Annotated in this window: 55 protein-coding genes (2 of these 55 only partly in view); 20 read left to right on the plus strand and 35 right to left on the minus strand. The window is 49.7% G+C overall.

The features are described 5' to 3' along the window. The 6 genes from ACS5WU_RS09825 to ACS5WU_RS09850 form a co-directional block, all read right to left on the minus strand. Positions 1–1,718 carry the 5' portion of a DUF2207 domain-containing protein gene (locus ACS5WU_RS09825; RefSeq protein WP_046442764.1) on the minus strand. The gene continues 169 nt to the left of window position 1, outside the view, so 1,718 of the gene's 1,887 nt are visible here — the first part of the coding sequence; the start codon lies at positions 1,716–1,718; its stop codon lies off the left edge, out of view. 102 nt (positions 1,719–1,820) lie between these two features. Then, positions 1,821–2,393 (minus strand): LemA family protein, encoded by a 573-nt coding sequence (locus ACS5WU_RS09830; protein WP_046442765.1) that lies wholly within the window; start codon positions 2,391–2,393, stop codon positions 1,821–1,823. Between the two features lie 62 nt (positions 2,394–2,455). Then, positions 2,456–2,797 carry a cupin domain-containing protein gene (locus ACS5WU_RS09835; protein ID WP_052740293.1) on the minus strand — a complete coding sequence of 114 codons (342 nt, stop codon included), beginning with the start codon at positions 2,795–2,797 and terminating at the stop codon, positions 2,456–2,458. A gap of 41 nt (positions 2,798–2,838) precedes the next feature. After that, positions 2,839–4,113 carry a homoserine dehydrogenase gene (locus ACS5WU_RS09840; RefSeq protein ID WP_046442766.1) on the minus strand — a complete coding sequence of 425 codons (1,275 nt, stop codon included), beginning with the start codon at positions 4,111–4,113 and terminating at the stop codon, positions 2,839–2,841. A gap of 22 nt (positions 4,114–4,135) precedes the next feature. Further along, positions 4,136–4,897 carry a type III pantothenate kinase gene (locus ACS5WU_RS09845; RefSeq protein ID WP_046442767.1) on the minus strand — a complete coding sequence of 254 codons (762 nt, stop codon included), beginning with the start codon at positions 4,895–4,897 and terminating at the stop codon, positions 4,136–4,138. A 3-nt stretch (positions 4,898–4,900) separates the two neighbouring features. Next, positions 4,901–5,527 carry an ECF transporter S component gene (locus ACS5WU_RS09850; protein ID WP_046442768.1) on the minus strand — a complete coding sequence of 209 codons (627 nt, stop codon included), beginning with the start codon at positions 5,525–5,527 and terminating at the stop codon, positions 4,901–4,903. A gap of 246 nt (positions 5,528–5,773) precedes the next feature. On the opposite strand from ACS5WU_RS09850, the gene ACS5WU_RS09855 reads away from it, so the two are divergent. Continuing rightward, positions 5,774–6,274 carry a TspO/MBR family protein gene (locus tag ACS5WU_RS09855; protein ID WP_197408883.1) on the plus strand — a complete coding sequence of 167 codons (501 nt, stop codon included), beginning with the start codon at positions 5,774–5,776 and terminating at the stop codon, positions 6,272–6,274. 71 nt (positions 6,275–6,345) lie between these two features. Here the strand turns inward: ACS5WU_RS09855 and ACS5WU_RS09860 are convergent, their stop codons facing one another. The 3 genes from ACS5WU_RS09860 to ACS5WU_RS09870 form a co-directional block, all read right to left on the minus strand. After that, positions 6,346–6,963, minus strand: a complete 618-nt coding sequence (locus tag ACS5WU_RS09860; RefSeq protein ID WP_046442769.1) for a recombinase family protein — start codon at positions 6,961–6,963, stop codon at positions 6,346–6,348. Positions 6,964–7,163: 200 nt separating this feature from the next. Next, positions 7,164–7,529, minus strand: coding sequence for a fluoride efflux transporter CrcB (gene crcB / locus ACS5WU_RS09865; protein ID WP_046442770.1), 366 nt, complete (start codon positions 7,527–7,529; stop codon positions 7,164–7,166). Continuing rightward, complete coding sequence (locus ACS5WU_RS09870) at positions 7,526–7,816, minus strand: hypothetical protein (protein ID WP_059108696.1); 291 nt, start codon at positions 7,814–7,816, stop codon at positions 7,526–7,528. The genes crcB and ACS5WU_RS09870 overlap by 4 nt, the downstream gene beginning before the upstream one ends. A 327-nt stretch (positions 7,817–8,143) precedes the next feature. On the opposite strand from ACS5WU_RS09870, the gene ACS5WU_RS09875 reads away from it, so the two are divergent. From ACS5WU_RS09875 to ACS5WU_RS09890, 4 genes are all read left to right on the plus strand, one after another. After that, positions 8,144–9,526 carry a glycine--tRNA ligase gene (locus tag ACS5WU_RS09875; protein WP_046442772.1) on the plus strand — a complete coding sequence of 461 codons (1,383 nt, stop codon included), beginning with the start codon at positions 8,144–8,146 and terminating at the stop codon, positions 9,524–9,526. A 191-nt stretch (positions 9,527–9,717) separates the two neighbouring features. Beyond that, positions 9,718–10,782, plus strand: coding sequence for a nicotinate-nucleotide--dimethylbenzimidazole phosphoribosyltransferase (cobT, locus tag ACS5WU_RS09880; protein ID WP_302760490.1), 1,065 nt, complete (start codon positions 9,718–9,720; stop codon positions 10,780–10,782). 3 nt (positions 10,783–10,785) lie between these two features. Beyond that, complete coding sequence (locus ACS5WU_RS09885; RefSeq protein WP_131924870.1) at positions 10,786–11,274, plus strand: hypothetical protein; 489 nt, start codon at positions 10,786–10,788, stop codon at positions 11,272–11,274. 12 nt (positions 11,275–11,286) lie between these two features. Continuing rightward, complete coding sequence (locus ACS5WU_RS09890) at positions 11,287–13,095, plus strand: M3 family metallopeptidase (protein ID WP_302760491.1); 1,809 nt, start codon at positions 11,287–11,289, stop codon at positions 13,093–13,095. Positions 13,096–13,204: 109 nt separating this feature from the next. Here ACS5WU_RS09890 and ACS5WU_RS09895 read toward each other — a convergent pair whose 3' ends face one another. From ACS5WU_RS09895 to ACS5WU_RS09905, 3 genes are all read right to left on the minus strand, one after another. Beyond that, complete coding sequence (locus ACS5WU_RS09895) at positions 13,205–15,223, minus strand: heavy metal translocating P-type ATPase (RefSeq protein ID WP_302760492.1); 2,019 nt, start codon at positions 15,221–15,223, stop codon at positions 13,205–13,207. 282 nt (positions 15,224–15,505) lie between these two features. Then, on the minus strand, positions 15,506–15,802 hold the full coding sequence (locus ACS5WU_RS09900; RefSeq protein WP_197408882.1) for an ArsR/SmtB family transcription factor: 297 nt from the start codon (positions 15,800–15,802) through the stop codon (positions 15,506–15,508). Continuing rightward, a complete protein-coding gene (locus ACS5WU_RS09905) occupies positions 15,799–16,377 on the minus strand; it encodes an NUDIX domain-containing protein (protein WP_046442774.1) in 579 nt (192 codons plus the stop codon). Before ACS5WU_RS09905 ends, ACS5WU_RS09900 begins: the two co-directional genes overlap by 4 nt. 184 nt (positions 16,378–16,561) lie before the next feature. Between ACS5WU_RS09905 and ACS5WU_RS09910 the strand changes: the two genes are divergently transcribed. Genes ACS5WU_RS09910 through ACS5WU_RS09920 form a run of 3 tightly spaced genes read left to right on the plus strand, consistent with a single transcriptional unit; the run spans position 16,562 to position 19,556 of the window. Beyond that, complete coding sequence (locus ACS5WU_RS09910) at positions 16,562–18,766, plus strand: bifunctional metallophosphatase/5'-nucleotidase (RefSeq protein WP_465089143.1); 2,205 nt, start codon at positions 16,562–16,564, stop codon at positions 18,764–18,766. Further along, entirely contained in the window at positions 18,756–18,992 is a 237-nt protein-coding gene (locus tag ACS5WU_RS09915) for a hypothetical protein (protein ID WP_046442776.1), read from the plus strand. The genes ACS5WU_RS09910 and ACS5WU_RS09915 overlap by 11 nt, the downstream gene beginning before the upstream one ends. Positions 18,993–19,040: 48 nt before the next feature. After that, entirely contained in the window at positions 19,041–19,556 is a 516-nt protein-coding gene (locus tag ACS5WU_RS09920; RefSeq protein WP_059108690.1) for a ferritin, read from the plus strand. A gap of 137 nt (positions 19,557–19,693) precedes the next feature. On the opposite strand, the gene ACS5WU_RS09925 is transcribed toward ACS5WU_RS09920, so the two are convergent. Continuing rightward, on the minus strand, positions 19,694–19,945 hold the full coding sequence (locus ACS5WU_RS09925; protein ID WP_059108689.1) for a hypothetical protein: 252 nt from the start codon (positions 19,943–19,945) through the stop codon (positions 19,694–19,696). Positions 19,946–20,051: 106 nt separating this feature from the next. Here ACS5WU_RS09925 and ACS5WU_RS09930 point away from each other — a divergent pair, with 106 nt between their 5' ends. Together ACS5WU_RS09930 and ACS5WU_RS09935 are read left to right on the plus strand one after the other, a co-directional pair. After that, entirely contained in the window at positions 20,052–20,945 is an 894-nt protein-coding gene (locus ACS5WU_RS09930; protein WP_302760245.1) for an AraC family transcriptional regulator, read from the plus strand. Between the two features lie 169 nt (positions 20,946–21,114). Further along, on the plus strand, positions 21,115–22,644 hold the full coding sequence (locus ACS5WU_RS09935; RefSeq protein WP_059108687.1) for a M1 family metallopeptidase: 1,530 nt from the start codon (positions 21,115–21,117) through the stop codon (positions 22,642–22,644). A 175-nt stretch (positions 22,645–22,819) separates the two neighbouring features. Here the strand turns inward: ACS5WU_RS09935 and ACS5WU_RS09940 are convergent, their stop codons facing one another. Both ACS5WU_RS09940 and ACS5WU_RS09945 read right to left on the minus strand, forming a co-directional pair. Continuing rightward, positions 22,820–23,428 carry a TetR/AcrR family transcriptional regulator gene (locus tag ACS5WU_RS09940; RefSeq protein ID WP_046442781.1) on the minus strand — a complete coding sequence of 203 codons (609 nt, stop codon included), beginning with the start codon at positions 23,426–23,428 and terminating at the stop codon, positions 22,820–22,822. An 18-nt stretch (positions 23,429–23,446) separates the two neighbouring features. Further along, positions 23,447–24,844: an MATE family efflux transporter gene (locus ACS5WU_RS09945; protein ID WP_046442782.1), complete on the minus strand. Its 1,398-nt coding sequence runs from the start codon at positions 24,842–24,844 to the stop codon at positions 23,447–23,449. 205 nt (positions 24,845–25,049) lie between these two features. On the opposite strand from ACS5WU_RS09945, the gene ACS5WU_RS09950 reads away from it, so the two are divergent. The 3 genes from ACS5WU_RS09950 to ACS5WU_RS09960 all read left to right on the plus strand — a co-directional run bounded on the left by ACS5WU_RS09950 (position 25,050) and on the right by ACS5WU_RS09960 (position 29,623). Further along, the gene (locus ACS5WU_RS09950) at positions 25,050–25,892 is read left to right on the plus strand and encodes a sulfide/dihydroorotate dehydrogenase-like FAD/NAD-binding protein (protein ID WP_046442783.1); all 843 of its coding nucleotides are present in this window, start codon (positions 25,050–25,052) and stop codon (positions 25,890–25,892) included. 2 nt (positions 25,893–25,894) lie between these two features. Then, entirely contained in the window at positions 25,895–27,289 is a 1,395-nt protein-coding gene (gltA, locus tag ACS5WU_RS09955; protein ID WP_059108686.1) for an NADPH-dependent glutamate synthase, read from the plus strand. A 609-nt stretch (positions 27,290–27,898) separates the two neighbouring features. Beyond that, on the plus strand, positions 27,899–29,623 hold the full coding sequence (locus tag ACS5WU_RS09960) for an outer membrane protein assembly factor BamB family protein (protein ID WP_465089144.1): 1,725 nt from the start codon (positions 27,899–27,901) through the stop codon (positions 29,621–29,623). A 73-nt stretch (positions 29,624–29,696) separates the two neighbouring features. On the opposite strand, the gene ACS5WU_RS09965 is transcribed toward ACS5WU_RS09960, so the two are convergent. The 9 genes from ACS5WU_RS09965 to ACS5WU_RS10005 form a co-directional block, all read right to left on the minus strand. Beyond that, entirely contained in the window at positions 29,697–30,449 is a 753-nt protein-coding gene (locus ACS5WU_RS09965; protein WP_046442785.1) for a TrkA C-terminal domain-containing protein, read from the minus strand. Between the two features lie 133 nt (positions 30,450–30,582). Next, the gene (locus tag ACS5WU_RS09970) at positions 30,583–31,074 is read right to left on the minus strand and encodes a DNA-deoxyinosine glycosylase (protein ID WP_046442786.1); all 492 of its coding nucleotides are present in this window, start codon (positions 31,072–31,074) and stop codon (positions 30,583–30,585) included. A 36-nt stretch (positions 31,075–31,110) separates the two neighbouring features. Next, positions 31,111–31,653: a GNAT family N-acetyltransferase gene (locus tag ACS5WU_RS09975; RefSeq protein WP_330379181.1), complete on the minus strand. Its 543-nt coding sequence runs from the start codon at positions 31,651–31,653 to the stop codon at positions 31,111–31,113. Between the two features lie 198 nt (positions 31,654–31,851). After that, complete coding sequence (locus tag ACS5WU_RS09980) at positions 31,852–32,106, minus strand: CPF_0552 family protein (RefSeq protein ID WP_046442856.1); 255 nt, start codon at positions 32,104–32,106, stop codon at positions 31,852–31,854. Between the two features lie 67 nt (positions 32,107–32,173). Further along, complete coding sequence (gene xylB / locus ACS5WU_RS09985) at positions 32,174–33,673, minus strand: xylulokinase (RefSeq protein WP_302760249.1); 1,500 nt, start codon at positions 33,671–33,673, stop codon at positions 32,174–32,176. A gap of 89 nt (positions 33,674–33,762) precedes the next feature. Beyond that, entirely contained in the window at positions 33,763–34,599 is an 837-nt protein-coding gene (locus ACS5WU_RS09990; RefSeq protein WP_046442789.1) for an HAD-IIA family hydrolase, read from the minus strand. A gap of 1 nt (position 34,600) precedes the next feature. Then, complete coding sequence (locus tag ACS5WU_RS09995) at positions 34,601–35,644, minus strand: iron-containing alcohol dehydrogenase family protein (RefSeq protein ID WP_160295590.1); 1,044 nt, start codon at positions 35,642–35,644, stop codon at positions 34,601–34,603. An 82-nt stretch (positions 35,645–35,726) separates the two neighbouring features. Continuing rightward, entirely contained in the window at positions 35,727–36,695 is a 969-nt protein-coding gene (gene pfkA / locus ACS5WU_RS10000) for a 6-phosphofructokinase (RefSeq protein WP_046442790.1), read from the minus strand. Positions 36,696–36,841: 146 nt separating this feature from the next. Further along, complete coding sequence (locus ACS5WU_RS10005) at positions 36,842–40,291, minus strand: DNA polymerase III subunit alpha (protein ID WP_059108717.1); 3,450 nt, start codon at positions 40,289–40,291, stop codon at positions 36,842–36,844. A gap of 286 nt (positions 40,292–40,577) precedes the next feature. Between ACS5WU_RS10005 and ACS5WU_RS10010 the strand changes: the two genes are divergently transcribed. The 7 genes from ACS5WU_RS10010 to ACS5WU_RS10040 all read left to right on the plus strand — a co-directional run bounded on the left by ACS5WU_RS10010 (position 40,578) and on the right by ACS5WU_RS10040 (position 46,181). After that, the gene (locus ACS5WU_RS10010) at positions 40,578–41,381 is read left to right on the plus strand and encodes a Cof-type HAD-IIB family hydrolase (protein WP_320607290.1); all 804 of its coding nucleotides are present in this window, start codon (positions 40,578–40,580) and stop codon (positions 41,379–41,381) included. Then, entirely contained in the window at positions 41,378–42,298 is a 921-nt protein-coding gene (hprK, locus tag ACS5WU_RS10015; RefSeq protein ID WP_046442792.1) for an HPr(Ser) kinase/phosphatase, read from the plus strand. Before ACS5WU_RS10010 ends, hprK begins: the two co-directional genes overlap by 4 nt. Continuing rightward, entirely contained in the window at positions 42,295–43,209 is a 915-nt protein-coding gene (gene murB / locus ACS5WU_RS10020; protein ID WP_046442793.1) for a UDP-N-acetylmuramate dehydrogenase, read from the plus strand. The genes hprK and murB overlap by 4 nt, the downstream gene beginning before the upstream one ends. A gap of 2 nt (positions 43,210–43,211) precedes the next feature. After that, a complete protein-coding gene (locus tag ACS5WU_RS10025) occupies positions 43,212–43,922 on the plus strand; it encodes a PHP domain-containing protein (RefSeq protein ID WP_302760253.1) in 711 nt (236 codons plus the stop codon). Between the two features lie 58 nt (positions 43,923–43,980). Beyond that, positions 43,981–44,844, plus strand: coding sequence for an RNase adapter RapZ (rapZ, locus tag ACS5WU_RS10030; RefSeq protein ID WP_046442794.1), 864 nt, complete (start codon positions 43,981–43,983; stop codon positions 44,842–44,844). Between the two features lie 15 nt (positions 44,845–44,859). Continuing rightward, a complete protein-coding gene (gene whiA, locus ACS5WU_RS10035; protein ID WP_046442795.1) occupies positions 44,860–45,783 on the plus strand; it encodes a DNA-binding protein WhiA in 924 nt (307 codons plus the stop codon). Positions 45,784–45,917: 134 nt separating this feature from the next. Then, positions 45,918–46,181 carry an HPr family phosphocarrier protein gene (locus tag ACS5WU_RS10040; RefSeq protein ID WP_046442796.1) on the plus strand — a complete coding sequence of 88 codons (264 nt, stop codon included), beginning with the start codon at positions 45,918–45,920 and terminating at the stop codon, positions 46,179–46,181. Positions 46,182–46,229: 48 nt separating this feature from the next. On the opposite strand, the gene uvrC is transcribed toward ACS5WU_RS10040, so the two are convergent. The 11 genes from uvrC to gpmI form a co-directional block, all read right to left on the minus strand. Then, a complete protein-coding gene (uvrC, locus tag ACS5WU_RS10045; protein WP_302761714.1) occupies positions 46,230–48,062 on the minus strand; it encodes an excinuclease ABC subunit UvrC in 1,833 nt (610 codons plus the stop codon). A gap of 119 nt (positions 48,063–48,181) precedes the next feature. Continuing rightward, a complete protein-coding gene (locus tag ACS5WU_RS10050; RefSeq protein ID WP_046442798.1) occupies positions 48,182–49,576 on the minus strand; it encodes a peptidoglycan D,D-transpeptidase FtsI family protein in 1,395 nt (464 codons plus the stop codon). Then, positions 49,573–50,823: an FtsW/RodA/SpoVE family cell cycle protein gene (locus ACS5WU_RS10055; RefSeq protein WP_052740312.1), complete on the minus strand. Its 1,251-nt coding sequence runs from the start codon at positions 50,821–50,823 to the stop codon at positions 49,573–49,575. The genes ACS5WU_RS10050 and ACS5WU_RS10055 overlap by 4 nt, the downstream gene beginning before the upstream one ends. Continuing rightward, positions 50,813–51,271 carry an FHA domain-containing protein gene (locus ACS5WU_RS10060; protein ID WP_046442799.1) on the minus strand — a complete coding sequence of 153 codons (459 nt, stop codon included), beginning with the start codon at positions 51,269–51,271 and terminating at the stop codon, positions 50,813–50,815. Before ACS5WU_RS10060 ends, ACS5WU_RS10055 begins: the two co-directional genes overlap by 11 nt. A 61-nt stretch (positions 51,272–51,332) precedes the next feature. Beyond that, on the minus strand, positions 51,333–51,887 hold the full coding sequence (locus ACS5WU_RS10065) for a hypothetical protein (protein ID WP_046442800.1): 555 nt from the start codon (positions 51,885–51,887) through the stop codon (positions 51,333–51,335). Between the two features lie 13 nt (positions 51,888–51,900). After that, a complete protein-coding gene (locus ACS5WU_RS10070; protein ID WP_052740314.1) occupies positions 51,901–52,482 on the minus strand; it encodes a J domain-containing protein in 582 nt (193 codons plus the stop codon). Between the two features lie 27 nt (positions 52,483–52,509). Beyond that, positions 52,510–53,349, minus strand: coding sequence for a DUF5685 family protein (locus tag ACS5WU_RS10075; protein ID WP_046442801.1), 840 nt, complete (start codon positions 53,347–53,349; stop codon positions 52,510–52,512). A gap of 102 nt (positions 53,350–53,451) precedes the next feature. Beyond that, positions 53,452–54,450 (minus strand): tryptophan--tRNA ligase, encoded by a 999-nt coding sequence (gene trpS, locus ACS5WU_RS10080; RefSeq protein WP_046442802.1) that lies wholly within the window; start codon positions 54,448–54,450, stop codon positions 53,452–53,454. Positions 54,451–54,453: 3 nt separating this feature from the next. Then, positions 54,454–55,944 (minus strand): threonine synthase, encoded by a 1,491-nt coding sequence (gene thrC / locus ACS5WU_RS10085; RefSeq protein ID WP_046442803.1) that lies wholly within the window; start codon positions 55,942–55,944, stop codon positions 54,454–54,456. Positions 55,945–56,184: 240 nt separating this feature from the next. Next, a complete protein-coding gene (locus tag ACS5WU_RS10090) occupies positions 56,185–56,595 on the minus strand; it encodes a hypothetical protein (RefSeq protein ID WP_046442804.1) in 411 nt (136 codons plus the stop codon). A gap of 125 nt (positions 56,596–56,720) precedes the next feature. Beyond that, positions 56,721–57,403, minus strand: partial view of a 2,3-bisphosphoglycerate-independent phosphoglycerate mutase gene (gene gpmI, locus ACS5WU_RS10095; protein WP_046442805.1) — the 3' portion only. 853 nt of this gene lie beyond the right edge of the window; the window shows 683 of its 1,536 coding nt (coding positions 854–1,536); the start codon falls outside the window, past its right edge; the stop codon is at positions 56,721–56,723.

A 57,403-nucleotide genomic window follows, 5' to 3' on the forward strand; every position in this document is an offset into this window, starting at 1 on the left:
AATACCGAACCGTTATAGCCGTAATACCAGCTTGGCGGTTCCACTGCGATGCTTTCAAACTGCTTCGCCCATTTGTCCGAAACGCCCAGCACATATGCGTAAGGCAGGACATTGTAAAAATACTTCGGATCGTCATTCACCAGCATTTTCAGCTTGTCCGCCTCCACCGTCTCGATAAAGTGTTTCAGCCCCAGAATACGGCCCGCCCACTGCGCGCCGCGTTCGGTACGCCTTCTCATTTGCGTCGCGAGGATCATCATAACAATCGTCATAGCCATCGGCACAATTACCATCATACCAAACAAATCAACGCTCATCAGGGAGACAATCGCAAGGTATGCCACTGCCAGCACCGTGAACAAAACCATAGAGCCTGTTCTCGTAGAAAGCTTTTCGGATTTCCACTTGTTGACATTTGAAATCAGGCCTGAGGTCAGCACCCATCCAAACACCCAGGCAATCGCACACGGTATGATTGCGGCAAACAATTCGTAGGAATCGAGGTAAATGCTGAACGCAAGCATCAATGCCATGGGGAATGCGGCAAAAGCGCCCGCAAAGCTTTGCCGCCGCAATGATTTTTTGGTAAATACGCGGTTTTGCTCCATTTCATATTTATCCTTGATACGCGATTTTACAGCGGCAATCGTATCTGAAAACGTATATTGCATATCCTTTACGCTGATGCTCTCCCTGCCGCTGAACATCTTATCGAACAAAATCCGTTCGTAGTCGTTCGCCGTATCCGGCAGGTCTTTGACCTTTTTAAAAGAAACGTTTTTCTTGTCCTCCTGATGGATTTCAAGGTTTCCCTGGTCCGCCCAATAGATAAGAAGGGATACGGCATCCTTGTTCTCCACGATACCGTCAATAATATATCCCACATCCGCAGGGTTCATACCCTCCGGCGGATAAAATTCAACGGTCTGTACCTCGCGGTTCTTTTTCCCCGCAGTGACAAACAGAAGTACGACGATCACAAATACAACGAGGCCAATCAGGATGCAGGGCATCAAAAGGCTTTGTGCGCTGCGCGCGCCGACAAAATAGCCGTCAGGAAGCTCAATACGAATTGTAACAGCCTCATAAGGCGCAATCGTCTGGTTGATCGATCCCCTTATGGTATTGCCGTCAACCGTATATTTCAATGCGTTTTCGTTGTATCCGGAGTTGCCCGCCGCGCCGGTCGTAAAACCGACCTTTGACGCATCGAACTCCTTTGGCATGGTGATTTCAAAGGTCATTCCCTCAATCGGTATCGGGTTATCGCTGCCGATCAGATTGAAATAAAATTCATCCATCGAGGAAAGCCCGTCGTCGCCCATGTCGTAACGGTAGCTGTAATTGTAATTCTGCGTGCCGCTCACCGTCAGGTCAGCGTCCCCAAAATAAATTGTAAGGCCCGCGTTGCCGCTTTCCGTATGGTATGGGCCGTCTGATTCGATATTGGAAATAATCGCGCGGTATCTGCTTTTCACCACATTCCCGTCAATCCTGCGCGACAGCTCAACGTCTGTTGGGATTGTCCTTGTAATACCATGCTTTGCCGAGAATTCCGGGAATTCCGCCGTCACGTTTTCCGTGATGTCATAGGTATTGTTTTCATTTACGTTGATTTTGATATCTTCCTGCGAGATCGTATAATCCGACGCGGCAAACGCGAAGGACGGGATGAGCAGCACAAGAAGTACAGTCAAAACCAAAAACAGTTTTTTCATTTTACTCTCCAGACTTTTAATTGTTACCCTCAAAAACAGTTTCGCAACCACAAGATGCGGTTGCGAAAGCCTGCGGGGACGCGTCCCCGCCAATATCCTGTTTTAGAACTGTACCTTTACGTTCTCACGCTCCGCCGCATTCGGCACTTCGTACATCGGCTGTTTTGTAAAGTTGAACTTCTTTGCGATCAGCCTTGTAGGGAAGGTCTCCAGCTTGGTGTTAAACATCCGCACATTCGCGTTATAATATTTACGCGCGTTTGCAAGGTCTGTCTCCACCATGTTGAGCTGGTTTTGCAGGTCGAGGAAGTTTGTATTCGCCTTAAGGTCCGGATACGCCTCCGCAACGGCAAACAGGCTCCTGAGCGTTCCCGAAAGAATGTTTTCGTTTTGCAGCCGTTCTTCCGTTGTCGAAGAGTTTGCGACGCTGTTCCTTGCGGCGGTCACCTCGTCAAGCGTTCCACGCTCGTGGGCGGCGTAACCCTTTACCGTCTCCACGAGGTTCGGAATCAGGTCAAACCGTTTTTTGAGATAAACATCGATGGTGGCAAACGCCTCTTCGATGCTGTTTTTCATTTTGATAAAATTGTTGTATGCGACGATATACCAGATCACGATGATCACAATGATCGCTGCTACAACGCCGATTAAAATCCACAGCCATGTTAAATCCATGAGTAACCCTCCTGTTGATTATATGGGCAAAACGCCCAGAGAGAATGCCTTCCCCGCCTTTGTTATCCTTTTACGATCACAGCATGGAACAAAAGCTCGCCATCGCCCGTATTTTTGAGTCCGTGCGTCTGTCCGTCATAGCAGACTGTCACATCGCCTGCCTTTACGGGAACGGTCTTTCCATTATCGTTATATTCCCCTGCTCCCTGTGTGATATAATAGATTTCCGCTTCGCCGGTATGCGTATGGTCGCTTACCGTTGTGCCCGGCTCCAGCGTTATTGTTGCCAGCAAACCAAGATTCGGGCAGTTTTCTCCTCCGAGCCAGTGGTACATCTGCGCGCTTCCGATTCCTTCGCCACCCAGTTTTTCTTCCTTGATTGCCTCATGCTTCCCAATAATCATTGTTTCCACTCCCTTTACCGAAACAGATTGTATAAACCCCTTTATTTCTCTACGCGGATACAGCTTGGAACATTCACCACCGCGTCAAGCTCCTTAATTTCCTCGATGGCCTTCTGCAGGTCCTTCTCATGCGCTTTGTGCGTTACCAGAATGAGCGGCGCCGACTGCTCGCCCTTCTTTGCGCCTTTTTGGATGACGCTTTCGATGCTCACATCATGTTTTCCAAGGATTCCCGCAATTTTTGCGAGCACGCCCGGCTTATCGAGCACATTCGTGCGGACGAAATACTCTGTGAGCCAGTTGTCGTTGAATTTCACCTGATTGGCATCGTATGAATTTTCAAACGTCACATACCTGGGGTTTGGCGCACCGACCGAATAGATCATGTCCGACACAAGTGCGCTTGCCGTCGGGAAATCTCCCGCGCCCTTGCCATACCACATCATCTCGCCAACCGCGCTGCCGTTAATAAAGATCGCGTTGAACGATCCTTTGATGCTTGCAAGCGCATGGTCTTTGGGGATCATCGTGGGATGCACACGCACCTCGATTTCACCGTTTTCGTCTTTTTTGCCGATTGCCAGCAGCTTCACCACATAACCAAGCTCGCGGCCGATCTCGATATCAAGCTTCGTGATCTTCGTAATTCCCTCGCAGTAAATTTTATCCACCGGCACGCGTGCATGGAACGCCATGGAAGCAAGGATGGACAGCTTATAGCGCGCGTCGTATCCCTCCACATCGCTCGTGGGATTCGCCTCCGCGTATCCAAGCTCCTGCGCTTCTTTCAATACATCGTCAAAATCCCTGCCTTCGTCGTCCATTTTCGTAAGGATATAGTTGGTCGTACCGTTCACGATTCCGTATATCCTGTCGATGCTGTTGGCCTGCATGGAATCATTGAGGGCGCGCAGGATGGGTATTCCGCCGCCGACCGCCGCTTCAAAGTAGAAACCTGCGTTTCCGCGCTTTGCCGCCGCCTCAAGATCCGGCCAGTTTTGCGAGATCATGTCCTTATTTGCGGACACGACCGTTTTCCCCGCTTCGAGCGCCTTGATGATAAATTCCTTGGACGGCTTCAGCCCGCCCATCACCTCCGCAACGATTGTGATTTCCGGATCGTTAATAATTTCATCGATGTCCTTTGCTTTCTTGCTGTCCGGCACATCCACCGCATAATTGAGGGCCAGCGTTTTTTTGACCTCCAAATGTATGTTTTCCTTATGCTCGATGTTTTTCTGTTCCTTTTCGATCAGCTGGTAAATTCCTCCGCCAACCGTTCCCATACCGAGTATCGCTACTTTGATATCTTTCATTGCCTTGCTCCTTCTCTTCTGTTTAAGAGTTCTTCCTGTAAATCTTATTCAGTCCGATCAATGTAAGCGTCGGGCTGATTTCATCAATACAATTCGTTTCCTGCGCGATGAGCTCTGCAAAGCCTCCGGTCGCAACGACCTTCGCTTCGCCCATCTCTTCCTTCATCCGCTCGATAATATATTGCACCTGTCCGACATAGCCGTGGATGATACCTGACTGCATCGAGGTGACGGTAGTTCGCCCAATCACCTTGCGCGGACGTTTGAGCTCTATCCTTGGAAGATTCGCCGTGTAATTCGTAAGCGCCTCCGAGGTTATTTTAAGGCCCGGACAGATCGCCCCGCCTAAAAAATCACCTTTTTCCGAAATCGCTCCAAAGCTTGTCGCAGTGCCAAAATCAATGGTGATTACAGGCCCGCCGTAAAGCTCGAAAGCCCCCACCGCTGTAAGGATCCGGTCCGTGCCGAGCTCTTTGGGGTTATCGTATTTTATATTGATACCCGTTTTGATCCCCGGGCCGACAAACATTGGCTTTTTTTTGAAATACTCACGCACCATATGGTCAAGCGTATAGTTGATCGACGGAATAACCGACGAAATCAGTATTCCCTCGATGTCCTCCGGAACCTGGTCAAGGTAGTTGAAAAAGTCGATCATCTGGATGCCGAACTGGTCCGACGTAGCATCGATATCAGTCGTGATGCGGAAAGAATGCACGAGATCGTCGCCCTGAAACATCCCGCACTTGATATTCGTATTACCAACGTCCATTACAAAAATCATCTGCTATGCAATCTCCTTTTGTCTTGCGGTCATGATCGGCGGTACTGATTTTTTCAGCGCCCGCGCGATTGCCGGGCAGATCAGCGTCGCAAATACCGCCTCCGGAAGCCCGTTTGTAAGCACGATCCCCCATATCACCGCCACGGCCCCTGCCGCATCCACCGAGTAAAACGTGCAGATAAGGGGCGTAAGCGTAAGGCTTACGAGGATCAGATATACCGCTGTATTCGTAAGAGAGCCCGTAAGGGAGGCGACTGCCAGATTCACGTACTCTTTTTTTGTTTTCATTGCCTTGCCCATTCCCCATGTAGTGACAGGAATCAGTACCCGCGGAATCAGCAGGCAAAGCATATATAATACGCCATATTTGCCAAAATCATCAACCACGATCGCAGAAAAGGCGTCCGGCATTACAAAAATCTTTGATATGCTGATGACTGCAAACAGCAGCCCCATCATAAGCCCGGTTTTCAGCCCAAGCACCAGCGTTGCGATGATCACCGGAATGCACATCAGCGTGATTGAAATCGGCCCGATCATAATAAATCCGAGGTTGGGCACGTATCCCATCAGGAGCATCACCGCAATCAGGATAGCCATCAGTGTAAGAGATCTCGTTTTTGTTTTCATAGTTTCCTCCGCTCAGGTTTCGCCGCATGGCAAATACCCTACATTAGATAAAATATTTCGTGACATCAGCGTTTATCCGTGCGGCTTATGGTGTATCATAATGTCGCCGAAAGCTGTTTTCACAATTACGTTATATTATAGCAATAATGAAGGCGGTTTTGCAAGGAATTATCGCAGATTCCACAGGGCATGCAGCACAAATCAATCGTTGCATGGATGAATATAGTGTTTAAAGGAAATAAAACAATGTTTGTAATGACGTATCAAATGGAAGAACGAAAACACGAAAAAAAGATGAGGAGCGTCAGGGCCGTTATAGCCGTCATCATAACAGCAGCGGGCGCGGTGATCGCTTCGCTTGCAACCGATACGTCAACCGCCTGGTACCAGGGGCTTACGCTGTCTCCCCTCCAGCCGCCGCCGTGGGCGTTCGGCCTGATCTGGACGATCCTCTATGTTTTGCTCGCTATTTCCTTTGCGTACGCAATCACAAGGCTCCACGCGCCAAAGGGCGCAGCCGCAGGGTATATCCTGAACATCATTATCAACGCGCTCTGGTCGCCGGTTTTTTTCATGCTTTACAATCCGGTATCGGCGCTCGTTATCATGATTGCGCTTGTCGTAAACCTGATCATTCTGATGCGGAACGTAAGGCAGGTAACGCCCAGCTTCTATTTGCTGATTCCTTATTTGATATGGCTCGCGATCGCGACGATACTGAACGTATCGGTGATCGTCCTGAACTGAATAGTCCCTCGTAAAAATTATTTCGAGACTTTAAAATGGCGGGTTCATCCCGTCTTTTTTTGATGTTTTCTTCATTTTGCAACAGCTGTATTTTTCTGTTTTTCCCTTGTCCACCGCAAAAAAGTATCCTGCGCGACACCGATGGCTGCAGCCGCCTGCCGCGATGAAATCTCCCTGCGGAACCATTGCTCCTTCAGCTCAAAAAACTCGTCCGGTACAGGCTTTGGCGGCCTGCCGAACTTTACCCCGCGCTGTTTTGCAGCCGCAATCCCTTCCGCCTGCCGCTGGCGGATATTTTCACGCTCTGTCTGCGCGACATAGGACAAAAGCTGCAGTACGATATCCGCAATCAGCGTGCCGGTAAGGTCCCTGCCCTTCCTCGTGTCGAGCAGCGGCATATCGAGCACCACGACCTCCACTTTTTTTTCTTTCGTGATAATACGCCACTGCTCGAGAATTTCGTCATAGTTACGCCCCAGCCGGTCGATGCTTTTGATAACCAGCAAATCTGCTTCCTTCATTTTTCGCAGCAGGCGGCGGTATGCAGGACGATTAAAATCTTTTCCACTCAGTTTGTCCAGATAAATGTTTTTTTCCGGCACGTCAAATTCACTCATTGCAATCATCTGACGGTCTTCGTTCTGATCCCTCGTGGATACACGGACATATCCCCAAATGTTCTGACTCATGCTGTAAACTCCTTTTTGTATCGATACTGAAATAAAATCCGGTCTCCTGACAATACAGAAATACCGGATACCGTGTATGAAAGTGGCGGCTTTTGTTTTTTCAGCCGTCATTCAGGCATCTGGATAAAAAGATCGTTTGTATATCAAATATACCCGGCTTCCGATTGGAAGTCAGTTTCGTGAACATGAATTTATCTTGCTTATATACCCCTTACAAGCGTTTTTCCCAGCCATGCGGCAAATATGCACGCTGCAACGCTTATGACGGCGTTGATCACTGCAAACAGTATCCTGCCGTCCTCAAGCAATCCCAGCGTTTCGAGGGAAAAACTCGAAAATGTAGTGAAGCCCCCCATGACGCCCACCATGAGCGTTTTGGTTATGCGTTCATCGATGCGCGACTGCAACGACAGCTGAAAAATAATGCCGATCAAAAACGATCCGGCGATGTTGACAAGCATTGTCCCCCAAGGGAACGATCCCGAAATGTTTTTGGTGAGAAGGTTCATTCCATAGCGGCTGACTGCTCCCGCGAAGCCGCCGAGGCCAATGAGCAAAGCCATCATTTTTCCTGTTCCCCCCGCTTTGTATCTTCCTGCTGTTTATGATATTCTTCATCCGGAATATTTTCCATATAGGAGCTCATCCCGCAATGCGGGCAGGTCAGCAGCCTGTCCGTTCCCTGCCGTGAAACGAAAAAACTACGCAAACCGGATACCTTGAACCTCGTTTTGCAATGCGGACATAAAAAATGCCTTTTTTGCTGTATGATGCAGTATAGAATCATGCAGACAATGAAAATCCCGGCTGTCACGCACACGGTAATCAATCCAAAAAGCTGCAAACCGCTCATAGTAATTCCCCATTTCCCGAATAATGACTTTTTTTGAATATTTTAATAGTATACCACAATAAAAATAAATGTTGAATTCCTCTTTAAAAATTGTTATGATATTTGATAGAAAAAGTGAATCAAGGAGCGTTTTGCGGGAGTGGCGTCCCGCTCGACAAAAGCGCATGGTTTGAAAGCGGATTCCCGTTTTGGGAGTCAACTAGGGTGGAACCGCGGAAGTAATCTTTCGTCCCTTGCATGGGATGAAGGATTTTTTTATTTTCCCGTACCGTGTATAAAATACCAGCACGCATGCTCGCGCTCTGTTATAAAATGGAGGTTTTTCAGATGGAAAAAACAATGGAAAAAATTGTGGCGCTTGCCAAAGGCCGCGGCTTTGTATTCCCGGGCTCGGAAATTTACGGCGGCCTTGCAAACTCGTGGGATTACGGCCCGCTGGGCGTTGAATTTAAAAACAACGTCAAGCGCGCATGGTGGCAAAAATTCGTGCAGGAATGCCCGTACAACGTGGGCCTTGACAGCGCGATTCTCATGAACCCGGAAACATGGGTGGCTTCCGGACATGTGGGCGGCTTTAATGATCCGCTCATGGACTGCAAAAGCTGCAAGGAACGTTTCCGCGCGGATAAGCTGATCGAGGACTATGCTGCGGAAAACGACCTTGACATCGGCAGTGTCGAAGCGATGAGCAAGGAAGAAATGGAGGCGTTTATTGCCGAAAACATCGTTTGTCCGTCCTGCGGCAAAAAAGATTTTACGCCCATACGCCAGTTTAACCTGATGTTCAAGACCTTCCAGGGCGTTAACGAAGATACCGCGGCGCAGATTTACCTCCGTCCGGAAACGGCGCAGGGCATCTTTGTAAACTTTAAAAACGTACTGCGTACCACACGCCGTAAAATGCCGATGGGGATCGGACAGGTTGGTAAATCCTTCCGGAACGAAATCACGCCCGGAAACTTTATTTTCCGCATTCGTGAATTTGAGCAGATGGAGCTTGAATTTTTCTGCGATCCGAAAGAAGAATTTGAATGGTTCAAATATTGGAAGGACTATTGCCACAACTGGCTGCTTTCCCTTGGAATAGACGATGAAAACCTCAAGCTGCGCGACCATGCGCCAGAGGAGCTTTCCCATTATTCCAATGCGACTACGGATATCGAATACCGCTTCCCATTTGGCTGGGGAGAGCTTTGGGGGATTGCAGACAGAACCGATTTTGACCTGAAAGCACATATGGCGCACTCAGGAGAGAGCCTTGAATACCTCGATCCGGTTACCAACGAAAAATACGTTCCCTACTGCATCGAACCCTCGCTGGGCGCAGACCGCGTTGCCCTTGCCTTCCTGTGCGAGGCATATGATGAGGAAACGCTCGAAAACGGCGATACGCGTATCGTGATGCACCTGCATCCAGCGCTTGCGCCGTTTAAGGCCGCGGTTCTTCCGCTGCAAAAGAAGCTTTCGGAAACGTCCGATAAGCTGTTTGCCGATCTTTCCAGGCATTTTAATGTGGATTACGACCTTGCAGGCTCGATTGGCAAACGCTACCGCCGTGAGGATGAGATCGGAACGCCCTACTGCATCACCGTCGATTTCGAAACGCTTGACGACAAGTGCGTCACAGTGCGCGACCGCGACACCATGCAGCAGGAGCGTATCGCAATGGATCAGGTGCAAAAGTTCCTGGAGGACAAGCTGGTCTTCTGACCATGCGCTCCCAATCAACAATGTCCTGAAAGGGCAGTTTTGCGTTTAAAGACGGCTTACCGGTTTTCCGGTATGCCGTCTTTTTTATCTTAACCTGATTCGCTTATGAAATAGAAAAGATACATCTTGAAATCTGCTTTCCGTTTGTGCCATACTAGACGTAACAAAAAAGAAAAACGGAGGAAAATCATTTGCCAGCCGATACGATTGATTACAAAAAGATAACGCCTCCCCTCCAAAGTGTAATGGACGAGGCCCGCCGCCGTGTGGATTCCCTTTCCAAGCCGCTTGGCAGTTTGGGAAAGTTGGAGGATTACGCCGTACGCCTTGCAGGGATCCGCGGGTTTATGGGCGGAACGCTCGCCAAACGCGCCGTGCTTGTTTTCGCGGCGGATAACGGTATTTACGATGAGGGAATTACGCCCGTGCCACAGGAAGTCACTCCCATGCAAACGCTCAATATTGCAAACGGCATCGCAGGGGTGAGCGTGCTTGCCGCTCAGGCAAACGCCCAGGTGTTTGTCTATAACGTCGGTATTGCAAAACGCCTGAAGCACAAAAACGTGATCGACAGCGTAGTGATGTACGGCACCAACAACATGGTAAAAGAGCCCGCTATGACGCGCGAGCAGTGCGAAAAAGCAATGGAGATTGGCTACAGGGCCGTTGCCGGGCGTACGGATTACGATATCATTGGCCTGGGGGAAATGGGCATCTGCAACACTTCTTCTACGTCTGCCGTTGCATCCGTGCTCCTCAAAAAGCCGGTGGAAAAAATGACCGGCAGGGGTGCGGGAATTTCTGAGGAGCAATACCGAAAGAAGATATCTGCAATCGAAACGGCGATCCAAAAAAACGATCCTGATCCCAAGGATTCCGTAGACGTGATCGCAAAGGTTGGCGGGCTTGACATCGCCGCTATGACAGGGGCTTATCTCGCGTGTGCGCATTTCAAAATACCTGTTGTAATCGACGGCTTTATTTCGGCATGCGCCGCGCTGTGCGCAAAGCGCATCGCGCCCCAAAGCGTATTATATATGTTTGCTTCGCATAAAAGCTACGAGCAGGGTTATACGGCCATTGCTCGTGCGCTCGGCCTCTCTCCCGCGCTTTCGCTCGATATGCGGCTGGGGGAAGGCAGCGGATGTCCCCTCATGTTTTATGTGCTGGATGCTTCCCTGCGTATCCTGGAGGATATGGGCACCTTTGAAGATGGCAGTATCGACGCTTCCGGCTTTATCGATTTGCGTGGTTAAAGTATGAAAGAAAGCAGCCTGCGCGCACTCCGGAACTGGCGTTTCTTTTTGGAGTGGGCCACTTTTATCAGCATTGTCTGCATGATCGTCACCTTCGCGATGACGGCAAGCATCCTTCCCATGCCCCCTCCCCCTTCGGATTCGGAAGGCCTGGTGGCAAAATACGGAATGCGTGTTGTGCTGTTTATTTTGTTTGGCCTTGGCGGAGGGCTGTGCGGGCTCCTGTTTTTGTTATCGCGCTTTCCGCGGCTGTACCGTTACCCGGTCAAAATATCCGGCACCAATGTGGAAATCCAATATCATATCGCTAAAATTGCCCTCTGTATCGGACAGTTGATAACGGTCGTGGTAACGTGCATCCTGATGGTGCGCGTTTACCACCAGAATATCACAACCCAATCCGGTGATTTCTGGCAAATGCTTCTGCGGTCTCTGATTGCCGGCTGTATTGTATATCTCGTTTACTTCTTTACCGCAAGGCATTACCGTTAAGGAGGCCCTACTATGAAAAAGAAACTGACCGCTGTTTTTTTGGCGGCGCTCATGTTGTGCGCCACATCTCTTTCCGGCTGTGCAGACATTTACAGGCGGCTCGTCACTGCTATGGAAAGTACGGCAGTCGAATACGGCGCATCCGTCACTGCAGAGCCGTCCGCCATGGAAACCCTTCCGCCAAACCCGGAAAAGGAATACCATATTGTTCCGTTTTCCGAAATGGAATATACTCGTCCGGACGCCGACGGCACGGTCTCGCGGCTCGATGAAATCGCGGAGCTGATCGAAAACGGCGTGGACGTGCAGGAGCTTAAAGAGCTTACGAACGAGGCCGACGCATTGTTCGATCACTTTGAAACGATGGATACCCTTTCGAGCATCCACAGCGATATGGACCTGTCGGACGAATTCTGGCGGGAGGAACAGGGCTATACCTCCACGCATTTCGCGGACGTAAGTATGGCCTATGATAATTATTGTTCCACGCTCTATGCCTCCCCCTACAAGGAACAGATCGAGGAGGAATGGGACGCAGACTATTTTGAATATCTTGGCGACACCATATGGTATACGGAGGAATCGATACCGCTTTACGCAAAGGAAGCGCAGCTAATAAGCGATTATACGGAAATGCTTTCCACCAGTACAATCCTTTATGACGGGCAGGAGCTCTCACTCACGGATATTGAAGCCTTCCCAGATTATGATGCTTACCTGGAGGCGGTCAATCTATGGTACGGCATTTATAATCCCAAGCTTGGCGAATTGTATGTCGAGCTTGTCAAAACGCGACAGCAGCTTGCCGAAGTTTTGGGCTTTGACAGCTATATCGATATGCAGTTCGAATGGAACGATCTAGACTATACGCCGGAAATGGCGCAGTCTTTTCTTGACGACGTCGCAGAATACCTGACTCCGGTCTACCGCCGGCTCACCGGGAATGGAGCAAAATATCTGCCTGAGATCGATATCGGTTTCGCGGATTATTCCGGTTTCCTGAACGAAACGCTTGCAGGAATGGATCCTGCGCTTGCGGAAAATTTTCAGGCAATGCTGGACAATGGTTTGTGCGATTACGAAATCAGGCCCTCCAAATACCCGTACGCCTACACCGTCTATCTTTTCGATTATTCCACTCCTTTTGTCTTCCTCACTTTTTCAGACGACGAGTGGAGTATCTCTACACTGAACCATGAATTCGGGCATTTCAACAGCTATCTTTCGATCCGCGACGAACTGGCGGAAACAACGGATACCGCTGAAATTTTTTCACAGGCCCTCGACCTTCTTGTCTCCAATCATTATACCGGGTATTTTGGGGAAGACGACGGCTATGAATTAAGATACGATACGCTTTCGAGCATTTTTCAGGCCATGGTAGAGCAACCTTTTTTTGTCGCAATGGAATTTGAAATCTATTCCCTTTCGCCGGAAGAGATCACGGTCGACCGGATCAATGAAATTGCAACAGAGCAGTCCGAGCGGTTTGGGCTACTGGATGCGGAAGGTTTCAATCCATTTGCCGACGGCTGGGTATCTATTCCCCATATTTACAACCATCCCCTTTATACGATCTCTTACGGGACTTCTGCGGACATCGCGCTCCAGTTGTGGGAGCTTTCCCTCACGGATGAACCGGCCGCCATTGCGCTCTACAACAAGCTTCTGGCCCGGGAAGAAAGCGCGGAATTTCTGGGGAATATCGCAAACGCGGGGCTGAACAGTCCCTTTGACTCCGCAGAAATCCAGCGCGTTGCAGGGATCGCGCAAACCTACCTGATAGACGAGGACTGGGAGCCCCGCCAGGAAGCAGCCTGACACCCGGCGTTTGCCCTTTCCTGTCTGCTGCAATTTTATACCTGCATCATAAAAACGGCACAACCCTTGGCTGTGCCGTTTTTTGAACTCCTTATTTCCAACTGCTTCCTTACGATTTCAACGCCCGCAATGCGTTCAATACCGCAATCAGCGTTACGCCGACATCCGCAAATACCGCCAGCCACATATCTATGATACCCGTTACGCCCAGCACCATAAACACAGCCTTCACCGCAAGCGCAAAGATGATGTTCTGCCACACAATACGCCGCGTTTTCTTCGATATCCGTACCGCATCCGGTACGCCTGTCGGCTCGTCCGTCATAAGGACAATATCCGCGGCTTCGATTGCCGCGTCGCTTCCAACGCCGCCCATTGCAATTCCAACATCCGCCCGCGCAAGCACCGGGGCATCGTTGATGCCATCGCCTGCAAACGCTACGCGTCCTTTTTCGTGCTGTATCTGCTCAAGCACCTCCACCTTATCCTGCGGCAGAAGCTCGCAATATGCTTCGTCGATCCCAACCTGTGAGGCGACAGCCTGCCCGATACTCTTTGCGTCGCCCGTCAGCATTGCCGTAGAAATGCCCATGCCCCGAAGCTCCTGCGTGGCCTGTTTTGCATCCGGCTTTATCTGGTCCGCGATCAGTATGCTTCCAAGGAAATTGCCGTCCTGTGCCACATAAAGTACGGTTCCCGGCTCGTCCAGCGTTTTGAAAACAACGCCCTCACGCTCCATCAGCTTTGCGTTTCCCGCAATAATCTTTCTTCCATCCATCAGGGTGGCTTCTACGCCATGGCCCGGTATTTCCTCATATCCGCTGCGCTGCCCGGGCTGCCTGCCAAATGCCGCAAGCACTGATTTTGCGATTGGATGGGATGAATCCGCCTCTGCGCCCGCTGCCGCCTCAAGCACGGCATCCTTTTTGATGCCATCCGCCGGGTATACCGCCTTTACTGCAAATTGACCTTTTGTGAGCGTTCCCGTTTTGTCAAACACCACCTCGCGCACCTCAGTGAGCGCTTCAAGGTAATTGGCTCCCTTCACCAGGATCCCTTTTTTCGACGCGCCGCCAATACCGCTGAAATAGGTCAGCGGGACCGAAACCACAAGCGCGCACGGACAGGATATTACAAGGAAAAGGAGCGCGCGGTAAACCCAGGTCGCCCAATCGCCCGTTATAAGCGAAGGCACGATTGCCACAATAAGGGCCGCCGCACAAACGACAGGCGTATAATAGCGCGCGAATTTCGTAATGAATTTCTCTGCATGCGCCTTTTTACTTCCTGCATGCTCCACCAGGTCGAGTATTTTTGCCGCAGTGGATTCACCAAACGTTTTCTCCACACGCAGCTCTAAAAGTCCGCCGCCGTTCACGCTGCCGGCAAGCGCCTCATCGCCCTGGGCAATGTCGCGGGGAAGGCTTTCCCCTGTAAGCGCGCTTGTGTTAAGCGCCGAAGTTCCCGAAAGTACCGTTCCATCCAGCGGTACCTTCTCAAATGGTTTTACAACGATCACGTCGCCTACCGCGACGTCAGCCGGATCTACGCGCTTTACTTCGTCCCCAATTTTGATATTCGCGTAATCAGGCCTGATGTCCATCAGTTTTGTAATGGATTTCCTGCTTTTATTAACCGCCATATCAGAGAGCGTTTCACCAATCATGTAAAACAGCATCACCGCCGTACCTTCCGCAAAGTCTCCCAGAATAAATGCGCCTATGGTCGCGATGGTCATCAAAAAATTCTCGTCGAATACTTTGCCCTTCGCTATGTTTTTTCCTGCCGTAACAAGTACGTTAAACCCAAGCACAAGATAGGCTGCAAAAAAGATTGAAAATTCAACCCATATATTAAGCTCAAACACACTCTTCAGGATATACCCCAGCGCAAAAATAACAATGCCTGTAATAAGCCTTGCAAAATATGTCTTTGTTCCCTCCAGCGCGTGAGCGTGCTCATGCCCGCAGGAACAACCTCCCTCATGATCATGGTCATGCGCGTCAAGCTCGCAGGTGCATTCGCCGTTTCCGCTGACGTGCATATGCTCATGGCTTTTTTCGTGACCGCTTCCACAGCTCCCGTCGTGGCAGTGATCGTGTTCATGCGTGTGTTTTTGTGCCATCATACTTTCCTCCTTCACATGAATATATGTTCATTCGTTCATATGTATTATAACATATATCATTTCCTTGTAAACCCTTTTTGCAAAAATTTTAATGTAATTTGCCAAATAGTTGCGCAGCAGGCATTTGCTATGCAGCAAACCTTAACGGCGGCGCAACCATGAGGCGCCATAAATTAATACGCTGTGCTGTAATGTTCTTTCTGAATTGCTGTAAAAAAGATGATTTTATTTTTTCGCAGACAAAAAAACAGACGCTGTTACACGCCTGCTTTGTATTACCTATTAATGGCGGATATGCTCGAGCACCTGGTCGATCACATGAAGCACATGCTCGTCGTCAAGGCTGTAATAAACATTTTTCCCATCCTTCCTGCTTTTGATCAGGCGCGCTGCCTTCAAATTTCGCAGCTGGTGGGAAACCGCCGACTGTTCCATTCCCACCGCCTCGCACAAATGAGCAACGCAAAGCTCCTCGCCTTTCAGTGCAAAGATGATGCGCAGGCGCGTTTCATCGCTGAGCATTTTGAAAATCGTGCCCATTTTTTCAATCTCATCCGGCAAAATCCTTCGCGTTGTCATTGTTCTTTCCCCTGGCTTTGCTCCGCTTCCCGCTGAAGCTGTTCCAATATAATATAAGCCTTCAGCACGCACGCCACTGTTTTCGCGTCGCGCAATTCTCCCTTCAACGACATCTCCACCGCTTTTCCAAGCGGAATCTTCTCTACATTGATGAATTCGTCCTCGTCAAGGCACTGCTCCTTCTGCTCTATATTCACCGCCAGGTACAGGTGGATGACTTCGTCCGTAAATCCCACGCTGGGATATATTTCACCAAGCGGCATCATATCCGCGGCAATAATCCCCGTTTCCTCTTTTAGCTCGCGCAACGCGCCTTCATAAGGATCTTCCCCTTCTTTATCCAGCTTTCCCGCGGGAAGCTCGAGAATTTCCATCTGGTAGGGGTAACGGAACTGCCTCACAAAAAACAAATTGAGGTCCGCATCCACCGCACATACGCACACACCGCCCGGATGCCGCACCACCTCGCGGACTGAGGTATTGCCGTTTGGCAGGCGCACCGTGTCTTTTTCTACCGATATAATAATGCCGTCGTATATTTTCTCCGAAGAAATCGTTGTCTCCTTCAACTCCATAAGACTCTCCTAACATTGCAGTTTTATTTATCATTTATCTTACCACGCCGCTGCGGCAAAATCCAGCCCAGTACAATTCAAAATTGCACAGGCGCTTTATTTTTGATATAATGCAAAAAGGACAAAATACGCTTTGCGCGGAGTCTTTCGCCGGTGGTAACCGGCAGCTATTGGAGGCATTTTTATGCGGTATTTAAAAGCGCCGGCTCTTTTGCTGGCCATTCTTATATTGGTTTCGTTGTTTCCGGCTTACGCCATTGCTGCGCCGGAAGCCAGTCCTGAAATTGAAACTGTCATCAATATCTATCATACCAATGACGTTCACGGCCACGCGCTTGGAAACGAATCTTCCATCGGATATGCCCGTTTTAAAACCTATGTCAAGGAGGACACCGCCGACGGCAAGCTGATTGTGGACGCCGGCGACGCATTTTCCGGCAGCGCTTTTACGAATCTGAGCGAGGGCGAAAGCATTTCCCAGATCATGAATTCAGTCGGCTACAACGCATATGTCCCCGGCAGCCATGATTTTGAATACGGTACCGACCGTCTCCTTGAGCTTGTCGAAGAGTCCGGTACGGACGGTCTTGCATTGAATCTCTTAAAGGACGGGCAGCCGCTGTTCCCTGCCTATCGTATTTTTCAGAAAAACGGCGTTAAAATAGGTGTGATTGGCATTGTATCCCCGGATGTGCCTGCCGTCAACGATCCGAACCAGCTTTCCGGCCTTACCTTCCTCGATAAAAATGACACCATATTTGCAGCGCAGGAAGCCGTTGCCGCACTCCAGGCCGAGAATGTGAACGCAATCGTGGCGCTTACCCATCTTGGCACCTCCGATACGTCAACGCTGAGCAGCATCGATATTGCGACAAGCGTAAGCGGTATCGACCTTATTATTGACGGGAAGTCCCATGACGAATACGAAAACGGCTTCAATAGCTATACGGGCTACATTGCGGGCGTAACACCTCCGATTGCGCAGGCCGGCAAATATTTTGAAAGTTTTGGCGTTGCCACATTGAATTTTGACGACGAGAACAATCTGCTTTCAATTTCTGATAAGCTTATCGATTATGAAACGGCGGCAAAATCCGCACCGGATAAAAAAACGGCCGCTATCATTACCGATTTCACACAAGCGCAGCAGCCGATCCTTGAAAAACGGATTGCTTCCACCCCGGTTCTTCTGAATGGAGAATCAGAGTATGTGCGGACCGGCAGCAGTAACTTTGGCATCCTTGCCACAACCGCCATGATGGAAAGTACCGGCGCGGATATTGCTATTTTAAACAGCGGGAGTATTCTTTCTTCTGTTCCACAGGGAGATATTACCTTCGGAGCAATGTATAACGCGCTTGATTTTGATGATTATATTGTGACCACTACGGTCACCGGCGCAGAACTGAAGGAGCTCCTGAACAGCCAGCTTATCTACCAAAAAAGCGGGTTCCCGCAAATTGCGGGATTTACGATTGAAGCGGAACAGTACCTGACTGAAAGCGGCGCCCAGGCTGCGGCAGTAACATCCCTGACAAGAAATGGCGAGCCTGTCCGGGATGATGATACGCTTACGGTCGCGGTGCTCGATTATATGTATCACGGCGGGGATGACTATTCTTTTTCCGCTCCTTTGCTCAAGGAGTACGATACCCTGTTCAATACGGTCGTCTCTTACCTGAATGATACGCCACAGAAAAAAATCGAATCTTTTTCCAATATGACAAATATCATGATCTGGGAGGAAACGATCGACGCGGACAGTATTATTTCCAAGTTGAAGCTTTCTGTGCCGTCCAATATTAATATCTTTTTGAACCAGCCTTCCACGGTTCCTGAAAGCGTGCTGTATAACCTTGTCGGCCAGAACAGGGACCTCGTTTTTTTCCTGCAAAATGAAAGGCCTTATTCCTTTGTGTTTGACGGGGAACGTATTCCTTCCGCTATGAACGCCAGCCTTGTCGCCAGTGTTTCGCAGGAGGTTCCGGAAGGAAAACGTACCGCTTCTTCTGCGGATCGCGAGGCAATCTTTGTAGATCTTTCAAAAAACCAGGCTCTTCCGCCCGATACCTTGCTTAACGTTTATGTCGGCGACGTGTATCAGCCCGGTTCGCTTGTCTACCTTTATTACTATGATCTTAACAGGGATATCCTTCCGCTTAATACGGACGGCATAAAAGTCGATTCCTCAGGCAACATCTCCTTCCCCGTAGTAGGCGGAACCACATATCTTGTGAATTCAAAGTTGCTGAATGCTTCCACTTTGTTTGAAGCGCCTACGCCAAGCAATCCTTTCCTGCCCGGCATTGCCGTTGTACTGGTTATTTTCAGTGCATGGGTGGTATTTTTCCTGATCACAAAGAAAGGCAGCCAAAAAAATGAAAAATGACAATCGCCTGCTTCCCGAGGTGCTTCTCGACGGTACGGGCGTTCCAAAATCACACGCCGTAGGCGGCGCGGTAACCCCTGGTTCTGTTTATGCCCTTTACAATAAAGAGCTCCAGAAAAAGAACAGCCTTGTGGTGTCAAAAAGAACTTATCTCAATAACGATATGCTCCGCGAGCTCGACGTGCAGGCAAAAAGTGACAAAAAAAGCAGTTCCAATCCGGCTTAGGCTATGATAGGATAAAGGTATGAAAAATTTTTAATGGAGGCAATCAAAATGCTTAGTGAAAAATTGGAAAACATGTTGAACGAGCAGGTGAAAAACGAATTTTACTCCGCTTATTTTTATCTCTCGATGGCTGCCTGGTTTACATCCAAAAATTTAAATGGGTTTGCAAACTGGTACACTGTGCAGGCACAGGAGGAGCGCGACCATGCGACTATGCTGATGAACTATATCCTGAGGGTAGGCGGCAATGCTGAATTCCGCGCGATTGAAGCGCCGGATACTGATTTTAAATCACCCATGGATATTTTTGAAAAAACACTCGCGCACGAACAAAAAGTAACCGGCATGATCAACGAGCTGATGGGCGCCGCGATGGATGAACGCGATTTTAAAACACAGCACTTCCTCCAATGGTTTGTAAACGAGCAGGTCGAAGAAGAGGAAAATGCAAACGGCATGATCGAAAAGCTCAAGATATCAAACAACAGCGAGGGCGGTATTCTATATATGGATAACGAGGCCGCGGCGCGCGTTTATACGCCCGCAACTCAGGCTGCGAACTAATCTGAGGATCGTTCCAGTACGAATATAAGATAGCAGAAAAAAACAGGCGGGTGCGTGAGCATCAGCCTGTTTTTTCTGTTTCCGCAGTTTTTAACCACGGCCTGAAACATACTTTCGTGCACACAACCTGCGCTTCGTTAATGCGCTGCAGATTTTTCCCCCTCGAGCATATAGCAAAGAATGCGCGACGCAGCTTCTGTGCCAACCGGTCTTATCTCCAGCTTGTTACACCGGCTGACATCCAATGTTTTCAGGAACGACAGGAGAAAAGACCTGTTTGATTTCCAGTCGTAGGCTTTTCCATCCGGCGTTACAAGCGTCAGGTTATCGCCGCACTTGTCCAGGGATTGAAAAAAATGCTGAAAATTTGATACATTATAGATCATCATAGCCATAACCTCCTTTATATTTATAATTATATGGAAAACATATGATTGATTCCATTACAATAAAGCCATATAATATAATTATACAGTCATTTTGCGAGGTTTTCCTATGCAGCTACAGGAAATTGTTATCGATCAGGCTTTGCGTGAATTAACGCCGCGTGGCACACCTGCTTTCCCATTGGAGATGTATTGTAATGACATCTCGGAATTTATCACGCATTACGTGCCCTGGCATTGGCATACGGAAATTGAATTCGGTTATGTCCTGAATGGAAATATGGTAATCGAATACACCGGACACAAAGTAAATTTATCACCGGGCGACGGTTTTTTTATCAACAGCAACGAGCTTCATGCGATGCGGCCGCTTAATGACGGCCCGTGTGAAACTGTAAATATTGTTTTTTCTGCCGAGGTAATTGCGGGCGCCCCGCACAGCATTTATGAAAACAAATATGTTCTGCCGCTGATGGCAAACCGTGAGGTAGCTGTCGTCCCGTTATTCCAAACGGAAGCGTGGCAAAAGTCTTTGCTGTCCCTGCTTAAAAAAGCTTTTCTGGACTATACAGGCGCAGGCTGTGGTTATGAGCTGCTCACAAGAAACCACCTGTCTTCGGCATGGCTCCTCCTCTTTGAAAAATCCGGGCACCCCGCCTTAGCTGACCGCAGGGCGCATAACATCCATATGAAAAAAGCGCTCACGTTTATCCACAAAAATTATATGCAGCCTGTTTCGCTCAAGGATATCGCACAAAGCGCCAATATGAGTGCACGAAGCTGCTGCCGGTACTTCCAGAAACAACTCGGTATGACGCCTTTTGCATATCTTTTGGAATACCGGATCAAAATAGCGGCAGAGCTTCTCCTGAATACCGACAAACCCGTCACTGAAATTTGTTTTGAAACCGGCTTTCACGATGCGAGCTATTTTACAAAAACCTTCCGTGAATTAACCGGATATACGCCCACGTCATTCCGCAGGAACAAATCAGGCTTATAATAAACAGAATTTATCCCACGCCATCCCGGAATGCTTTTTTTGCCTTCCTGTTTACATGAAAACTGCTTTTTTTGATATTGATACAATTTGGATGCTTTTATGATACGGTTTGTATACTGCCGCCGGGTATACTTTCCTTACAGTTTTGACACAAAGGAAAGGAACCATCATGAAAAAGTGTATCTCTATCATTATTTCCACCCTATTGTTATTTTCCCTTACAGGCTGCGCTGCAGGCGGTGCGCAGGTCACCCCCGTTTCCTCCGCTCCGCCTGTTGCCTCTGCGGTGGCAGGCACAGCCCTTCCGCAGCAAACCGCGGCCGAACCTTCCGCTTTGCCCATTGCGGACAAGCTTGCCGGAAAAGCTCTGAACGACTTCAATCTTGATGTTACGCTCGATCCGGAGAATCATACGCTCGAGGTGTCGCAGCTGCTCGATTATCATAACAGCACGGATACGCAGCTTTCAGAAATCTATTTCAATCTCATCCCGGACGCGTTTGAAGAGAACGGCGGCGGGATCGACCTGTCTGCCGTCACCGCCGGGGGGAGCGACGCCCTTTTGCAGCGCGGGGAACAGACTGTGTTCAGCATGCCTCTCTCCACCCCGCTCGGTACAGGCGAAACGCTGTCCATCCAGATGGAATACACTGTGCGTATCCCCGATATCCAGAACCGTTTCGGATATCAGGAAAATGTATACAATGTCGGCAACTTCATCATCACCCCCGCCGTATATGACGAAAACGGCTGGGCTATCGAGCCGTACGCAACGCTGGGCGACGCGTTTTATACGGATATCGCCAATTACGACGTTGCCATCCATGCACCGGAGGGATATACCGTTGCGGCAACAGGAGACCGGCAGGCGAACGGGAGTTTCCATGCTGAAAAGGTGCGCGATTTTGCATTTTGTGCAAGCGACGGATATGATACGCTCGAAGATACGGTGGACGGTATTTCCGTTACGGTTTATTACGGCGACGATATGACAAAAACAGCGGCGCGCATGATGGAAACGGCCAAAAAGGCGTTATCCCTGTACAGCGGTATGTTCGGCGCATATCCATATGATACGCTATCCGTCGTCTCGAGCGGCCTTACCGGCGGCGTCAACGGCATGGAATACCCCACGCTTATTATGGTCGGTACTTTCGTGACACTCGACAATATGGAGGAGCTGGGTATCGATCCGGCAATCCCTGAAGATCTGGCCTACTGCACAGCTGATATTGACAGGGCCGTGGCGCACGAAATCGCACACCAGTGGTTTTATGGTGTAGTAGGTAACGACCAGATCAGATATCCCTGGCTCGATGAAGGACTGTGCCGGTTTGCAGAATATTTATATCTTGACGCTTATCCGGTCGAGAATTTGGACGACGGCTACTCGCTCGAGCAGTCGCTGACCTTTGAACACCAGTTTGTCATGGAGGACAATGAATTTGGCGCGGTGGACTTAAGTCTTTCGCTGTACGACTGGCAAAAGCAGGAAGCCGCAGACTACAGCGGAATTTATAACCGCACCGCCAGCCTGCTGTACCAGATGCGCGTGCAGATGGGCGAAACTGCGTTCTCAAAAGCCATAAAAGAGTATGTGGATACGTTTGCTTACGGTTTCGTAACGCCCGAAGGCTTTCAGCAATTCTGGAATGGTAAGGATGATTTTTCAGAGCTGTTCACACTGTATTTTCAGTAACTTCATGCTTGAAATAATACAACTGATGTTTAAAGCGATTGCCGCAACGTGCGGGAAGCGCCCGTTCAAATTTGAGTTGATTCCAATAGATTGTGTAAAAAACAGGCGTATGGCAATCGGCATACAATGTTCCGCCAGCCTGCCATACGCCGAATTTTTTTATTCTCTTTTTCCTTTACTTTTTAACATCCGTTTTCTTTTTGGGAAGCTCGCATTCCTTCTCAGCATAAGCGATCAGCATACGGTACACGAGATTGGAGCGCTCCTCCACATCCCCCTTGCCATAAAGGGAGATTGCATTGAGCATCCCGAACAACAGCTCGGATAAAACCTCTGCCTCCCCTTCTGCAAGCTCCCTGCCGCATTCGGAAAACACGCGGGTAATCAGTTCAATAAACAGCTGCTGTACCTGCTTGCGTATTCCAAACAACGTACGTTCGATGTATTCTTTATCCGATTCAAAATTAACGACCTGGTTGATCACATCCTGCGGCGTTTCTGTCATCCGTGCGATGAAGCAATAGATCGCACCATAGAAGGCTTCTTTCGGCTCCTTACCGAAAACCGTCCCCATAAATTCAACCATTATCTGCTCGATCTCTCCTGCAAGCACCTGCGCAAGCAGGGCTTCCTTATCATCAAAATGCGTGTATACCGTACCTACGGAAAGCCCGCTTACCTCCGCAATCCGGCGCATGGACAGGCTGTCGTAGCCCTCCTGATGATAAATTTCAAGGGCGGCACTGATAATCTTTTGCGTAACGTCTTCAATTTTCTTTGGCATAATTATTATTCTCCCTGCTTATTGTTCTTCATTTGGGTTAAGAAGCCCAAGGGCGTATTCCTCTTTTGTTATTTTGATATATTTGAATATTCGAACCGCAAGTACCACGGCAATGATTCCTGAAATAATATCCGCAACGAGCGGCGATATCATGATTCCCCACAGCCCCTGCGTAGTCGCAAGCACAATTACCGTCGGAATCAGGCACACCCCCTGCCTCGAGATGGACAGGATCATCGCCCCCGCAGCTTTTCCGAACGCCTGATGCGTCATCATCATGATCAGCGTAAACGCCGTAATGGTAAAGCCCGCCGTAAACCATTGCAGCGCGGGGACGCCAATTTCCATCACATAAGCGTCCGTTGTGAAAAGCGTCATCATTGGCACCGCAAAAAAGTTGCATAAGAGCGTAACTGCAAGGCCAATCAGCAATGCCACGGCAATACCAAAACCCATGGCGGATTTCAAACGGTCAAATTTATGCGCGCCGAAGTTATAGCCCGCCACAGGCTGATAGCCCTGCGCAAACCCAAACACAAGTGCAAATCCCAGGAACTGAATACGGTTTACAATGCCAAAAGCCGCAATCGCCGCATCCCCGTAAGGCTTTGCACATACGTTAATTACCGCAAACCCAACCGCAGCCAAAAGCTGTGTTAAAAACGTAGACGAACCGATCCTCGTAATATAGGAAATAATTTCCCTGTCAAACCGGAAGCCCTTCAGCCGAAAAGGCGCAATCGTTTTTTTTCTCCAGTAGTTGGAGGAAAGTATCACAAATGCGACTACCTGGGAAAGCGCAGTCGCAACCGCGGCGCCCAGTACGCCCATTTGGAATGTAAAGATAAAGATCGGATCGAGAACGATATTCAAAACAGCGCCGATCACCATGCCGGTCATGGACTGCACTGCACTTCCTTCCGAACGCAGCAGATTATTAAACGCCATATTGGTAAGCTGCACCGGCGCGGCGATAAACATCACAAGCGCATAGTCGAGCGCCAGGCCAATCGTCCCCTCCGACGCCCCAAGCGCAAGGAGCAGCGGCTTTGCAAAAATACAGCCCAAAACGGCCACCAAAACGCCGGACAGAAAAGAAAGGGTAATCGTTGTGGTTGCAGTCCTGCCCGCCTTCTCTTTTTCTTTCGCGCCAAGCAGCCTTGAAAGATAGGCCGCGCCGCCCGCCGCAAACAGGATGGAAAGCGCCTGCGTAATCAGCATAACCGGCATATAGACCGATACCGCCGCCGTACCAAGATAGCCTTCCGGCGAAATGCTGACAAAGTACGTATCTGCCATATTGTAAATCGCCATAACAGCCATGCTGATAATGGCGGGAATCGCCAACTTTATGATCGCGCTGGGAACCCTGGCAGTCCCCATCATCTCCGCGCGTTTATCAATCGCTTCATCCATATCTAGTCTCCCCCGGATTTTTAACTGAACGCCCGTTCATTTACAAATATAATCTTATTATGAGTTGAGCCTAATGTCAATCAGTTTGTGAAAATCGTTTTCTACTTTCATAAGTTCCTTTTGCTCTTGTGTATTGCTGTTTTAGTAGTTTATAATGGTAGAAGTGCCACTAATAGGACAAAAAAATTGTAATGGGGAGATTATCATGTACAAAATTTTAAAAAAAGAGGAACTTGCAAACAATATTACCAAGATGGTAATCGATGCTCCGTTGATTGCAAAAAAAGCACAAAGCGGACAGTTTCTTGTTTTACGCACGCATGAAAAGGGCGAGCGTTTCCCTCTGACGATTGCAGACTTCGACCGCGAAGCCGGCACCGTCACGATCATTTTTGCACAGATCGGCAAATCGACGCAGTATTTGGGTACGCTGCCCGAGGGCGGCGAGATACTGGATGTGGTTGGGCCGCTTGGCGTTGCATCCCATTTTGATCCGTCCATTAAAAAAGCGGCGGTGATCGGCGGCGGGCTCGGCTGCGCCATCGCGCTTCCGCAGGCGAAACACCTGAAACAAATGGGCGTATCTGTTGATATGATCGCCGGATTCAAAACAAAAGATATTATTATCCTGGAAGAAGAGATGACAAATGCGAGCGATAACCTCATCATCACAACGGACGACGGCTCTTTCGGTTTTTCCGGATTTGTAACCGACGCGCTCAAAAAGCAGATCGAGGACGGCGTAAAATATGACGTCGTAGTTGCGATTGGTCCGATCCCGATGATGAAATTCGTATCCAAACTCACAAAGGAATATGGAATCAAAACCATCGTTAGCATGAATCCCGTCATGATCGACGGCACCGGAATGTGCGGCGGCTGTCGCCTTACCGTTGGCGGAAAGACAAAATTTGCATGTATCGACGGCCCGGATTTCGACGGACACGAGGTCGATTTTGACGGCGCAATGCGCCGCCTTTCGATGTACGACGGGCTGAAGGAACGCGAAGAGGACTGCAGGCTGATCAAAATGGCGGAGGAAAAATAACGATGGAAAGAAATATGTCTCTTGAAAAAGTAAAAATGCCGGAGCTTGACGCCGACGTCCGCTCAAAAAACTTTGAGGAGGTCGCCCTCGGCTATACGGCGGAAATGGCGCAGGAGGAAAGCCTGCGCTGCCTCGAATGTAAAAACCGCCCGTGCGTCGCGGGATGCCCGGTACAGGTCAATATCCCTGAGTTTATCCACGAAATCAAAGAAGGCAACTTCATGGCCGCTTATAAAAAGATCATTGAGACCAACGGCCTTCCCGCCGTATGCGGCAGGGTTTGCCCGCAGGAAAGCCAGTGCGAGCAGCTGTGCGTGCGCGGTAAAAAGGGCGAACCGGTCGGTATCGGGCGGCTCGAGCGTTTTGCTGCGGATTATGCGATGTCCCAGGGCGCGCTTGGCGATAAAAACGTCGCCCCCAAAAAGGGAAAAAAGGTCGCCGTTATCGGCAGCGGCCCGTCCGGGCTTACATGTGCCTCCGATCTTGCCAAAGCAGGCTATGACGTAACCCTGTTTGAAGCCTTCCATACAGCGGGCGGAGTATTGAAATACGGTATCCCGCAGTTCCGTCTTCCCAAGGAGATCGTAGACCTTGAAATCAACGTACTACGGGAAATGGGCGTTGAAATCAAGCTCGATATGGTAATTGGTAAGATACTGACCATTGACGAACTAAAAGAAATGGGCTACGAGGCAATCTTCATCGGCAGCGGCGCAGGACTTCCTTCCTTTATGAATATCCCGGGAGAAAACCTCAACGACGTTTACTCCGCAAATGAATTCCTGACACGGATCAACCTCATGCACGCATATGAATATCCATCCTACGATACGCCCATCAAGCCTTATTCGAGCGTAGCTGTAATCGGCGGCGGTAACGTTGCGATGGATGCGGCACGTTGCGCCAAACGCCTTGGAGCGGGCCATGTATATATCGTATACCGCCGCAGCGAAGCAGAAATGCCGGCGCGTCTGGAAGAAGTGCATCATGCAAAAGAGGAAGGAATCGATTTCCGGCTTCTGGAAGCCCCAATCGAAATCGTTGGAGACGAACAAGGCAATGTAACAGGAATGAAAAATATCCGTATGGAGCTTGGCGAACCCGACGCTTCCGGCAGGCGCAGGCCTGTTGAGATCAAAGGGAGCGAATATGTGATTCCTGTTGATGCTGTTATTGTCGCAATCGGCCAGTCTCCCAACCCGATGATCAAAAACTCCACACCCGAATTGAAAACGGAATCGTGGGGTGGAATTATTACAAACGAAGAAACCGGCGAAACATCGATCCCCGGCGTATATGCAGGCGGTGACGCGGTGACCGGAGCAGCTACCGTTATCCTGGCAATGGGCGCCGGAAAAACGGCAGCAAAGAGCATCGACGAATATTTGAGCAAATAACCGGAACGTTGTTCCACAAAAAAAACTGTGGCTTTTCGCCACAGTTTTTTTATACATTTTTATGTATAAAATTTGTTATTTTTATACCTTCCCAAAAAAAATATTACATTTTTTTATTTTCCTATTGACATTTTTGGAACCGCTCAACCACGCCTTTTTCCTTTTGTGGATAACTCAATTTTATTTCCACGCACCCATACAGCAAAAACCGCTTCACAAAGCCATTTTTCCAGTCAAAAGTTATCCACATTTTTCTGTGGATAACTCTCCTTTTTAGCATAATAATGCGGGTTTTACGGTTGCGGATAACCTGTTTTTGCTTCACGCGGCTTTTACTTCGTTTTTTCAGGTTCTTTGCCAGTTTTTTACATGAATATTTTTTCTTTTTAATGTATAATTAATTTGTTTCTTTTTGCCGCGCAACATGTTTTTTCTAAAATTTTCCACTACCATTTTAAAAAAAGTTAAATTTAAGGTATAATAGATATCATTCGAAAAAATGTGAAGGAGCATACCATGTCTCGCCATTTTAGTTATCGCGAGCCGCGCTACCCGCGTGGCCATAATTATCGCCCGCGCAAGCGCCTGCGCGTCGGCCGTTTGATTATTGTGATCTTAATTTTTGCGGCTATTATTGCCGGCATTATATTCGGAGTCCTGTTTTTGACCAAACAGGGGCCATTCGCTTCCGGAGCATCTACTCCTGAGCCTTCCGCGACACCATCAGCGGAAGAAACAGCGGCTGCCGCGCCCTCTTCTACTCCAACGCCCAGTGCGGCTCCCACAATCGATCCGGGTAACTTTACGGTCGCCGCCGTTGATTCCACCCTTCCCTCAGCATTCGGATTTCAGACAGAAATCGAGCAGGATGGCGCGGCCGTCGCCGAATATACGCGCGCGCGGCCTATCAGTTTCCCCGCTGCAAGCGACTACACGGGCATGAAGGGAATTACGACCTTCCGCAGCAATAATTACCGTGACCAGGGAGCCTTCGGTTCCGCAGATATCACTGATAAAAAGCTTGAGAAGCTGTGGTCGCAAAACGGTACTGCCGTGGAACCGGCAGGAATCAATTCCTCCGCGCAGCCGCTTATTGCACAATGGGATACCGATATCCGGCAGATGATGAACTTATATTCCGATAAGAAGTCCGACGATGGACTGATTGAGGTCATCTATCCGGCTATGGACGGAAAAATATATTTTATGGACCTGAGCGACGGCAGCTATACGCGCGATCCAATTAATACCGGTTTTGCCGTAACGGGAACGGCTGCACTCGATCCACGGGGATATCCGCTGCTTTATGTTGGCCAGGGAACCGGTCTCTCCGGCACGGACCAGCACGACAATGTTTATCTGTACGTATACAGCCTGATTGACGGTCAGCTTCTTTACAAATATGGTGCGGAGCAAAAGGATCCGTTTGCTTACCGCGAATCCTGGCAGGCATACAGCGGTTCCCCGTTGGTTGCCGCCGATGCGGATACGCTTGTGTGGGCGGGAGAAAACGGTATTTTATATACCGCCGTCTTAAATTCGGAATTTGACCGTGCGGCTGGCACGGTGTCCATCAATCCGGATACGCCCGTCAAATACCGTTATACAACGCCCAAAAATGCGGACGACGCGCAGCTCTCCGCCGATACTCCCCGCAAATACGGCATCATTGCCTCCGCAGCCGCATGGAAAAACTATTTGTTCCTGACAGACAGCGGCGGCTGGCTGCAATGTATCGACCTGAATACAATGACGCCCGTTTATGTGCAGGACCTGATCACAGCAACGGACGCTTCTCCGCTGTTGGAACAGACACAGGATGGCCTTTTCCTGTACGTTGCCTCCAAGGCATCGCTGCAGCCGCAGGAAGGACAGAAAGGAACGGCGTACCTTCGTAAGATAAATGCGCTGACCGGCGAAATCGTTTGGCAGACGCCCTACGACTGTTTGTCAGGAGGCGGCGCATCCGCCTCGCCGGTACTTGGTACCGGTACGCTTTCAAATATGGTGTTCTTTACGGTCGCCCAAACGGACGCTTCGCAGGAAAGCGGAAAGCTTGTCGCACTGAATACGGATACGGGCGAAACGATCTGGGAGCACGAAATGGACCATTATGGCCTTTCTTCGCCTGTCGCAGTCTATACGCAGGACAATACCGGCTATCTGCTCCAGGGGAACAACAACGGCATCATGACGCTTCTGGATGGAAAAACCGGCGAGGCTCTTGACCGCGTTTCCCTTGGTGGAACAACCGTCGGCACACCCGCGGTAATGAATGATATGCTTGTTGTTGGATCGAGCAACGGCAGCATCAATGGCATCCGTATCAAATAAAGCTTCAACAGCAAAGCCCCGCGCCTTTTGGCGCGGGGCTTTTAATATACCTGCTTTTTCTGATCCGGAATCGCTATTCCAGTTCTTTTTCTTCCTCTTTTTTTACAGCCTCCAATGAGGCCCGTCCGTCCTGCGTAACAAAAAATAAATCCATAATCTTTTGTAACCGCCCGAATAACACCAGTTGGTCATCCGCCTCGATTTTAGTATCCTTTGTGATATAATCAAGCACCTCTTCCTTCCGTTTGATAATAATCAAATGGATGCCGTATTTCCCTATCATATCAAACTCACCAAGTGTTTTCCCATCGATGACGCTCGGTACCTTTTGCACATGGATTCCCGCGATGACGCCCTTTGCATATTGTTCTATCACGCTGATCACATTGACATTCCCGCGGAACATAAACCGCTGTCCCATTTTTTCGATGATATTATTAAACTTCGTTTTCACCTTTGGCACACGCTTTACCACCATAAATACAACGAAGATGATCGCCAGAATCACAGTGAGCGTCCAGAGGTCTGCCTGCACCGCGCGGGGCAGGTTCATTACCACATTAACAAAAACTGTGATGATCGTAACCGAAAAAATATACCCAAACAGCATCACCGTCCGCGCAAGCTTCCTGCGCAGTAGCTTTGACACCACAAGCTCGCTTTCCTTGGTGGTGTAGCCGCTGTTTGTGAGCAATGAAATCACCTGGAATTTTGCTTTTTCTTCCGTCATGCCGGACATCCTGAATAAAATCGTAAATATGTCGATAATCAGGATATACGCCACCGCGACGGCAAAAAAAAGGGAAATTGAAACCGAAAGACTCATCTGTTATTCCTCCATGACCGTATCGTTTGCACAATGGGTAAGCCGCCATTTATCTATCGTGCGATGATCCGGCCACTTTTTGTGTCCCGCCGGCAAAATATCTTTTCCCATTACGCCAAACTCCTGTCTCTTTCTATAAATAATCCAATATTTGCGCCCATGACGCAAGCAGCTTGTCCATATCTGCTGCCGCGTTTGCCGGGCTTGTGGACGGCAGGCAAATACACTCCCTCCTTGTGACGGGAAGGCAATGCCTTTGATATAATTCATAAGCCTTTTTTCCATTTGCAAACACCATATGTATTTGCGCCGCGTCAAATATCTTTGAAAAATCATTTGCCTGCGGATTCCTGATCGACGCATCAGCGCTTGCATGGATATCGCATGAACGCAGCACATCAAACAACGCAATCCCATTTTTGAGAAGCATTTTCTTTTTCCCTGCGATATCATTGGGAAATTCGCAATGAAGAAGCGTCCCCAAAACTTTGTAAAACCGGTTGCGTGGGTTTCCATAATAAAATTGAACCTCACGTGATTTTACCGACGGTATGGTTCCCAGTATCAATATTTTCGAATGGCAGTCACAAACCGGCTCAAATGTATGAATCACCCTTTGCGTCACGTAGTTGCCCCTCCCGTATTATATCATAATTTTCAGCTATCGCGCTTCCTTCAGGAGGGCATATATACACGAATCCAGAATTTTTCCACACTTAAATACACTTTTTTCCAAAATGCCTTCCAGCCTGAAGCCCGCTTTTTCAAGCACCCTGCGCGAACCTGTATTGGAAGCGAATGGTTCTGCAAAAATGCGGACTATGCCATAGCGGTCAAAAACGATCCCGCATATCCTGCGAACCGCTTCCGCCATGATTCCCTTTCCCCAAAAAGGCTCCGCCAGCCAGTAGCCAAGTTCCGCGCTCTTTTCATAAACGTCGCTTCCCAGAAAGACGCCAATACTCCCCACCGCCCGGCCTTCGACTACGATTGCACGGGCACACTGCCGCCGTTCATCATTTTGCATGCACGAGAAAACAAATTCCTTTGCGTCTTCCCATGTGTATGGATAAGGAAACGCATTTCTCAGGTTACGCGCAATATTGGGGTTGTTCGCGTATTCCGCCACATCGTCTATATATTTTTCATCCCATCTTTCAAGCTCGAATACCATCGCAGCCTCCTGTTTTTTACATGGTATCATCCTGTGTTAAAGAAAGCAAGAATATCGCCTGTAACCAGGAAACGAACTCCTGTTTTCTTTGTAAACCGCACAAAATTTTGTACACCTGTGGTTGTTGGTAGGGATGGCCGGAAGCGCTGAAATACCCGTCTGTACAGGGCAGGACAATCAAAAAAATCCCGCCTTATTTCAGGGCGGGATTTTTTGTTTGAATGCTTTTTAGTTCAGGTCGAGCATTTTTGCGGTTACGCCTTCCACGTCATTGAACGCGGCAACCATCTTTTCAACGGTTTCTTTGTCACCGCATGCCTGCAGCATAATCACCCCGTCATCTGCGCAAAACTCCTCGCTCGTCTCATGCAGGCCGACGCGCATTTTGATGTTGCACCCATATTCTGTCAGAGCCTGTTGCAGTTTAATGGCATTGCTGGTGCGGTGGTTTAACCTCAATCCGATAATGTAATAACAATTCATTTTTACAAACTCCTTACCATTCATTTTATTATCGATAAACACGGCAGCGCCGCGCAAACCGTATATTTTATTCCGCAGCCATCCGGAACGTATCCTTCAGGTCATAGTACAGCTTATCGTATATCTTTTTGACCTTCTGGTATTTTGTGTGGTTCCCGGCGATTGGTTCTACGACTTCCTTTACGCTGTGCACCTTTTCCGCATCCTCAAGGCTTTCGTAAATCCCCTCGCCCACGCCGGCAACGAGCGCCCCGCCATAGGCTCCGCCCTCGGCCGCCCCGGCAAGTATCTTGACCGGGAGGTTGAAAATATCCGCAACGATTTGCTTCCACAGCTTTGAATTTGCACCGCCGCCTGAAAGGATTACTTCCTTTATTTTGAGCGATTCATTTGTTTTCAGGATCAGCTCGTACATCTGGTATAAACCAAATGTCACACCCTCCATGACGGCCCTTGCCATATCGCCTTTATTTGTAAGCAGAGACAGGCCGTAAAACACGCCGCGCGCGTCCGGATCAGGATAAGGGCACCGCTCTCCCGTCAGGTAAGGCAGGAATATCACGCCGTTTGCACCCACGCTCGATGCTTCCGCTCCTTCGTTGATCTCCACAAAGGGCTGTGTGCTCTCGCTGTAAAAGGTATTTTTATACCATTCCATGGAGCCCGCGCACGAAAGCTGGCAGCCAAACGCCATATACTTGCCATCCGCGTTATTGCAGAAAAACTGGAGTCTTCCGCCCTTGTTTTCTCCAAAGCTGTCCATTGCAGTCGCAACGACGCCTGACGTCCCCATCACAACGCCCAGCGTCCCTTCCTTCACAATCCCCATGCCGGTGTTCTGGATGACTGCGTCCCCGCCGCCGCCATATACGGGCAAGCCTTCCGGCAAACCTGTTTCTTCAAAGGCCTTTTCTGTTACGCGCCCAGTCCTCTCGTCGGATTCCACAACCTTTGGAAAAATCGCTTCATCAAGACCGATTTTCTCAATCAGTTCTTTGGACCATTCACGCCTTTGCACGTCAAAAAGCCCCGTCCCCGACGCTTCCGAGGCATCCGTAACGAGCTCTCCCGTCAGGCAATAACGGATATAATCCTTTGGCATCACAAATTTTGCAATGCGCGCGTAGTTGTCCGGCTCGTTCTTCCTTACCCACAAAAGCTTACTGCCCGTAAACCCGGTTACCATTGTATTGTTGGTGTAGGCCACAAGCGCGTCAAGGCCGCCCGCCGCTTTTATGATATCCCGGCATTCCTCATCCGTACGCTGGTCGTTCCACAGGATCGCATTGCGTACAACACGGTGGTCTTTGTCCAGCGCCACCAGCCCGTGCATCTGCCCGGAAAGCCCAACCGCGACAATTTTTTCTTTGTCCACACCGCTGAGCACTTCACGAATCGCATCCTTTGTCCCGCGCCACCAATCCGCCGGATCCTGCTCAGACCATGCCGGCTTTGGCGTATGCAGCGGATACGTTTTTGTGACGGATTTCAGGACTTTTCCCGTCTCATCCGCAACCAGGCATTTTACCCCGCTCGTCCCAACGTCGATTCCCATCAAATATTTCATCGTGTCACCCTTTCATAACAGGCGCTTTGCGCCATAGAGCTTTTTACGGGTATTTATATCAATGGATACTAAAGTCAGAAAATTACTTTTCAGCGTATTGCGCTGTAGATATCGTATACGCTGTCCAGAATGTAGTCAGGCGCAACGTCGCCCTCTACGATGTCCTGATAGCTGATCTCACCGGAAAGCACTGCAATCCCGACGATTCCGCCATTCACGGCAGTTTTGATATCCGTATACAGGCGGTCTCCCACCATTGCGGTTCTTTCCTTTTTGGCACCGGTTTTTGCAAGGATATAGTCCACCGTTTCACGAAACGGTTTGCCGACAAACTTTGGCTCCACACCCGTCGCGTGCGTAACAAGACACGCCATAGAGGCGCAGTCAGGCAGGAACCTGCCGCCGTCAAGCGGGCATACCCGGTCTATGTTCGTAGCGACAAACGGCACTCCATCCGCTACCAGCCTGCACAGCGCATCCGCCTTGGCAAAGTCAAAGGACGTATCAAAACCAAGCACCGCAAAATCCGCCGTTTTAGTGTCCGCAGGCAGCAGCGTTATTCCCGCGTCGCGGAATTGGCGGTTAAGCTCCGGCGTGCCCGCAAGGTATACCCTGGGATCGCTGGCGTGTGTTTTCAGGTAATGTATCATTACGTCGCCGGAGGTCATGATGTTTTCGCGCGTCATTCCGGAAAAGCCAAGCCTCTCCAGTTTTTTGACATAATCCAACGGCGCCTTTGAAGAATTGTTGGTAAAGAAATAAAACGGCACGCCTTTTTCCTGCATGAACTCGATATATTCCTTCGCCCCGTCAATCAGCCGTTCCCCCAGGTTGATCGTCCCGTCCATATCGAGCACAAAGCACTCGATGTCCTTTAAATCCGCGGCCTGTGGATTCACCTTGCCCCGCTGTTCCTGATTTTGCATTCTATCCTCCATAAACCGCGTCGTAAATCCGCTTTAAATTTTCATCGTCATAAGAAATCTCGTCCAGAATCGTATACCTGTTTTTGCGCGTGGTGCGCGCCATACGCATGACCTGCACGTATTCGTCGTAAGAAAGCCCCAGCTCTTCAAAGCTCGTGGGTATGCCGAAGCCCTTCAAATAATTCCTGATAAATTCATAATCGCCGCCGTAAAGGTATTCCACCAATATGCTTGCCATTGCGGCCTGCAGGCCGTGGAACGTGCCCTTGCCAATCGCGTCGATCGCGTGGCTGATCAGATGCTCCGCGCCGCTTGACGGACGCGTATTTCCCGTAATATTCATCGCAAGCCCGGAAAGCACGATCGATTCCGCAAGCTGCGTCAAAAAGGCTTCGTTTTCAAGGTCCGGATCCGTATACTGCACCACTGCCCGTACCGCGGTACCGGAAATGATGTAAGCAAAATCATCCATCTTTGCTTTTCCGGCCTCCACCGCCTTATTCCAGTCCTTCAGCGCCGTGATATTGGAAACAAGATCCCCAAGCCCGGCAACGATAAGGTTCCTCGGCGCTTTTTTGATGATGTCAATGTCCATGATGATATGCGTGGGTATCTTGCAGTCAAGACTCCTCACAGTGCCATGATCGCATTTCAAAACGGCGATCGGCGACGCGACACCATCGTGGGAAATCGACGTCGGGATACTGATAAACGGTTTTTTTGACATGGACGACGCGTATTTGCCAACATCGAGCACCTTGCCGCCGCCCATCGCGATCACCGCGTCAAAATCGCGGTTAACAATATAATACGCCATCAAAAGCGCCTCGCGCAGCGAACCCGCGTGCACGAACTCCCGTTTGACCTCCCTGCAATGCCCTTCCAGGCAGGCATAGACCTCCTTACCATACAGCCCGTCCACAACCTTGTCTACGATCAGCATTACCCTGTGGGTTGGTTTGATAAATTCAGTTAATTTCGGATAGAGGATTCCGCTTCCGATTTTTACGCTTTCCGGTACCGCAAACGTGTTAATAGCACTCACGCCTTTCTTTTTGGGGTAGTATGAAAGAGGCAAAAAAAGCTTTCAAAAAGCCTTTTTTGCCGTAATTCTTCCTGATTTGCAATTAATGGTTTTCCGACATGATGTTGAATTCTTCATAGAGATCCTTCCGGAACACCATTTCCTTTGACAAGGCTTCATCGATATCCTCGTCGATAATTTTATTGTCGCGGATTCCCACGACTCTGTTGCCAATGCCCTTTTCAAGCAGGCGTACGGCACGTACGCCCATGCTGGTCGCGCGCAGCCTGTCCGCAGCCGTCGGCGCGCCGCCGCGCTGGATGTAACCAAGCACGATTGCCTTTGCGTCAAGCTTTGCCTTCGCGCGCATATAATTTGCAACGGCTTCGCCCTTGCCCGCGCCCTCGGCAATCAACACAATACTCGTCATTTTGCCCTTAATCCTGCTGGCAAGAATCTCTTCACAAATATAATCGATATCAAATTCCACTTCAGGTATAATAATATGCTCCGCACCGCCTGCAATACCCGCATAGAGCGCAATATCACCGCACTTGTTTCCCATGACCTCGATAACGCCCACGCGCTCGTGCGATTTCATTGTATCGCGAATCCTCGACATCTCGCCGATCACGCCGTTTACCGTCGTGTCAAAGCCAATCGTAAAATCCGTATACGCAAGGTCGTTATCGATCGTTCCGGGAATACCGATGGTCGGCACGCCCAAATGCGAAAGCACTTTAGCGCCCGCAAACGAACCGTCCCCGCCAATCACTACCACGCCCGAGATATCAAACGCCTTGATGACCTGCAGGGCTTTCTGCTGCCCTTCCGGCGTTTTGAACTCCTCGCAACGCGCGGTTTTGAGGATCGTACCGCCCTTTTCGACGATACCGTCCACATCCTCGGTCTTGATACGGTCTACACGCCCTTCAATCAGGCCGGCGTATCCCTTTGTAATTCCCATTACGGAAAAACCTGCCGCATCCGCAGCCATTACAACAGAGCGGATTCCAGCATTCATGCCCGGCGTATCACCGCCGCTTGTTAAAATACCTATTCTCTTTTTCATAGCACAACCACCATTTATTTAAACTTTCTATTATTGATCATAAGACCGCATTTACTGCGATTCCCCCAAAATACATATCAGTATTTATTTTAACAAACCTTTTGCGAAAACACAATATAAATCACAAAGATTCACGGATACGGCCGCTATTTTACCACCACGTTTTCCTTGCCGAGATAATTTTGCAGTTCTTCCACAAGTTTTGCCTGGTAGGATACGCTGCGCGTACCGCACAGCTTATATTTCTGCCCTGTCTTTTCCACATAAACGACCACGCTGCTTCCGCCGGGATACCTGCCCATGATGCGCATCATCCCGTCCACATCGCAGTCCTTATCCTGTGCGAGTTTTACATACATCTGCTTGCCTGTGAAAAACAGATCGTCCGGTACATATTTCGCAATACGCTCCGCAAGCAGCTCGATCCCGCTTTGCGTACTTACCGTAATTTTTCCGCTGACCGTTACAATCGCGTCTGTCTTCAAAAACGCTTCCGCAGCCGAAAAGGCATTCGGAAAGGCGATCACATTAATCTGCGCCGTCAGGTCTTCCAACACGAGGTTCGCCATCATCTTTTTCTGCCTGGTAGGCCGCACGCGAAGACTCGTGACAATGCCAAGAAGCTCTACCTGCTTGCCGTCGTATTCATACATGGTCATTTCATCGTCCGCCGTCTGCATGATATCGCCAATCGAAAGCGGACGCGCGCCCAGTACCCCCGCAAGTCCGTCGAGTGGATGTCCGCTGATGTAAAGGCCTGTCATTTCCTTTTCGTACGAAAGCTTTTGGGACTCCTCAAATTCTGGAATATCCGGCAGCTGCACCGATAGCGGCGCAAACTCCCCTTCCATGCTGTCAAACAGGGACACCTGCCCGCTCGCCTGGCGCTTTCTGAGCTGTGCAGCATCCGAAAGCACCTGCTCATACACTGCGGCAAGCTGGGAACGCCTGTATCCAAAGCAATCAAAGCAGCCTGAAAGTATCAGGCTTTCCAGCCGCTTTTTATTGAGCACATCCACGTTTTTATCCACAAAATCCGTGAAATCCTGATAGCCGTTCCCCCTGCGGGTAATTACCTCGTCAATCGCTTCGCCAACGTAGGAGATCGCCGACAGGCCAAACCGGATGCCTCCATCCTCCGTCGTGAAGCGCATCTGCGACTGGTTCACATCGGGCGGAAGTATTTTAACTCCCGCCGTTTTTAAATTCTGGATATATTCCGCGAGCTTCTGCTTACTGGCGATAAAGCTGTTGAGCAGGGCTGTCATAAACTCCACCGGATAATGGCACTTGAGGTAGGCCGTCTGGTAGGCCACCACTGCGTAAGCGCACGCGTGCGATTTATTGAACGCGTAATTGGCAAACGCCATCATCTGGTCAAACAATGCAGTCGCGGTTTTTTCGTCCATACCGCGGCGGATGGCGCCGTCAACGACTACTTTTCCATCCTTTTCCTCGCCATGGATAAAGATACGGCGTTCTTCTTCCAGCACATCGTGCTGCTTCTTACTCATGGCGCGGCGCACAAGATCGCTTCTTGCCATAGAATATCCCGCCACATCCCTTACGATCCGCATGATCTGCTCCTGATAGACCATACAGCCGTAGGTATCGTTCAAAATCGGTTCGAGCATCGGGTGCATATAGTGCACATTCTTTGCGTCGCGCTTGCTGCGGATGTATTCCGGTATGCTCTCCATCGGCCCCGGACGGAAGAGGGATATTCCCACCATGATGTCATTGAGGTTCTCCGGCTTCAAATCCTGCATCAGCCGGCGCATCCCGCCGCTTTCAAGCTGGAACATGCCCAGCGTTTCCCCTGATGAAATCAGGTCATACACCTCTTTGTCATTAAAATCGATACGGTCGATTTCAATATCGATTCCATGGTTCTCGCTGATCATCTGCACCGCGTCGCGAAGCACCGTGAGGGTACGCAGCCCAAGAAAATCCATTTTCAAAAGCCCCATGCTCTCCAGCTTTTTCATGGTGTACTGCGTCATCACATTTTCATCTTTGGGGTTCTTTTGCAGCGGCACATAATCCGTTATGGGCGCGTCGGCAATCACTACGCCTGCGGCGTGCGTGGACGCATGACGCGGCATTCCCTCCAGCTTACGGGCGATGTCGATCACCTTTTTGGCGTCGGGATTATTATCGTATTCCGCCTTGAGGCGCGCATTCTGGTCAAGCGCCTTATCGATCGTCATTTTCAGTTCAAACGGCACCATCTTGGCCCATTTGTCCGCATCCGCGATGCTGATGTTCATCACGCGCGCAACATCCCTGATCACAAGACGTGCGCCCATTGTACCGAAGGTGATGATTTGCGCGACACGCTCCTCGCCGTATTTTTCCGTCACGTAGTCGATAACCTCCTGCCTGCGTTCATAGCAGAAGTCGATATCGATATCCGGCATACTGATGCGCTCCGGGTTGAGAAACCTCTCAAAGAGCAGGTTAAATTCAATCGGATCGATATTGGTAATGCCAAGGCAGTAGGCGACTATACTGCCCGCCGCGCTGCCACGGCCCGGCCCTACCATAATACCGCTTTCCTTGGCAAAATTCACAAAATCCCATACGATCAGGAAATAATCCGTAAAGCCCATATCATTGATCGTATTAAGCTCGTAATCAAAGCGCTGGACCGTATCCCCGTCCGCATCCGGGTAGTGCTTCTTCAGCCCTTCCTCCGCAAGATGCTTCAAATATTCAAAATTGGTATAACCCTCCGGCACCTGAAACTCAGGCAGGTGGTTGCTTCCAAACTCAAACTCCAGATTGCATTTATCGACAACTTCACGCGTATTGGAGAGCGCCTCCGGGATATAGGAAAACAGCTTTTGCATTTCCTTTGGCGATTTGAGGTAAAATTCTTCGGTTGCGAAGGCCATTTTACTGGGCTGGTCTATGGTCGTAACCGTCTGGATGCACATCAATACTTCCTGCGCGTAAGCGTCCTCTTGATTGACATAGTGCACGTCGTTGGTTGCCACAACCTTAATCCCCGTCTCGTCGGCAAGCTTGAGCAAAAGCGGGTTGATGCGCTGCTGTTCCGGAATACCGTGATCCTGCAGCTCGAGATAAAAATCTTCGCCAAACATAGCGTGGAGCTTTTCCGCCATTTGCTTCGCGCCGTTATAATCATTCTGAACAAGCAGGCGCTGCACATCTCCCGCAAGGCATGCGGAAAGGCAGACAAGCCCCTGGGTATGCGCCTTCAAAAGATCGTAATCGATACGCGGCTTATAGTAAAAGCCTTCCAGCGAGCCTGCCGAAACGAGCTTCATGAGGTTTTTATAGCCCGTCATATCCTTACAAAGCAATATGAGGTGCGCATACTCCCGCGCCATGGAATTCTTCTCAAACCTGCTGCCCGGCGCCACGTATACTTCGCAGCCGATGATCGGTTTAATCCCCGCTTTTTTGGCCGCCGTATAAAAATCCATCACGCCGTACATGACGCCGTGGTCGGTAATGGAAAGCGCATCCATCCCAAGCTCCTTCGCGCGGTTCACAAGGTCTCCAATGCGCCCTGCGCCGTCAAGAAGGCTATATTCCGTATGCGTATGCAAATGTGTAAAATCAATCATAAAACAAAAAACCGCCTTTTCCATATTATAGCATGACGGCATACAAAATTGTGCAAAAATCCTGTGAATTTTTGTGCCGCCGGCAAAACGTTTTTCACGTCTGCCCACCCTTCCCTCCGGCTGGTTCCTCCTTTGCATGCAAATGCAGGCGTTTCGCGCCGCGCACAATTTTTTCCGCGTCAATCTGGCGCCTTCCGCATCTGGATTTTACGCTTTCAAATTATGTACTGATACTGTATAATTAAGTTATTGATTAATTTTTAAAAAGGAAGGACAAACTATATTTATGGCTTATAAACTGATTGCTCTTGATCTTGACGACACCCTGCTTGATTCTGAAAAACGCATTTCGCGGGCAAATATGGACGCGATTACCGCGGCGCATGAAAAAGGCGTGCAGATCGTGCTTGCCTCAGGCCGCGCCTATCCGGGCGTCGCGCCTTTCAAGAAAAAGATCGGTATCAACGACTATGCTATCGCCTGCGGCGGCGCACAGGTTGTGGATCCGGATGGGAAGGTCGTTTTTTCAACCTATCTCTCTCCTGTCGTTACCCGGCAGGCAATGCAATGGGCAGCGGACAAGGGCGTTCATTTCCAGGTTTATATGGATGACGGGTTCCATTACCTGAAGCATAACGAGCAATCCGATTATTACGAGAGGATTTGCGAGTACACCGGCATCGAGACTCCCGGACTGATGGACATGGATCCGATCCTTGCGGCAAAAGTCCTCATCATTGACAGCAACGAAAACCTCGAGCTTCACCGCGTCGAGCTTGAAGCGATGTTTCCTGAAATGCTGATCAAAAAATCCCAGAATTATTTTCTCGAGGTGCTGAATCCGCAGGCCACCAAGGGAAGCGCGCTCAAGTTTCTCGCAAAGAAGCTGGGGCTGGAGCGTGAGGAGCTGATGGCGCTTGGAGACAGCGAAATCGATGAAAGCATGATCAAATACGCGGGGCTCGGCGTCGCGGTGGAAAATGCAACCCCGGCCTGCAAAGAAGCTGCCGATTATATCGCCGCGTCCTGCGAGGATGACGGCGTTGCAAAAGCGATTCAAAAATTTATTTTGGAGGTTGACACAAAATGAAACGTGTCATTAAGATCGAAGATTTAGCAAAGGCGATCAATCTTAATATCGTGTATATGGGAACGCGGGACACAGCGGAGATCGATTCAAGCGACCTCAACCGTCCCGGCCTGCAGATGAGCGGCTTTTTTGAATATTTTGCAGTGAACCGCGTACAGCTTTTCGGCATGGCGGAAATCACGTATTTGCAAACCCTTGACCACGAGACACGTATGCAGCGGCTGGACCGCTTTTTTTCGCAGGCAATACCCTGCGTGCTGATTGGAAGGAACCTCACGCCTCCTGATGAATTTTTGGAGCTTGCACGAAAGTATGACGTTCCGGTGCTGATGTCCGGACTCACCACCACCAAACTGAGCCACAAAACGGCGATCTACCTCGATGCGATCCTTGCGCCGGTTATTTCCCGCCACGGGGGGCTTATGGATGTTTACGGAGTCGGCATGTTTATCACCGGCGACAGCGGCGTCGGCAAAAGCGAGACTGCGCTCGAGCTTGTAAAGCGCGGGCACAGGTTCGTCGCGGACGACGTTGTGGAAATCCACAAGCTTTCCGACGATACGCTGATCGGGCAATCTCCTGACATCATACGGCATATGATGGAAATCAGGGGGCTTGGCATCATCGACGTTTCCGTACTGTATGGTATGGGCTCTGTCGTACGCGAAAAATCGATCACGTTGTCCATTCACCTCGAACCGGGCGATGTGCGCGACATAGACCGCCTTGGAACAGCGGATAACCACATTACGCTGCTTGGCATCAAGGTGCCGCAGATCACGCTTCCGGTACGCCCCGGGCGTAACCTCGCAATCGTTATGGAGGTCGCAGCGATGAACTTCCGCCTGAAGAGCATTGGTCAGGGCGGCGGCGAATGGCTCGCGCAAAATATAATGGATGTGATTGCCCAGTCATGATTTCAGATAAACTTATTGCAAAATTTGTCTCCTTCCTTGGCGGGGAGGGTGTGCGGCGGGATGAGCCGATGGCCGCACATACGACCTTTAAAACCGGCGGCCCTGTGGAGCTCATGCTGCTTCCCCATACGGAAGAGGAAGTGGCGGGCGTCCTTTACGACCTGCGGCAGGAAGGGATTCCCTTCGTTGTGATTGGCCGCGGTTCCAATCTTCTCGTCTCTGACGAGGGGCTGCAAGGCGCCGTGGTAAAGCTTGCTGACCGCTTTGACGCAATTACAATCGAGCGGAACAGGATTTTTGCGCAATCAGGCGCGCACCTGAAGCTCCTTTGTATGGAGGCTATTCGCGCCGGACTTGCAGGTCTCGAATTTGCAGGCGGTATTCCCGGCTGCGTGGGCGGGGCGGTATGTATGAACGCAGGCGCGTACGACGGCGAAATCAGGGACTTTTTTACCAGCGCGCGCGTGCTCACTCCGGAATTCGAAATAATCGATATTCCTGCCGCAGATATGCAGTTTGGTTATCGCCACAGCGTTATTTTCGAAAAAAACCATGTCGTGCTCGGCGCGGCGTTTACGCTTCCTGACGGCGATCCGGAGGCTTCCCTCTCGAAGATGAACGGTTTTAACGCCCGCCGGCGGGAAAAGCAGCCGCTTGAATATCCAAGCGCGGGCAGCACCTTCAAACGCCCAAAAGGAAATTTTGCGGGGACGCTCATCGAAAAATGCGGTTTAAAGGGCTATATGATAGGCGGTGCACAGGTTTCAGAAAAGCACGCAGGGTTTATTATTAACGCAAAGGACGCCTCTTCCCGCGATATTTACGAGCTGATCCTGTATGTGAAACATACGGTGGAGGAACGTACAGGAGTCATCATGGAGCCGGAAGTCAGGTTATTGGGTAAATTTTAGCTATGATAGAAATCATTGCAGATATGCACACGCACACCGTTCACAGCCACGGGACGGGCACGGTGGAGGACAACGTAAAGGCCGCGATTTCCGCGGGGCTACAGCAGATCGTGATCAGCGACCATGGTCCGCTGCATTCGTATTACAACATCAAAGACGTAGACGCATATTTACGCGACATCGATGCGATGCGTAAGAAATACAAAAGTGATATCGACGTTTTGGCAGGCGTTGAACTGAACCTGCTTTCCGCACAGGGCGATATCGACCTGCCGCCGGACTACGCGGACTCATTTGACGTAAAGCTGATGGGCTACCACAAGCTGGTGCATTATAAGACAGTTGCGGACAGGCTGCATATGCTTCTCTTCAAAACAAAGAGCGAACGCGCCCTGGAGCGCAATACGCAGGCATATTTAAATGCGATGGATAAAAACAATATCGACATTATTGTCCATATTGGTTATGGGCTTCCAGTCGATATCCTGAAGGTCGCGCGGCACGCGGCGGAAAAAAATGTCGTGCTGGAAATCAATGCAAAGCATCCTGAGTTCACAACGGAAGAGCTCCGGCAATGCGCTGATCTGGGCGTAAAATTCTCAGTGGGCAGCGACGCACATTCTCCCGGTCGCGTGGGCGATTTTCTCCCCGCGCTCAGGAAGGCGGAAGAAGCAGGCCTGAAGGCGGAACAGATTATCAACGCGAAGCAATAAAAGCCGTCTTGCGGCAAACGACAGAATGACAGGCGCGTGGCAGCGCGGAGGAAGACATATGAAATTTACAATCGTAACAGGTTTATCGGGCGCGGGCAGGTCTTCCGCTCTTCGGCGGTTGGAGGATCTCAACTACTATTGCGTAGACAACCTCATGCCTGAGCTGATTCCTGATTTTGCACGGCTGTGTATGAGCAATACGCATATACGTGATAAAGTCGCCGTGACGGTGGATGCGCGTATGGGCGATTTCTTTGATTCCATCTATACGACCATCGACGAGCTCAAAACAATGGACCTCGATCTTGACATCCTGTTTCTGGACGCTTCGGACGCCGTCCTTGTAAAGCGTTTCAAGGAGGTTCGCAGAAAGCATCCGGTATCGGGCAGCGGTGAAATCCTTTCGGGAATCCATATGGAACGCCGACAGTTGCAGGGCCTTAAGGATATTGCAAACCACGTGATCGATACTTCTTCCTACAATGTAATGAAGCTCCGCAAGATGATCGATACCATGTACTCCGGCGATACGGACAACCGTTTGCTGATTTCGATTATCTCATTTGGCTATAAACGCGGCATTCCGCTTGACGCGGACATGGTATTTGATATGCGTTTTATCGAAAATCCGTTTTATGTGGAAGGAATGCGCAAACATTCCGGCCTCGACGAGGATGTGCGCGATTTTGTGCTTTCTTTCGACCAGACGCAGTTCTTTCTGGCTGAGCTTGTCAAAATAGTGGATACTCTGGCTCCCTGTTTCGTGAGCGAGGACAAAAACCAGCTTGTGATCGGCATTGGCTGCACGGGCGGGATGCACCGCAGCGTGGCTGTTGCCGAAGAGCTTTTCCGGCGTTTTCAGGATGCGGGAATGCGCGTGACGCTTGAGCACCGCGACCTGACGCTCGAAAAAAACTGCTGAGCGGAGGAGCTTTGTATGTCTTTTTCTTCAACCGCCAAGGACGAAATATGCACGCTTGCCGAGGAAAGGGATTGCTGTATCATCGCTGAGCTTTGTGCATTTACCCTTATTTGCGGAAACCTCAGTATTCATTCCGGCGGCGTGAGCATCAAATACAATACGGAAAACATGACGGTTGCAAAACGTATTTTTGACACGATAACCCGCGTCTTAAAAATGGATGCAGACATCGAGATCAAGGAAAACCTTCTGAAAAAAAAGCACAGCTATACGATTGTAGTCAAAAACGCGACGCTTTTGCTTTCAATCCTGGGGCTTGAAGGAAACCTTCTCACAGATGCGGTTCCCCCTCGGGAAATGACAGAAAAAGAATGCTGCGCCACAGCGATTTTGCGCGGCGCATTCCTTGGAGGCGGTACGGTTTCAAATCCGAAAAAAAATTACCATGCGGAGTTTGTTGCAGGTTCCGAAGCCTTTGCACAGGTGCTTTACAGCATCCTGCTGAAAAACGAAATCAGGGCAAAAATTATTCACCGCAAGCAGAGTTTTGTGGTATACTTAAATGAAGGTGACAGTATTTCAAACCTATTGGCGCTGATCGGTGCATATTCCGCAGTTTTAAACTTTGAAAATGTGCGTGTGTTAAAGGAGATGCGTAATAATGTCAACCGGGCTGTAAATTGCGAGACGGCGAATATCAATAAAACCGTTAACGCTGCAATGGCACAGCTTGAGAGCATCCGCAGGATTGAAAAAGAAATCGGTCTTGAAAACCTGAGCGATACGCTTCGCGAGGCGGCAGAGCTTCGCCTTGAGTATCCTGAGGCTACCCTGTCGGAGTTGTGCGAGCTTGGAGGCACAACCAAATCAGGCATGAATCATCGCCTGCGTAAGCTCAATGCCATCGCATTGGATTTACAGCATATGAACAAATCGTAGCGCACGTTGTGCGCATGAAAACGTTTGCTGCATAGCGGGTTTCTTGCAGGTGTTGCTCGCGCAGCCATTTGAGAAACCGCATTAAATACCAATAATAATACACACTCGCCATGAACATAAAGGGAGGATTTAAAATGATTTACAAAGAACTTGTGATTACAAACGACGATGGACTGAAAGCAAAGGCGGCAGCCAGTTTTGTGCAGGTTGCAAATCAATTTGATTCACAAATCCTGATTGAGTTTTCCAACAAAAAGATCAATGCCAAAAGCATTATGGGGCTTTTGTCCCTGGGTGTTAAGAAGGGCGAGTCTATTTATGTGTTCGCAAACGGCAGCGATGAAAAGGACTCTGTAGAGGCGCTTGCCGAGCTTGTAGAAAACGGCTTTGGCGAATAAAACACAATCGCAGTAAAAAGCTTGCACGGCCGTGCAGGCTTTTTTTGTTTATGATGCGCTGTCTCCATGAAAATGCTCGTAAACCTTTTCCGCAACGTGATCCGGCAGGCCTTTCACCGTTTTGAGTTCTTCCAGGGAAGCCTCCCGGACGCGCTTCACGCTGCCAAAAAACTTCAGCAGCGTACGCTTGCGTGTATCGCCAATCCCTTCGATCTGATCGAGCTCGCCCGTGTGATGGCGTTTCTCGCGCAGCTTACGGTGAAAGGTTATCGCAAACCGGTGCGCTTCGTCACGAATCCCTGTCACAAGCCGGAATTCCGGGCTGCCCACCTTAAGAAGAATACTTTCCTCTTTTCCCGGCACAAAAATTTCTTCCTGCTTTTTGGCAAGGCTCACAATGGGTATGTCCTCGCAGCCCAGCGAAAAAAGCGCATCTCTTGCAGCGTGAAGTTGTCCCTTTCCGCCATCGATAATAATGAGATCCGGCATTGGGAGAAAGCTTTCGTCTCCACGAAGCCCACGAACAAGCCGGCGTTCGAGTGTTTCATTCAATGAGGCAAAGTCGTTCGCACCTTCGAATCCCTTGATTTTGAACTGCCTGTATTTTTTCCTGTCCGGCTTTCCATCGGTAAATACCACCATGGACGCGACATTGTTTGTCCCCTGTGTATTGGAAATGTCGTAGCACTCGATGCGCTTTAACTCCGCATCGATGCCAAGGGCTTTTGCAAGGTTCCCCGCCGCCGCTTCACGCTGCGCCTGCATCCCCTCTTTGATCTTAATTGCATCACTTGCATTCTTTCTTGCAAGCTCCACAAGCTTGCGGTTGTCCCCGCGCACAGCTTCCCTGATTTCCACCCTGGATCCGCGCTTTTCAGACAGCCACTCCATCAGGAGGTCGCTGCCGTCAGGACGCGGCAGCACATAAATATGCTTTGGAATTCCACTCTTCTCCGCGTAATATTGCTGTATAAACTGGCCCATAATCTCTGAAAGCGGCTCCCCGTCATAATCGAAATAGTATTTCTGCGCATAGAGAAGCTTTCCGTCCCGGAACAAAAATGCCTGTACCACCGCTGTTTTCAATCCCTTCTCCACAGCAAATACATCTTTGTCGTCAAGGTTTGGAAATCCGGCGCGTTGCTTTTCACGGATGCGGTCGATGAGGGCAATCCTGTCTCTCATGAGCGCAGCCTGTTCAAAATTCATATTTTCAGACGCTTCATTCATTTTGCGGACCAATTCCTTGCGGATTTTGGAATTGCTGCCGGAAACCACGCCGATTACCTCTTTTACAAGCTCGTCGTATTCCTCTTTGGAAACCTTTCCCGTACAAGGCCCTATGCACCGGCCCATCTCATAATTAAGGCAGGGGCGCTCCCCCCTTGCGATCATGCGCGGTATATCGTTGTTGCAACTGCGAAGAGGATAAAGCCGGTAAACCTGGTCAAGCACATCGCGAATTACGTGTGCTGCAATAAACGGCCCGTAATACTTCGCTCCGTCGTCCTTGACGCTGCGCACCACAGTAACGCGCGGAAAAGGTTCGTTCAGGTCCACACGCACATACGGAAAATGCTTATCGTCCTTCAGCATGATATTATAGTACGGGCGGTATTTTTTGATCAGGTTACACTCCAAAATGAGCGCTTCAAGCTCGGTATCCGTAATAATATACTCAAAGTCGTCAATATGCGAAACCATCGCCGCAACCTTCGCATACTTTTGCGCTTCCTTACGAAAATACGAGCTGACACGATTTTTCAGCACCAACGCCTTGCCGACGTAGATCACCTTTCCGTCCTTGTCGCGCATGATATATACGCCCGGCGTTTGCGGCAGATTTTTTATTCTCTTTTTCAGCTTTTCCGATAATTCCATGCTTATATCATAACTCCATTCCCTTCCCATTGGAAGAGAAGATCAAAATTCCAAAACGCGCCCAAAGAGCAACATCCCCGTCAATTACGGCAGGAACCGGCACTCCGGGCGCGTCAATTTTAATATCCCATATCCACTGCTTTTTCCAGAATCTTGCCCGCAAGGGGAGTCGCGTACGACGAACCGAAGCCCGCGCCCTCGCCAATCACTGCGATTGCGAGCGGATGTGCGGAATCCTCGAGGAAGCCGACGAACCACGAATGGTTTTTGGTTTCGCCCGTATCCTGGTCCACGTACTCCGCAGTTCCCGTTTTTCCGCAAACCGTCAGGCCGCCAATATCCGCACTCGTCGCCGTACCGCTCGTCACGGTGTTTCGCATGTACTCCGTGAGCTGTGCCGACACATCCTGCGGCATGATCTCACGAAATGCAGTCGGCGTATAGCTAAAGGAGCTTGTCCCGCCGTACTTCACGTCCTTGAGCGTATTGGGCTGCATGATCGTGCCGCCGTTCGCAACGCCCGCAGAAATCATCATATTGTGCATGGGTGTGATGAGGTCTTTATACTGTCCAATCCCCGCCCACGCAAGGTCCCCCTTATTGCCCGACACGACAAATTGGCTGTTATACAGAGTGAAATCCGGGAATTTGAAGTTATAGTTAAACGCAAACTGATCCGCTGTTTTAAGCATTGCATCGTCCCCAAGCTCCACAGCCAGCTTCCCAAAATAGATATTGCAGGATTTTTCAAACGCGCTTTCAAGATCCACGTGCCCATGGCCGCCCTTTTTGGGGCAGGTTATTTTCTGGCCTTCGATGATGTCGCTGCCCGTACAGTCTATTTCAAGGCCGGTCACGCCATTTTCGATCGCAGCAGCAGCTGTCACAATTTTCATTGTGGAGCCCGGCGGGTATAACCCCTGCGTAACGCGGTTGATAAATTTCGCGCCGGTTTCGTCCGTATCATCCTTGGCGGTATACGGATCAAACGTCGGCTTGCTGACGCTGCCAAGGATTTCTCCCGTTTCATAGTTCATCAGCACCACAGCGCCCGGATCTGAATTCATATTGTCGTAAATATATTCGCACAGGTCCGCGTCGATTGTAAGATACACGTCTCCGCCCTTTTGGCCGCTCTGCGCACTTTTGTATTTATCCAGTACATTTTGGTCGTAGCCATACAAATATTTGGCAAAGAAGGTTTCCGCCCCCTGTGACTTTCCGTAAATATCTCCTACGATATGGCTGACCGCCCGGCGCATATCTTCGCCTTCCGCGTATTTACGTTCCCCGTTCTGGGTATATGCAAGCGGGATGCCGTTCCTGTCGTAGATCGAGCCTGCATTCTCAATATTTTTCGTTGCTGAAATCCGCGGATTGAACGGCGTGGTAAACCACTGGTCGCCATATGCGACTGTGGAATACAGGAGATACGAGCCGAGCAGGACGAACAGGCAGCAAAACACCGCCAGCATTGCACGCATATTCTTTTTGATGTTTACCTTTTTTTTCATTCCACGCCGCCTCCCATCTCGGCAAGCTCCGCTTCTTCATACTCACCGTTTTTGAGCGCAACACCCTCGATGATGCCAAGCTGCATCATGCAGGCAAGCATAGAGCTTCCGCCATAGCTTACAAAAGGCATCGTAATACCGGTAAGCGGTATCAGCTTAATTACCCCGCCGATAATGATAAAGCTTTGCAGGGAAAGCATAACCGTTGCTCCAAACACAAGCAGTTTATCGAATTTTGTTCGCGCATCCATTGCAATCAGGATACCGCGAATAATAAACACAAGATAAAGCGCGATAATACTGATCGCTACGATGATGCCGAACTCTTCTGCAATCGAGGCGAAAATATAGTCCGTCGTCTTCGCAGGAATGACGTCCGGCATTCCCAGCCCGAGACCGCTTCCAAGAAGTCCGCCGCTCGCAATTGCAAGAAGCCCCTGCACAATTTGGTAACCTTTCCCATCATAGGTCGCCCATGGATCCTGCCAGACCTCAACGCGCGTCCTGACATGCGCGAACATTTTATAGGAGAGGAATGCGCCGCCCGCAAATGCAGCCGTCGCCCCAAGCGTAATGCCCACACTCCCAGTCGCCGCGTAAAACACAATCAGGAAGGTTCCGGAAAAGAGAAGCGCCGCGCCAAGGTCCCTCGAAAGCACAAGGCACCCGACACAGGCAATCGTAAACAGGAAATAGGGCCACATATCACGTTTTCTGGTACGGGAGGCAAGGAAATACGCGCTCACGATCAGGAACAGTATTTTTACAAATTCGCTGGGCTGGAACCGGAACGTCCCGATATCGATCCAGTTTTTAGCGCCGTTGGTAGCCGTGGCAAAAATAAATGTAATGCCAAGCATCCCCACTGCGAGCGCCATGAAAACATAATTGATTTTCCCAAAATCACGCGCCTTTTTTATCACCAGCATTGCCACGATCATGCACACGTTGCCAATCAATATCCAGATAAACTGCTTGCTTGCCGTTTCCGGGTTGATCCGGTACAAAATCACAATGCTGATAATACACAAAAAATCTGCGATCAACAGGGTGAAGCGCTCAAGGTGCTTGAATATCTTGCGCAGGACATTGTACTGTATGATGATAAACACTGCAAAAACGCAGCCAAGGATCACCGCCTGCATATCAAACGTTCCGCCCGCAAACGCAAGCAGGAACATACCTGATAACAAAAACAATATCATGAACGCGAGCATAATTCCCGCGCCGTATCTTCTAATTATCATTTCCTATCCTCGTCCTCTTGAAATAGATGCGCATTTGCACATCCCCAAACGACATTGCGTCGCCGGTCTTGAGCTTGTGCGTGTTGATTGCAAGCCGTCCATTGATTTTGGTAGGCGCTTTGTCAATCGGCTTCAAATAGTAGTCGTCGCCATCCTGAAAAATAACCGCGTGCGTTGCAGCGACGGTCCTGTCGGGCAATACAATATCGCAGCTTGCGCCGCTGCCGATTGTATTTTCCGCGCGCAGGCCAAACCTGTCGCCAATAAATTCCTCAGGGCCGCCGATGATCTTGGCATAACCGCCGAACTGGCTGATTTCGCTCATAACGAATTTTTTTTGCTGGTATTCCTTATACGAAATGTAGATCACGGCAATGAGTATCACAAGCACTGCCGCAATAAACCAATACCGCAATGCGTACGCAACTACCTCATAAGCTGCTTCCATAAAATTTCTCCTTGTATTTCAGGGTTTTATAACTTTTGAATGTCCATCACGGTATTCGGCGCTAAAACTTTCCGGTACTGACCAGCCGGTTACGCAGCGTACCATAATACCAGCCAGCCACCTTGGTAAAAATCCAGTCGTAAAGCAGGAAGATAAACTCTGCCGCAATGAGCAGCGCCCACCACGGAACCTGAAACGGAAATTGCTCCGTCATCCATCCGCCGGTCTGGAAATAAATCAGTACCGCGCCAATATTGAAGTAAACCAGTTTTGCCACAGTAGCGCTGGCTCCGCGCCGGTCTCCGTCGATAAAATATTTAAAAATCCCATAGTGCCCAAAGAAGAACAGGTATGGCAGCATACCCGTTTTGACCGGCACCATCAAAAATCCGAGAATCAGAACTGAAATGACCACTACGATAGCGGGAACAAGCATCCGTTCCATCATAATGCCCATAATAAATACAGACGCCACAAAATAAAGCGTAATCCGCCCCACGGGCAGGATATTTGCCAGGTATACGAAGAGCAATGTCAACGACGCGAACATGGCGACCATGCCGGGCCTGTTTGTCCTGGTGGTTTTGTTTGCACGTCCCTTGATATATTTTACCATAACCTATCCCTTATCAAATACAGCACAGCATCGGCCGGAAGCAAAGGCTGCTGCCAATGCAGCCCACACACAGGCACGTGGTGCAGATTCCCATCATGCGCCTGGAACCGTCCGAACCCTCGTTATCTCCAAAGTCCATATACATTCCAGTCGTCTGCGACATCGCGCGCATCGCCTGCTCGTACTCATGGTTGGTCGGCTCCATTTGATACGCAATATTAAAATGCTCCGCCGCCCCGTCATACCAGCCGCGCCGCATGAGCACGATGCCCATCAAAAAATGCCACTCTGCCGGGCGTTCTTTCATACGGTTCAGCATTGCCTCTGCCGTCACGAGGTCTCCCCTCTGGATCGACATGCGGATAGACGCGAACTCAGGCGAGTTGGAATTGTAGCTGTAATTCCCCTGCTTAATCTTTGTGACCATATCGTAAGCAGCGTTAATCTGCTTGAGCTTTTCGCTTGCCGCAGCCTGCTTTTCCGGATCGTTTGCGAACCTGTCCGGATGATATTTTTTAACCAGTTTCCGGTATGCGGCTTTGATTTCCGCTTCCGTGGCGTTTTCAGAAACGCCGAGCACCTCATATGGATTCATATTGTTTCCTTTGGTTGTTCTATTTTTTCATTCAACCGGCGCAACCATCCTGCAGCCGTTTTCAAGCACGGCTTCCGTTTGCGTCCGAAGCCCCAGATAAATAATGTTTTGCAGGATTTCCCTGTTTCGCTTTAATTCAAGCCTTCCAAGCTCCTGCGCAGCCTGCGCCAGCGTATAAAAAAGGCTCGTACGAATTTGTTCCTTTGCAGCCCGATCCAGTTTGCCATATTTGTTCAGGTAGACGTTGTAATTGCCGCTCTTTTCATCCTTCTGACAGTCTTCCACCGCATCAATGAGATAAACCCATCTGCCAATGCTGTAACCAAGGTCATAAAGAATATGCGACTGCAGCACATCTGCATCCTGAAACACAGTCCCTAAAAGCCGCGCATAAGAATCCGCAACCGCGTCTGTATTTGCAGACCTTTCCTTTTCAAGCACACAAAGCTCGTCAATCGTTTTGCGCGCCACATCGACCATACCGCGTCTACGGCACGCAGCCTTATCAAACGCTTTTTTAAACAGCGCCTTCGTAAGGCGCATTCCCTTTTTGCCGTCCCGCAGGTTGTCCTCTATCTGGAAATATGCCATCAGGATATTAACGTCGGCCGCATACGACGCGGCGGGCGTAATGACTGCGCTGCGCTTTTTGACCGGATGAAACGCGCATTTACACGGCTCCACCGTTCCCTGTTCTTCGCGCAGTCCGTCGGCAAGCAGATATAAAAAAACGCTGTCATAATTCAGCACTGCGTTCTTTTTATATTCCTGTTTCAGCATTTTGCACAAGCCGCAGTAGTACGCACGGTACAGCTCGTATTCACGTACTTTGAGCTCGCTCACCTGTGGCACAATATATCCAAACATAGAGTTATTATATCATCAAAGTACGCCCGTTTCCACTTTTCATAAAAAAAATGCGCTGTTTTCCTTGAAGGCAAGCGCATTTTTAAGAGTTTGTTCACAATCTTACAGTTTTTTTGGCGCAAGGCCGATTTTTTTCTGTACCTTGGAAAGCGTTTTCCTCGCGGCATAGGCAGCCTTCTGCGCATTCTCCGTCATAACTTTTTCGAGGAAAGCTTTATCCGTACGAATCTGCTGATACCTCTTTTGCAGCGGCTCAAGCTCAGAAATGACCGCGTCCGTAACGGTTTGTTTCAAGGTTCCGTAACCCTGTCCTGCAAATTCTTTTTCACAGTCCGCTATCGATTTCCCTGTAATCGCGGAATAGATGGTGAGCAGGTTGGAAACGCCCGGTTTATCCTCCGAAAAACGAATCTCTCCGTCCGAATCCGTCACGGCGCGTTTCATCTTGCGCGCGATGACCTCCGGCGCATCGAGCAGCGCGATAAACGCATTTTCATTGTCGTCCGATTTGGACATTTTCTTTTCCGGCTCCTGCAGGCTCATAATCTTTGCGCCCGCCTTGGGGATATACGGCTCCGGAATCGTAAATACGTCTCCATAAATGTGATTAAAGCGCGCCGCAACATCACGCGTGAGCTCCAGATGCTGCTTCTGGTCTACGCCCACCGGCACAAGGTTCGCCTGGTACAGCAAAATATCCGCAGCCATCAGCGCTGGATAGGTAAACAACCCTGCATTGATATTATCCCCTGCTTTTGCGCTCTTTTCCTTGAACTGTGTCATGCGCGAAAGCTCGCCCATATACGTAAAGCAGTTCAAAATCCACGCAAGCTCCGCGTGCGCGGGTACATGGGACTGCATATACAGTGTATTCTCCTGCGGATCGATACCGGAAGCAATCAGGATAGACATCACGTCGAGCGTGCGTTTCCTGAGCATTGCCGGATCCTGGCGGACGGTGATCGCATGAAGGTCTACCACGCAATAATAACAGTTATATTCGTCCTGCAGCGCCGCCCAGTTTTTAACGGCTCCAAGGTAATTGCCAAGCGTCAGGTCGCCTGAAGGCTGTATCCCGCTGAATATAATCTTTTTTTCCATTGGTCAGTCCCCCATTTTATGAATAAACTCGCTGACTGCGGAAAAAAGCCCTGTTTTCTCCACACACCCGTTGTGAAGCACCGGTTTTTCGCACAGCTCGCTGATCTGTGGCGGAATCGGCGTACCCGTAAGTTCTGAAAGCCTCGCCGCCGCTTCAAACGCGTCTGCAACGCTTTCACCCGAAACGCTTTCCAGCACATCCTGCGTGAATTTATATGGATTAGCCGTGGATACTACCACACAAAGCGTGCCGTCGCCCGTCATTTTGCGATATTTGCCACATACGCACTGCGCAACCGCGGTATGCGGATCGATTAAATAGCCATATTGCCGGAACGTATCCCTGATTGCCTGCGCCGTTTCCTGCTCGCTGCAAAAATCCGCATAAAATGTTTCCTTGAGGTTCGTCTGCATCTCAGGGGAAATTTCATACTTTCCGTTTGTTTTAAGCGCATCCATCCAAGCGCATACCTGCGCCTCGTCCCTTCCCGTCATCTCAAACAAAAGCCTTTCAAGGTTGCTTGATATCAGGATATCCATGGATGGGGACATTGTTTTATGGAATGTCCGGTTCGCATCGTATACGCTGTTGTTGAAAAAGTCTGTGAGCACGTTATTGCAGTTGCTCGCGCAAACCAGCTTTCCAATCGGCAGGCCCATACGTTTTGCATAATAGCCCGCGAGGATATTCCCAAAGTTGCCGGTTGGCACGACAAAATTGATTTTCTCGCCGCTCTTTATTTTTCCTTCCGCCGCAAGCTTTGCATAAGCGTAAATATAATATGCCACCTGTGGAATGAGCCTTCCGAAATTGATCGAATTTGCAGACGAGAAGGTGTAACCCGCCTTTTTTAACATGTCTTTCAGTTCCCTGTTCGCGAAGAGCTCCTTTACGCCCGTCTGCGCATCGTCAAAATTGCCTTTGACTCCACAGACCTCGACATTGCTCCCTTCCTGCGTTACCATCTGCAGCCTCTGCATATCCGCAACGCCGTCTACCGGATAAAACACTTCGATTGCCGTGCGTGGAACGTCCTTAAACCCTTCGAGCGCAGCCTTTCCCGTATCGCCCGACGTTGCCGTCAGGATCAGCACATTTTCTTCCTGCTGGTGAATTTCCAAAGCCTTTCGGATAAGCCTTGGCAACACCTGCAGCGCCATATCCTTAAACGCCAGCGTAGGCCCGTGCGAAAGCTCCATCACATAGCTTGACGCGTCAAGCTCCCTCAGTGGGACGACAACGCTGTCGTCAAATGTCCCGTAGGCCTGCTGCGTAATTTCCTTCAGGCTATCCTCTGAAATATCAAAAAAATACTGCAATACGCGCGCAGCAAGGACGTCGTATTCATGCGCGGCGTAGGCTTCCATTTCATTTAAATCGATCTGCGGGAATTCCTGCGGGACAAACAGCCCTCCATCCGCCGCGATTCCCTGCAGTACCGCCTGTGTCGCGGGAATGGCATTCATTTTTCCACGCGTGCTCAAAACCTGCATAGCTTTTATCTCCTTCACTAATAAACGCGAAAAGCGGACAGATCCAAACCCGCACAAACCTTCGCCACTTTTTTCTCCTGCAAAACCATAAGAAAACCGCAGCCCTCGTGCCCCATCCGGTGCTGTCCGCCTTAAGCCGGAACACTGACCGGCTTAACGCAAATTTCTCTATTTCATCTTATGCGGCGCGCCCGCCCGTGGCCTTTTGCCTCCTGTGGCGCGTCATATAAAAAACGACGTTCAGATGATACGCTCTTTTAAGAAATCAGGAGCCTTCTCCGGATCGTCGCTGATGATGATCACTGCTTTAAAATCATTTTTTTCGGAAAGCGCGTCGATTTTGTCCATCAGTTCTTTAATCTCCGCAACATCCATTTTTACTATTTTCAGAAAAGCGTCAATGTATACCGCTTCAATATCATAGTTCTGCGACACCATACCGCACAGCATACCATAAAGCGCGTCGCCGGATTCAATTCCATAATCCTTGACGTCTACAAACCGTGCCTGATGCGCTACGTCGTACATATACCGTTTGTCATCATCGATAAAAACGACGTCCCCTTTTGTAGAATTCAGTTCCGCATTTGCAAGATCGATCAGTCTTTTTGTCTTCCCGCTGCCTTTTTTCGCATAGATTAGTTGTATCATGATAAAGACCTCCTTGATTTTTGATATCTTGTAGTTAAAACCATTATAATATATCCGTTCTGTTTTATCTACCTAAAAATTATTTTTTCCGGAAAGAAAAAAGGCGGAACAATTCCGCCTTTCCACTATTTCTCAAGCAATGATTTCCCTTCCATTTCAACAGGCTGCGGCAAATCCATCAGGTCGAGCATCGTTGGCGCAAGATCGGCCAGGATACCTCCCTCGCGAAGCTTGTCAAGCTGATGTCTTTTGCTTACAAGGATGCAGGGCACAGGATTTGTACTGTGCGCCGTAAACGGTCCTCCCGTTTCCGGATCCACCATGATCTCCGCATTGCCATGGTCTGCCGTAATAATCGCCTCGCCGCCAATCCCAAGGATAGCGTCCACGACTTTACCCACGCATTCATCCACCGCCTCAACAGCCTTTACCGCCGCTTCAAAGATGCCCGTATGCCCGACCATGTCACAGTTTGCAAAATTCAGTATCATCACATCGTACTGCTGCGATTTGATGAGCCCCACCGCCTTCTCGCAAACCTCCGGCGCGCTCATCTCCGGCTGCAGGTCGTAAGTCGCGACCTTCGGCGATGGAATGAGCACCCTGTCTTCTCCTTCATTTGGCTGCTCTACGCCGCCGTTGAAGAAAAACGTTACATGGGCATATTTTTCCGTTTCCGCGATGCGGAACTGCTTTTTCTTATGCTGCGCCAAATATTCGCCAAGCGTATTTTTCAACACCTGCGGCTTATACGCAACGTGGATATTCCGGAACGTTTTATCGTACTGCGTCATGGACACGAAATACG

The organism is Christensenella sp. KGMB01412, from assembly GCF_055522415.1.

Bases quoted from the DNA above. Each gene is read 5' to 3' on its own strand.
- ACS5WU_RS09830 (WP_046442765.1), bottom strand. From the start codon at position 2,393: ATGGATTTAACATGGCTGTGGATTTTAATCGGCGTTGTAGCAGCGATC.
- ACS5WU_RS09835 (WP_052740293.1), bottom strand. From the start codon at position 2,797: ATGATTATTGGGAAGCATGAGGCAATCAAGGAAGAAAAACTGGGTGGC.
- ACS5WU_RS09840 (WP_046442766.1), bottom strand. From the start codon at position 4,113: ATGAAAGATATCAAAGTAGCGATACTCGGTATGGGAACGGTTGGCGGA.
- ACS5WU_RS09845 (WP_046442767.1), bottom strand. From the start codon at position 4,897: ATGATTTTTGTAATGGACGTTGGTAATACGAATATCAAGTGCGGGATG.
- ACS5WU_RS09850 (WP_046442768.1), bottom strand. From the start codon at position 5,527: ATGAAAACAAAAACGAGATCTCTTACACTGATGGCTATCCTGATTGCG.
- ACS5WU_RS09855 (WP_197408883.1), top strand. From the start codon at position 5,774: ATGTTTGTAATGACGTATCAAATGGAAGAACGAAAACACGAAAAAAAG.
- ACS5WU_RS09860 (WP_046442769.1), bottom strand. From the start codon at position 6,963: ATGAGTCAGAACATTTGGGGATATGTCCGTGTATCCACGAGGGATCAG.
- crcB (WP_046442770.1), bottom strand. From the start codon at position 7,529: ATGATGGCTTTGCTCATTGGCCTCGGCGGCTTCGCGGGAGCAGTCAGC.
- ACS5WU_RS09870 (WP_059108696.1), bottom strand. From the start codon at position 7,816: ATGAGCGGTTTGCAGCTTTTTGGATTGATTACCGTGTGCGTGACAGCC.
- ACS5WU_RS09875 (WP_046442772.1), top strand. From the start codon at position 8,144: ATGGAAAAAACAATGGAAAAAATTGTGGCGCTTGCCAAAGGCCGCGGC.
- ACS5WU_RS09885 (WP_131924870.1), top strand. From the start codon at position 10,786: ATGAAAGAAAGCAGCCTGCGCGCACTCCGGAACTGGCGTTTCTTTTTG.
- ACS5WU_RS09890 (WP_302760491.1), top strand. From the start codon at position 11,287: ATGAAAAAGAAACTGACCGCTGTTTTTTTGGCGGCGCTCATGTTGTGC.
- ACS5WU_RS09895 (WP_302760492.1), bottom strand. From the start codon at position 15,223: ATGATGGCACAAAAACACACGCATGAACACGATCACTGCCACGACGGG.
- ACS5WU_RS09900 (WP_197408882.1), bottom strand. From the start codon at position 15,802: ATGACAACGCGAAGGATTTTGCCGGATGAGATTGAAAAAATGGGCACG.
- ACS5WU_RS09905 (WP_046442774.1), bottom strand. From the start codon at position 16,377: ATGGAGTTGAAGGAGACAACGATTTCTTCGGAGAAAATATACGACGGC.
- ACS5WU_RS09910 (WP_465089143.1), top strand. From the start codon at position 16,562: ATGCGGTATTTAAAAGCGCCGGCTCTTTTGCTGGCCATTCTTATATTG.
- ACS5WU_RS09915 (WP_046442776.1), top strand. From the start codon at position 18,756: ATGAAAAATGACAATCGCCTGCTTCCCGAGGTGCTTCTCGACGGTACG.
- ACS5WU_RS09920 (WP_059108690.1), top strand. From the start codon at position 19,041: ATGCTTAGTGAAAAATTGGAAAACATGTTGAACGAGCAGGTGAAAAAC.
- ACS5WU_RS09925 (WP_059108689.1), bottom strand. From the start codon at position 19,945: ATGATGATCTATAATGTATCAAATTTTCAGCATTTTTTTCAATCCCTG.
- ACS5WU_RS09930 (WP_302760245.1), top strand. From the start codon at position 20,052: ATGCAGCTACAGGAAATTGTTATCGATCAGGCTTTGCGTGAATTAACG.
- ACS5WU_RS09935 (WP_059108687.1), top strand. From the start codon at position 21,115: ATGAAAAAGTGTATCTCTATCATTATTTCCACCCTATTGTTATTTTCC.
- ACS5WU_RS09940 (WP_046442781.1), bottom strand. From the start codon at position 23,428: ATGCCAAAGAAAATTGAAGACGTTACGCAAAAGATTATCAGTGCCGCC.
- ACS5WU_RS09945 (WP_046442782.1), bottom strand. From the start codon at position 24,844: ATGGATGAAGCGATTGATAAACGCGCGGAGATGATGGGGACTGCCAGG.
- ACS5WU_RS09950 (WP_046442783.1), top strand. From the start codon at position 25,050: ATGTACAAAATTTTAAAAAAAGAGGAACTTGCAAACAATATTACCAAG.
- gltA (WP_059108686.1), top strand. From the start codon at position 25,895: ATGGAAAGAAATATGTCTCTTGAAAAAGTAAAAATGCCGGAGCTTGAC.
- ACS5WU_RS09965 (WP_046442785.1), bottom strand. From the start codon at position 30,449: ATGAGTCTTTCGGTTTCAATTTCCCTTTTTTTTGCCGTCGCGGTGGCG.
- ACS5WU_RS09975 (WP_330379181.1), bottom strand. From the start codon at position 31,653: ATGATACCATGTAAAAAACAGGAGGCTGCGATGGTATTCGAGCTTGAA.
- ACS5WU_RS09980 (WP_046442856.1), bottom strand. From the start codon at position 32,106: ATGAATTGTTATTACATTATCGGATTGAGGTTAAACCACCGCACCAGC.
- xylB (WP_302760249.1), bottom strand. From the start codon at position 33,673: ATGAAATATTTGATGGGAATCGACGTTGGGACGAGCGGGGTAAAATGC.
- ACS5WU_RS09990 (WP_046442789.1), bottom strand. From the start codon at position 34,599: ATGCAAAATCAGGAACAGCGGGGCAAGGTGAATCCACAGGCCGCGGAT.
- pfkA (WP_046442790.1), bottom strand. From the start codon at position 36,695: ATGAAAAAGAGAATAGGTATTTTAACAAGCGGCGGTGATACGCCGGGC.
- ACS5WU_RS10005 (WP_059108717.1), bottom strand. From the start codon at position 40,291: ATGATTGATTTTACACATTTGCATACGCATACGGAATATAGCCTTCTT.
- ACS5WU_RS10010 (WP_320607290.1), top strand. From the start codon at position 40,578: ATGGCTTATAAACTGATTGCTCTTGATCTTGACGACACCCTGCTTGAT.
- hprK (WP_046442792.1), top strand. From the start codon at position 41,378: ATGAAACGTGTCATTAAGATCGAAGATTTAGCAAAGGCGATCAATCTT.
- murB (WP_046442793.1), top strand. From the start codon at position 42,295: ATGATTTCAGATAAACTTATTGCAAAATTTGTCTCCTTCCTTGGCGGG.
- ACS5WU_RS10025 (WP_302760253.1), top strand. From the start codon at position 43,212: ATGATAGAAATCATTGCAGATATGCACACGCACACCGTTCACAGCCAC.
- rapZ (WP_046442794.1), top strand. From the start codon at position 43,981: ATGAAATTTACAATCGTAACAGGTTTATCGGGCGCGGGCAGGTCTTCC.
- whiA (WP_046442795.1), top strand. From the start codon at position 44,860: ATGTCTTTTTCTTCAACCGCCAAGGACGAAATATGCACGCTTGCCGAG.
- ACS5WU_RS10040 (WP_046442796.1), top strand. From the start codon at position 45,918: ATGATTTACAAAGAACTTGTGATTACAAACGACGATGGACTGAAAGCA.
- uvrC (WP_302761714.1), bottom strand. From the start codon at position 48,062: ATGGAATTATCGGAAAAGCTGAAAAAGAGAATAAAAAATCTGCCGCAA.
- ACS5WU_RS10050 (WP_046442798.1), bottom strand. From the start codon at position 49,576: ATGAAAAAAAAGGTAAACATCAAAAAGAATATGCGTGCAATGCTGGCG.
- ACS5WU_RS10055 (WP_052740312.1), bottom strand. From the start codon at position 50,823: ATGATAATTAGAAGATACGGCGCGGGAATTATGCTCGCGTTCATGATA.
- ACS5WU_RS10060 (WP_046442799.1), bottom strand. From the start codon at position 51,271: ATGGAAGCAGCTTATGAGGTAGTTGCGTACGCATTGCGGTATTGGTTT.
- ACS5WU_RS10065 (WP_046442800.1), bottom strand. From the start codon at position 51,887: ATGGTAAAATATATCAAGGGACGTGCAAACAAAACCACCAGGACAAAC.
- ACS5WU_RS10070 (WP_052740314.1), bottom strand. From the start codon at position 52,482: ATGAATCCATATGAGGTGCTCGGCGTTTCTGAAAACGCCACGGAAGCG.
- ACS5WU_RS10075 (WP_046442801.1), bottom strand. From the start codon at position 53,349: ATGTTTGGATATATTGTGCCACAGGTGAGCGAGCTCAAAGTACGTGAA.
- trpS (WP_046442802.1), bottom strand. From the start codon at position 54,450: ATGGAAAAAAAGATTATATTCAGCGGGATACAGCCTTCAGGCGACCTG.
- thrC (WP_046442803.1), bottom strand. From the start codon at position 55,944: ATGCAGGTTTTGAGCACGCGTGGAAAAATGAATGCCATTCCCGCGACA.
- ACS5WU_RS10090 (WP_046442804.1), bottom strand. From the start codon at position 56,595: ATGATACAACTAATCTATGCGAAAAAAGGCAGCGGGAAGACAAAAAGA.